This window comes from Mycobacterium sp. NPDC048908, assembly GCF_043197955.1.
Lineage (GTDB): Bacteria > Actinomycetota > Actinomycetes > Mycobacteriales > Mycobacteriaceae > Mycobacterium.
In genome coordinates, this window is sequence record NZ_JBICUE010000004.1 from 506,959 (window position 1) to 561,481 (window position 54,523).

The 54,523-nt window shown below is 65.4% G+C and carries 62 protein-coding genes, 1 tRNA gene, 1 other RNA gene and 2 pseudogenes (2 of these 66 running past the window's edge); 31 read left to right on the forward strand and 35 right to left on the reverse strand.

The features are described 5' to 3' along the window. A protein-coding gene (locus ACGFK1_RS14510) for a YbaB/EbfC family nucleoid-associated protein (protein WP_393429872.1) crosses the window boundary here: on the reverse strand, positions 1 to 56 show its 5' portion. The gene continues 277 nt to the left of window position 1, outside the view; the window shows 56 of its 333 coding nt (coding positions 1-56); its start codon is at positions 54 to 56; its stop codon lies beyond the left edge, outside the window. 146 nt (positions 57 to 202) lie between these two features. Here ACGFK1_RS14510 and ACGFK1_RS14515 point away from each other — a divergent pair, with 146 nt between their 5' ends. Beyond that, complete coding sequence (locus ACGFK1_RS14515; RefSeq protein ID WP_393430130.1) at positions 203 to 928, forward strand: Rv3717 family N-acetylmuramoyl-L-alanine amidase; 726 nt, start codon at positions 203 to 205, stop codon at positions 926 to 928. Positions 929 to 934: 6 nt separating this feature from the next. Here ACGFK1_RS14515 and ACGFK1_RS14520 read toward each other — a convergent pair whose 3' ends face one another. Then, positions 935 to 1,375 (reverse strand): SRPBCC family protein, encoded by a 441-nt coding sequence (locus ACGFK1_RS14520; RefSeq protein WP_393429875.1) that lies wholly within the window; start codon positions 1,373 to 1,375, stop codon positions 935 to 937. A 64-nt stretch (positions 1,376 to 1,439) separates the two neighbouring features. On the opposite strand from ACGFK1_RS14520, the gene ACGFK1_RS14525 reads away from it, so the two are divergent. Next, complete coding sequence (locus ACGFK1_RS14525) at positions 1,440 to 2,828, forward strand: FAD-binding oxidoreductase (RefSeq protein WP_393429878.1); 1,389 nt, start codon at positions 1,440 to 1,442, stop codon at positions 2,826 to 2,828. After that, a complete protein-coding gene (locus tag ACGFK1_RS14530) occupies positions 2,825 to 4,135 on the forward strand; it encodes a class I SAM-dependent methyltransferase (protein ID WP_393429881.1) in 1,311 nt (436 codons plus the stop codon). Before ACGFK1_RS14525 ends, ACGFK1_RS14530 begins: the two co-directional genes overlap by 4 nt. On the opposite strand, the gene ACGFK1_RS14535 is transcribed toward ACGFK1_RS14530, so the two are convergent. From ACGFK1_RS14535 to ffs, 4 genes are all read right to left on the reverse strand, one after another. Next, complete coding sequence (locus ACGFK1_RS14535; RefSeq protein WP_393429884.1) at positions 4,136 to 4,645, reverse strand: hypothetical protein; 510 nt, start codon at positions 4,643 to 4,645, stop codon at positions 4,136 to 4,138. 48 nt (positions 4,646 to 4,693) lie between these two features. Continuing rightward, on the reverse strand, positions 4,694 to 6,553 hold the full coding sequence (locus ACGFK1_RS14540; RefSeq protein WP_393429887.1) for a DNA polymerase III subunits gamma/tau: 1,860 nt from the start codon (positions 6,551 to 6,553) through the stop codon (positions 4,694 to 4,696). A 39-nt stretch (positions 6,554 to 6,592) separates the two neighbouring features. After that, positions 6,593 to 7,867 carry an aminotransferase class I/II-fold pyridoxal phosphate-dependent enzyme gene (locus tag ACGFK1_RS14545; RefSeq protein ID WP_393429890.1) on the reverse strand — a complete coding sequence of 425 codons (1,275 nt, stop codon included), beginning with the start codon at positions 7,865 to 7,867 and terminating at the stop codon, positions 6,593 to 6,595. 28 nt (positions 7,868 to 7,895) lie between these two features. Next, positions 7,896 to 7,990: signal recognition particle sRNA small type (gene ffs / locus ACGFK1_RS14550), an RNA gene on the reverse strand. Positions 7,991 to 8,058: 68 nt separating this feature from the next. Between ffs and ACGFK1_RS14555 the strand changes: the two genes are divergently transcribed. The 5 genes from ACGFK1_RS14555 (at position 8,059) to ACGFK1_RS14575 (ending at position 11,568) form a co-directional block, all read left to right on the forward strand. Next, a tRNA-Ser gene (locus ACGFK1_RS14555) sits at positions 8,059 to 8,144 on the forward strand. Positions 8,145 to 8,218: 74 nt separating this feature from the next. Then, on the forward strand, positions 8,219 to 8,962 hold the full coding sequence (locus tag ACGFK1_RS14560) for a hypothetical protein (RefSeq protein WP_393429893.1): 744 nt from the start codon (positions 8,219 to 8,221) through the stop codon (positions 8,960 to 8,962). A 25-nt stretch (positions 8,963 to 8,987) separates the two neighbouring features. Continuing rightward, entirely contained in the window at positions 8,988 to 9,389 is a 402-nt protein-coding gene (locus ACGFK1_RS14565; RefSeq protein ID WP_393429896.1) for a hypothetical protein, read from the forward strand. 61 nt (positions 9,390 to 9,450) lie between these two features. Beyond that, a complete protein-coding gene (locus tag ACGFK1_RS14570; protein ID WP_393429898.1) occupies positions 9,451 to 10,470 on the forward strand; it encodes a S1C family serine protease in 1,020 nt (339 codons plus the stop codon). Between the two features lie 27 nt (positions 10,471 to 10,497). Further along, positions 10,498 to 11,568 carry a dihydrodipicolinate reductase gene (locus ACGFK1_RS14575; RefSeq protein WP_393429900.1) on the forward strand — a complete coding sequence of 357 codons (1,071 nt, stop codon included), beginning with the start codon at positions 10,498 to 10,500 and terminating at the stop codon, positions 11,566 to 11,568. An 8-nt stretch (positions 11,569 to 11,576) separates the two neighbouring features. Here the strand turns inward: ACGFK1_RS14575 and ACGFK1_RS14580 are convergent, their stop codons facing one another. Both ACGFK1_RS14580 and ACGFK1_RS14585 read right to left on the reverse strand, forming a co-directional pair. After that, the gene (locus tag ACGFK1_RS14580) at positions 11,577 to 12,014 is read right to left on the reverse strand and encodes a hypothetical protein (protein ID WP_393429903.1); all 438 of its coding nucleotides are present in this window, start codon (positions 12,012 to 12,014) and stop codon (positions 11,577 to 11,579) included. Positions 12,015 to 12,053: 39 nt separating this feature from the next. Then, on the reverse strand, positions 12,054 to 12,182 hold the full coding sequence (locus ACGFK1_RS14585; RefSeq protein WP_393429906.1) for a hypothetical protein: 129 nt from the start codon (positions 12,180 to 12,182) through the stop codon (positions 12,054 to 12,056). Positions 12,183 to 12,501: 319 nt separating this feature from the next. Here ACGFK1_RS14585 and ACGFK1_RS14590 point away from each other — a divergent pair, with 319 nt between their 5' ends. Continuing rightward, positions 12,502 to 13,143, forward strand: a complete 642-nt coding sequence (locus ACGFK1_RS14590) for a DUF4352 domain-containing protein (protein ID WP_393429909.1) — start codon at positions 12,502 to 12,504, stop codon at positions 13,141 to 13,143. Here the strand turns inward: ACGFK1_RS14590 and ACGFK1_RS14595 are convergent. From ACGFK1_RS14595 to ACGFK1_RS14605, 3 genes are read right to left on the reverse strand one after another with little or no spacing between them, the layout of a single operon-like run. Continuing rightward, entirely contained in the window at positions 13,121 to 14,191 is a 1,071-nt protein-coding gene (locus ACGFK1_RS14595; protein WP_393429912.1) for a threonine aldolase family protein, read from the reverse strand. The genes ACGFK1_RS14590 and ACGFK1_RS14595 overlap by 23 nt on opposite strands. After that, positions 14,188 to 15,240 carry a non-homologous end-joining DNA ligase gene (gene ligD, locus ACGFK1_RS14600; protein ID WP_393429914.1) on the reverse strand — a complete coding sequence of 351 codons (1,053 nt, stop codon included), beginning with the start codon at positions 15,238 to 15,240 and terminating at the stop codon, positions 14,188 to 14,190. The genes ACGFK1_RS14595 and ligD overlap by 4 nt, the downstream gene beginning before the upstream one ends. 2 nt (positions 15,241 to 15,242) lie before the next feature. Further along, complete coding sequence (locus ACGFK1_RS14605) at positions 15,243 to 16,352, reverse strand: ATP-dependent DNA ligase (RefSeq protein WP_393430133.1); 1,110 nt, start codon at positions 16,350 to 16,352, stop codon at positions 15,243 to 15,245. Positions 16,353 to 16,417: 65 nt separating this feature from the next. Between ACGFK1_RS14605 and ACGFK1_RS14610 the strand changes: the two genes are divergently transcribed. Both ACGFK1_RS14610 and ACGFK1_RS14615 read left to right on the forward strand, forming a co-directional pair. Next, positions 16,418 to 17,482: an ATP-dependent DNA ligase gene (locus ACGFK1_RS14610; protein ID WP_393429917.1), complete on the forward strand. Its 1,065-nt coding sequence runs from the start codon at positions 16,418 to 16,420 to the stop codon at positions 17,480 to 17,482. Positions 17,483 to 17,499: 17 nt separating this feature from the next. Continuing rightward, complete coding sequence (locus ACGFK1_RS14615) at positions 17,500 to 17,967, forward strand: hypothetical protein (protein ID WP_393429919.1); 468 nt, start codon at positions 17,500 to 17,502, stop codon at positions 17,965 to 17,967. Positions 17,968 to 17,996: 29 nt separating this feature from the next. Here the strand turns inward: ACGFK1_RS14615 and ACGFK1_RS14620 are convergent. The 11 genes and pseudogenes from ACGFK1_RS14620 to ACGFK1_RS14670 form a co-directional block, all read right to left on the reverse strand. Further along, positions 17,997 to 18,212 (reverse strand): annotated as a pseudogene (locus ACGFK1_RS14620) (gas vesicle protein K); the annotation flags it as partial. Positions 18,213 to 18,540: 328 nt separating this feature from the next. Continuing rightward, positions 18,541 to 18,831 carry a gas vesicle protein K gene (locus ACGFK1_RS14625; protein ID WP_393429922.1) on the reverse strand — a complete coding sequence of 97 codons (291 nt, stop codon included), beginning with the start codon at positions 18,829 to 18,831 and terminating at the stop codon, positions 18,541 to 18,543. Further along, the gene (locus ACGFK1_RS14630) at positions 18,828 to 19,004 is read right to left on the reverse strand and encodes a gas vesicle protein (RefSeq protein WP_393429925.1); all 177 of its coding nucleotides are present in this window, start codon (positions 19,002 to 19,004) and stop codon (positions 18,828 to 18,830) included. Before ACGFK1_RS14630 ends, ACGFK1_RS14625 begins: the two co-directional genes overlap by 4 nt. Next, positions 19,001 to 19,771, reverse strand: a complete 771-nt coding sequence (locus ACGFK1_RS14635) for a GvpL/GvpF family gas vesicle protein (RefSeq protein ID WP_393429928.1) — start codon at positions 19,769 to 19,771, stop codon at positions 19,001 to 19,003. The genes ACGFK1_RS14630 and ACGFK1_RS14635 overlap by 4 nt, the downstream gene beginning before the upstream one ends. Beyond that, positions 19,764 to 20,144, reverse strand: coding sequence for a gas vesicle protein (locus ACGFK1_RS14640; protein ID WP_393430136.1), 381 nt, complete (start codon positions 20,142 to 20,144; stop codon positions 19,764 to 19,766). The genes ACGFK1_RS14635 and ACGFK1_RS14640 overlap by 8 nt, the downstream gene beginning before the upstream one ends. Before the next feature lie 8 nt (positions 20,145 to 20,152). Continuing rightward, entirely contained in the window at positions 20,153 to 20,512 is a 360-nt protein-coding gene (locus tag ACGFK1_RS14645) for a gas vesicle protein (protein ID WP_393429931.1), read from the reverse strand. Between the two features lie 24 nt (positions 20,513 to 20,536). Then, complete coding sequence (locus ACGFK1_RS14650) at positions 20,537 to 20,767, reverse strand: gas vesicle protein GvpG (RefSeq protein WP_393429934.1); 231 nt, start codon at positions 20,765 to 20,767, stop codon at positions 20,537 to 20,539. A 4-nt stretch (positions 20,768 to 20,771) separates the two neighbouring features. After that, positions 20,772 to 21,503, reverse strand: a complete 732-nt coding sequence (locus ACGFK1_RS14655) for a GvpL/GvpF family gas vesicle protein (protein ID WP_393429937.1) — start codon at positions 21,501 to 21,503, stop codon at positions 20,772 to 20,774. Then, entirely contained in the window at positions 21,500 to 21,952 is a 453-nt protein-coding gene (gene gvpJ, locus ACGFK1_RS14660) for a gas vesicle protein GvpJ (RefSeq protein WP_393429940.1), read from the reverse strand. Before gvpJ ends, ACGFK1_RS14655 begins: the two co-directional genes overlap by 4 nt. After that, positions 21,949 to 23,256, reverse strand: coding sequence for an SRPBCC family protein (locus ACGFK1_RS14665; RefSeq protein ID WP_393429943.1), 1,308 nt, complete (start codon positions 23,254 to 23,256; stop codon positions 21,949 to 21,951). Before ACGFK1_RS14665 ends, gvpJ begins: the two co-directional genes overlap by 4 nt. A gap of 2 nt (positions 23,257 to 23,258) precedes the next feature. Further along, the gene (locus tag ACGFK1_RS14670) at positions 23,259 to 23,936 is read right to left on the reverse strand and encodes a hypothetical protein (protein ID WP_393429946.1); all 678 of its coding nucleotides are present in this window, start codon (positions 23,934 to 23,936) and stop codon (positions 23,259 to 23,261) included. A 1,945-nt stretch (positions 23,937 to 25,881) separates the two neighbouring features. Between ACGFK1_RS14670 and ACGFK1_RS14675 the strand changes: the two genes are divergently transcribed. Then, positions 25,882 to 26,169, forward strand: coding sequence for a hypothetical protein (locus tag ACGFK1_RS14675; protein WP_393429949.1), 288 nt, complete (start codon positions 25,882 to 25,884; stop codon positions 26,167 to 26,169). A gap of 231 nt (positions 26,170 to 26,400) precedes the next feature. Here ACGFK1_RS14675 and ACGFK1_RS14680 read toward each other — a convergent pair whose 3' ends face one another. After that, positions 26,401 to 26,703, reverse strand: coding sequence for a hypothetical protein (locus tag ACGFK1_RS14680; RefSeq protein WP_393429952.1), 303 nt, complete (start codon positions 26,701 to 26,703; stop codon positions 26,401 to 26,403). A 1-nt stretch (position 26,704) separates the two neighbouring features. Beyond that, entirely contained in the window at positions 26,705 to 26,914 is a 210-nt protein-coding gene (locus ACGFK1_RS14685) for a hypothetical protein (RefSeq protein ID WP_393429955.1), read from the reverse strand. Positions 26,915 to 27,376: 462 nt separating this feature from the next. Here ACGFK1_RS14685 and ACGFK1_RS14690 point away from each other — a divergent pair, with 462 nt between their 5' ends. Further along, a complete protein-coding gene (locus ACGFK1_RS14690; RefSeq protein WP_393429958.1) occupies positions 27,377 to 27,742 on the forward strand; it encodes a hypothetical protein in 366 nt (121 codons plus the stop codon). Here the strand turns inward: ACGFK1_RS14690 and ACGFK1_RS14695 are convergent. Genes ACGFK1_RS14695 through ACGFK1_RS14710 form a run of 4 tightly spaced genes read right to left on the reverse strand, consistent with a single transcriptional unit; the run spans position 27,739 to position 33,584 of the window. Further along, positions 27,739 to 29,439 (reverse strand): diol dehydratase reactivase ATPase-like domain-containing protein, encoded by a 1,701-nt coding sequence (locus ACGFK1_RS14695; RefSeq protein WP_393430139.1) that lies wholly within the window; start codon positions 29,437 to 29,439, stop codon positions 27,739 to 27,741. The genes ACGFK1_RS14690 and ACGFK1_RS14695 overlap by 4 nt on opposite strands. Continuing rightward, positions 29,439 to 29,771, reverse strand: a complete 333-nt coding sequence (locus tag ACGFK1_RS14700) for a diol dehydratase small subunit (RefSeq protein ID WP_393429961.1) — start codon at positions 29,769 to 29,771, stop codon at positions 29,439 to 29,441. The genes ACGFK1_RS14695 and ACGFK1_RS14700 overlap by 1 nt, the downstream gene beginning before the upstream one ends. Continuing rightward, positions 29,768 to 31,999: a propanediol/glycerol family dehydratase large subunit gene (locus ACGFK1_RS14705; protein ID WP_393430141.1), complete on the reverse strand. Its 2,232-nt coding sequence runs from the start codon at positions 31,997 to 31,999 to the stop codon at positions 29,768 to 29,770. Before ACGFK1_RS14705 ends, ACGFK1_RS14700 begins: the two co-directional genes overlap by 4 nt. Positions 32,000 to 32,045: 46 nt before the next feature. Then, positions 32,046 to 33,584 carry an APC family permease gene (locus tag ACGFK1_RS14710; RefSeq protein WP_393429965.1) on the reverse strand — a complete coding sequence of 513 codons (1,539 nt, stop codon included), beginning with the start codon at positions 33,582 to 33,584 and terminating at the stop codon, positions 32,046 to 32,048. Between the two features lie 172 nt (positions 33,585 to 33,756). On the opposite strand from ACGFK1_RS14710, the gene ACGFK1_RS14715 reads away from it, so the two are divergent. From ACGFK1_RS14715 to ACGFK1_RS14785, 15 genes are all read left to right on the forward strand, one after another. Next, positions 33,757 to 35,037 carry an aspartate aminotransferase family protein gene (locus tag ACGFK1_RS14715; RefSeq protein WP_393429968.1) on the forward strand — a complete coding sequence of 427 codons (1,281 nt, stop codon included), beginning with the start codon at positions 33,757 to 33,759 and terminating at the stop codon, positions 35,035 to 35,037. After that, on the forward strand, positions 35,034 to 36,587 hold the full coding sequence (locus ACGFK1_RS14720; protein ID WP_393429971.1) for an aldehyde dehydrogenase family protein: 1,554 nt from the start codon (positions 35,034 to 35,036) through the stop codon (positions 36,585 to 36,587). The genes ACGFK1_RS14715 and ACGFK1_RS14720 overlap by 4 nt, the downstream gene beginning before the upstream one ends. 3 nt (positions 36,588 to 36,590) lie before the next feature. Further along, positions 36,591 to 37,196 carry a BMC domain-containing protein gene (locus tag ACGFK1_RS14725; RefSeq protein WP_393429973.1) on the forward strand — a complete coding sequence of 202 codons (606 nt, stop codon included), beginning with the start codon at positions 36,591 to 36,593 and terminating at the stop codon, positions 37,194 to 37,196. Beyond that, the gene (locus ACGFK1_RS14730) at positions 37,193 to 37,648 is read left to right on the forward strand and encodes a hypothetical protein (RefSeq protein ID WP_393429976.1); all 456 of its coding nucleotides are present in this window, start codon (positions 37,193 to 37,195) and stop codon (positions 37,646 to 37,648) included. The genes ACGFK1_RS14725 and ACGFK1_RS14730 overlap by 4 nt, the downstream gene beginning before the upstream one ends. After that, positions 37,645 to 37,905: a EutN/CcmL family microcompartment protein gene (locus ACGFK1_RS14735; protein WP_393429979.1), complete on the forward strand. Its 261-nt coding sequence runs from the start codon at positions 37,645 to 37,647 to the stop codon at positions 37,903 to 37,905. The genes ACGFK1_RS14730 and ACGFK1_RS14735 overlap by 4 nt, the downstream gene beginning before the upstream one ends. 15 nt (positions 37,906 to 37,920) lie before the next feature. Then, positions 37,921 to 38,202 (forward strand): BMC domain-containing protein, encoded by a 282-nt coding sequence (locus tag ACGFK1_RS14740; RefSeq protein ID WP_067796706.1) that lies wholly within the window; start codon positions 37,921 to 37,923, stop codon positions 38,200 to 38,202. A gap of 7 nt (positions 38,203 to 38,209) precedes the next feature. Then, complete coding sequence (locus ACGFK1_RS14745) at positions 38,210 to 38,863, forward strand: microcompartment protein (protein ID WP_393429982.1); 654 nt, start codon at positions 38,210 to 38,212, stop codon at positions 38,861 to 38,863. Then, on the forward strand, positions 38,863 to 39,864 hold the full coding sequence (locus ACGFK1_RS14750; RefSeq protein ID WP_393429985.1) for a phosphotransferase enzyme family protein: 1,002 nt from the start codon (positions 38,863 to 38,865) through the stop codon (positions 39,862 to 39,864). Before ACGFK1_RS14745 ends, ACGFK1_RS14750 begins: the two co-directional genes overlap by 1 nt. Before the next feature lie 13 nt (positions 39,865 to 39,877). Beyond that, complete coding sequence (fabG, locus tag ACGFK1_RS14755; RefSeq protein WP_393429988.1) at positions 39,878 to 40,657, forward strand: 3-oxoacyl-ACP reductase FabG; 780 nt, start codon at positions 39,878 to 39,880, stop codon at positions 40,655 to 40,657. Positions 40,658 to 40,703: 46 nt separating this feature from the next. Then, positions 40,704 to 41,486, forward strand: a complete 783-nt coding sequence (locus tag ACGFK1_RS14760; RefSeq protein ID WP_393429991.1) for a GntR family transcriptional regulator — start codon at positions 40,704 to 40,706, stop codon at positions 41,484 to 41,486. A gap of 4 nt (positions 41,487 to 41,490) precedes the next feature. Beyond that, positions 41,491 to 42,369 carry a tRNA glutamyl-Q(34) synthetase GluQRS gene (gene gluQRS / locus ACGFK1_RS14765; RefSeq protein ID WP_393429993.1) on the forward strand — a complete coding sequence of 293 codons (879 nt, stop codon included), beginning with the start codon at positions 41,491 to 41,493 and terminating at the stop codon, positions 42,367 to 42,369. A gap of 86 nt (positions 42,370 to 42,455) precedes the next feature. Then, positions 42,456 to 42,839: a hypothetical protein gene (locus tag ACGFK1_RS14770; RefSeq protein WP_393429996.1), complete on the forward strand. Its 384-nt coding sequence runs from the start codon at positions 42,456 to 42,458 to the stop codon at positions 42,837 to 42,839. 1 nt (position 42,840) lies between these two features. Further along, positions 42,841 to 43,746, forward strand: coding sequence for a hypothetical protein (locus tag ACGFK1_RS14775; RefSeq protein ID WP_393429999.1), 906 nt, complete (start codon positions 42,841 to 42,843; stop codon positions 43,744 to 43,746). A 68-nt stretch (positions 43,747 to 43,814) separates the two neighbouring features. Continuing rightward, positions 43,815 to 45,266 carry an ABC transporter permease subunit gene (locus tag ACGFK1_RS14780; protein ID WP_393430002.1) on the forward strand — a complete coding sequence of 484 codons (1,452 nt, stop codon included), beginning with the start codon at positions 43,815 to 43,817 and terminating at the stop codon, positions 45,264 to 45,266. After that, positions 45,263 to 46,018 (forward strand): amino acid ABC transporter ATP-binding protein, encoded by a 756-nt coding sequence (locus ACGFK1_RS14785; RefSeq protein ID WP_393430005.1) that lies wholly within the window; start codon positions 45,263 to 45,265, stop codon positions 46,016 to 46,018. The genes ACGFK1_RS14780 and ACGFK1_RS14785 overlap by 4 nt, the downstream gene beginning before the upstream one ends. 81 nt (positions 46,019 to 46,099) lie before the next feature. Here the strand turns inward: ACGFK1_RS14785 and ACGFK1_RS14790 are convergent, their stop codons facing one another. The 4 genes and pseudogenes from ACGFK1_RS14790 to tgt all read right to left on the reverse strand — a co-directional run bounded on the left by ACGFK1_RS14790 (position 46,100) and on the right by tgt (position 50,940). Further along, complete coding sequence (locus ACGFK1_RS14790) at positions 46,100 to 47,305, reverse strand: saccharopine dehydrogenase family protein (protein ID WP_393430008.1); 1,206 nt, start codon at positions 47,303 to 47,305, stop codon at positions 46,100 to 46,102. Between the two features lie 62 nt (positions 47,306 to 47,367). Continuing rightward, a pseudogene (locus tag ACGFK1_RS14795) lies at positions 47,368 to 48,382 on the reverse strand (cytochrome P450). Between the two features lie 97 nt (positions 48,383 to 48,479). Beyond that, positions 48,480 to 49,703, reverse strand: coding sequence for a cytochrome P450 (locus ACGFK1_RS14800; protein ID WP_393430011.1), 1,224 nt, complete (start codon positions 49,701 to 49,703; stop codon positions 48,480 to 48,482). 4 nt (positions 49,704 to 49,707) lie between these two features. Next, on the reverse strand, positions 49,708 to 50,940 hold the full coding sequence (tgt, locus tag ACGFK1_RS14805) for a tRNA guanosine(34) transglycosylase Tgt (protein ID WP_393430014.1): 1,233 nt from the start codon (positions 50,938 to 50,940) through the stop codon (positions 49,708 to 49,710). Positions 50,941 to 50,957: 17 nt separating this feature from the next. Between tgt and ACGFK1_RS14810 the strand changes: the two genes are divergently transcribed. Next, the gene (locus ACGFK1_RS14810) at positions 50,958 to 51,392 is read left to right on the forward strand and encodes a lipoprotein LpqH (RefSeq protein ID WP_393430017.1); all 435 of its coding nucleotides are present in this window, start codon (positions 50,958 to 50,960) and stop codon (positions 51,390 to 51,392) included. On the opposite strand, the gene ACGFK1_RS14815 is transcribed toward ACGFK1_RS14810, so the two are convergent. Then, positions 51,389 to 52,294, reverse strand: a complete 906-nt coding sequence (locus ACGFK1_RS14815; RefSeq protein WP_393430020.1) for a haloalkane dehalogenase — start codon at positions 52,292 to 52,294, stop codon at positions 51,389 to 51,391. The genes ACGFK1_RS14810 and ACGFK1_RS14815 overlap by 4 nt on opposite strands. 183 nt (positions 52,295 to 52,477) lie before the next feature. Between ACGFK1_RS14815 and ACGFK1_RS14820 the strand changes: the two genes are divergently transcribed. Continuing rightward, positions 52,478 to 52,939 carry a lipoprotein LpqH gene (locus ACGFK1_RS14820; protein WP_393430023.1) on the forward strand — a complete coding sequence of 154 codons (462 nt, stop codon included), beginning with the start codon at positions 52,478 to 52,480 and terminating at the stop codon, positions 52,937 to 52,939. A gap of 15 nt (positions 52,940 to 52,954) precedes the next feature. Here ACGFK1_RS14820 and ACGFK1_RS14825 read toward each other — a convergent pair whose 3' ends face one another. Continuing rightward, positions 52,955 to 53,296 (reverse strand): DUF732 domain-containing protein, encoded by a 342-nt coding sequence (locus tag ACGFK1_RS14825; protein WP_393430026.1) that lies wholly within the window; start codon positions 53,294 to 53,296, stop codon positions 52,955 to 52,957. Positions 53,297 to 53,351: 55 nt separating this feature from the next. Between ACGFK1_RS14825 and ACGFK1_RS14830 the strand changes: the two genes are divergently transcribed. Then, a complete protein-coding gene (locus ACGFK1_RS14830; RefSeq protein WP_393430029.1) occupies positions 53,352 to 53,726 on the forward strand; it encodes a hypothetical protein in 375 nt (124 codons plus the stop codon). Between the two features lie 138 nt (positions 53,727 to 53,864). Here the strand turns inward: ACGFK1_RS14830 and ACGFK1_RS14835 are convergent, their stop codons facing one another. Next, on the reverse strand, positions 53,865 to 54,523 hold the 3' portion of the coding sequence (locus tag ACGFK1_RS14835; RefSeq protein WP_393430144.1) for an MFS transporter. It continues 1,021 nt past the right edge of the window; only the last 659 of its 1,680 coding nucleotides appear in the window; the start codon falls outside the window, past its right edge; it ends in the stop codon at positions 53,865 to 53,867.

Genomic DNA, 54,523 nt, shown 5'->3' on the forward strand with positions numbered 1-54,523 from the left:
ACCTGCTGTGCCTGCGCGAGGAGTGCCGACATGTCGGGCGTGCCTCCGGGTTGCATGACGGGTCCCCTTGCGTGTTAGTTGCAGATGCGTCTCGACTTGGTTGCGCTCATCCACAAGCGGCGGTTCGGACTTTCAGCCTAGTCGGCCCTGCCGATACCGTGGCGCCGTGCACGTCCCAGCCTGCCTGCGTGTCGGCGCCGCGATGGCCACCGCTCTGCTTGTCGCCGCCTCGACACTCGCCAGCCCTGTATCCGCTGCCCCCGCCAACATCGCCGGCATGATCGTGTTCCTCGACCCCGGACACAACGGCGCCAACGACGCCTCGATCAGTCGACAGGTGCCGACCGGCCGCGGCGGCACCAAGGATTGCCAGGCCAGCGGCACGTCAACCGACGACGGCTACCCGGAGCACACCTTCACCTGGGACACCGTGCTGCGCATCCGTCAAGAACTCACCGCGCTGGGTGTGCGCACCGCGATGTCCCGCGGCAACGACAACGCGCTCGGCCCGTGCGTCGACGAGCGCGCCGAGATGGCCAACACGCTGCGCCCCAACGCGATCGTGAGCATCCACGCCGACGGCGGCCCGCCGACCGGCCGCGGCTTCCACGTCAACTATTCGTCGCCGCCGCTGAACCAGGCGCAGGCAGGACCGTCTGTGCAGTTCGCCCAGGTCATGCGTGACCAATTGGCCGCCGCGGGGTTTGTGCCTGCCACCTACATCGGCTCGAACGGCCTGTACCCGCGCGCCGACCTGACCGGACTCAACCTCGCCCAGTACCCGTCGATCCTCGTCGAGTGCGGGAACATGAAGAATCCGGTCGACTCGGGCCTGATGAAGACGCCGGAAGGCAGGCAGAAGTACGCCGATGCCGTCGTACGGGGCATCGCGGGCTTCCTTGGCACCCAACCGCCCCGAACGGGGTAGGACCAGTTAGCGGCCCTCCACCTGGCCCTTCAAGTTCTGCAGAACCTCGTCTTGGATCTTGCGCAGACCCAGCGGCGCGAAGGTCTTCTCGAAGAAACCGCCGATGCCGCCCGCGCCCTGCCACGACGTCTTGACCGTCACCGACGACCCCGATCCGGCCGGGGCGACGGTCCAGTTGGTGATCATCGACGAGTTCGCGTCCTTCTCGATGACGGTGTGGCCCGCCACGTCGACGTCGGCCTTGACGTCGCGCACCCGCGACTTGGTCGCGTGCAGCTTCCAGCTGGCGACGGTGCCGGCACCCTGGCCGCCCTCGAGCACCTGGTAATCGCTGTAGTGCGACGACAGGATCTTCGGGCGCACGGTCGCATAATCCGCCACCGCCGCCAACACCACCTCCGGTGTGGCGTCGATCAAGACGGAGCTGGACGCGCTGACCTGACCCATGAGATAGCTCTCCTGTCCTCTCGGTGCGGTCGCATCGGCTGCGACCGCGGACTAGCGTATATCCGTGTCTGTTGAGGGGAGCGACGCACGGGCTGCGCACGCTGCGGGCGTGCACCGGCTGCTTGCCAGCTATCGGGCGATTCCGCCGAGTGCCACCGTGCGGCTAGCCAAATCCACGTCGAATCTCTTCCGTGCGCGGGCCAAATCCACCGCCAAGGGGCTGGATACCTCGGGGCTGACGGGCGTCATCGCGGTCGACCCCGAGGCGCGCACCGCCGACGTCGCGGGGATGTGCACGTATGAAGACCTCGTCGCGGCGACCCTGCCCTACGGCCTGTCGCCGCTGGTGGTGCCGCAGCTGAAGACCATCACTCTGGGCGGCGCGGTCACCGGGCTCGGCATCGAGTCGGCGTCGTTCCGCAACGGCCTGCCGCACGAGTCGGTGCTGGAGATGGACATCCTCACCGGCACGGGCGATGTGATCACCGCGTCACCCGATCAGCACAACGACCTATACCGCGCCTTTCCCAATTCCTATGGCACCCTGGGCTATTCAGTCCGATTGAAGATCGAGCTGGAATCCGCCAGACCGTTCGTCGCGCTGCGGCACCTACGGTTTCATTCGGTGGGTGACCTGGTGGCGGCCATGGACCGCATCATCGAGACCGGCGGCCACGACGGCACCCCCGTCGACTACCTCGACGGCGTGGTGTTCAGCAGCACGGAGGGTTATCTGACGCTGGGCTTCCAGACGGCAACCCCTGGGCCGGTCAGCGATTACACCGGTCAGCAGATCTACTACCGCTCGATCCAGCACGCCGGCACGGATGGAGCCGAGAAGCACGATCGGCTGACCATCCACGACTATCTGTGGCGGTGGGACACCGACTGGTTCTGGTGCTCGCGGGCGTTCGGCGCGCAGAACCCGCGGATCCGCCGGTGGTGGCCGCGGCGCTACCGCCGCAGCAGCTTCTACTGGAAGTTGATCGGCTACGACCAGCGATTCAACATCGCCGACCGCATCGAGAGGCGCAACGGCAGGCCGCCGCTGGAGCGCGTGGTCCAGGACGTCGAGGTACCCATCGAGCGCACCGCGGAGTTCCTCGACTGGTTCCTGGCCAACGTCCCGATCGAACCGGTATGGCTGTGCCCGCTTCGCCTGCGCGACGACGGTGGCTGGCCGCTGTATCCGCTTCGCCCGCACCACACCTACGTCAATATCGGGTTCTGGTCGTCGGTGCCGGTCGGACCGACCGACGGACACACGAACAAGCTGATCGAACGCAAGGTCAGCAGCCTCGAAGGTCACAAATCGCTGTATTCGGACTCTTTTTACTCGCAGGATGAGTTTGACGAACTGTACGGCGGGGAGGCTTACAAGACCGTCAAGAAAACGTACGACCCCGACTCACGGCTGCTAGACCTGTATGCGAAGGCGGTGCAAAGACGATGACGACATTCAAAGAGCAAACCAGCGCGCCGGCAAGGAAGCTGACACTGGCCGAGATACTCGAGATCTTCGCGGCGGGGCAACTGCCGCTGAAGTTCACCGCGTACGACGGCAGCACGGCCGGGCCCGAGGACGCGTCGGTCGGCCTGGACCTGAAGACGCCGCGCGGCACCACCTACCTGGCCACCGCACCGGGTGATCTCGGCCTTGCGCGCGCCTATGTGGCAGGCGACCTCGAACCGATGGGCGTGCACCCAGGCGATCCATATGAACTGTTGAAGGCGCTCGCCGACAAGATGGACTTCAAGCGCCCACCGGCGCGGGTGCTGGCCAACATCATCCGCTCCATCGGTTTCGAGCACCTGATCCCGATCGCGCCGCCGCCCCAGGAAGCGTTGCCTCGCTGGCGACGCATCGCTGAAGGACTGCGGCACAGCCGCATTCGCGACGCCGAAGCCATCCACCACCACTACGACGTTTCGAACACGTTCTACGAGTGGGTACTTGGCCCCTCGATGACGTACACCTGCGCCTGTTACCCCAACCCGGACGCGACGCTGGAGGAGGCGCAAGAAAACAAGTACCGGTTGGTGTTCGACAAGCTGCGGCTGAAGCCGGGCGACCGACTGCTCGACGTCGGCTGCGGCTGGGGCGGCATGGTGCGTTACGCGGCCCGACAGGGTGTGAAGGCCATCGGCGTCACGCTGTCGCAGGAACAGGCCGCGTGGGCGCAGAACGCGATCGCCGAGCAGGGGCTTTCGGACCTTGCCGAGGTGCGGCACGGTGACTACCGCGACGTGCGTGAATCCGGGTTCGACGCGGTGTCGTCGATCGGACTGACGGAACACATCGGGGTGCACAACTATCCGTCGTATTTCCGCTTCCTCAAATCGAAGATGCGCACCGGTGGGCTGCTGCTCAACCACTGCATCACCCGGCCGGAGAACAGGACCGCACCGAGCGCAGGCGGATTCATCGACCGCTACGTCTTCCCCGACGGGGAGCTCACCGGTTCCGGCCGCATCATCAGCGAAGCGCAGGACGTCGGCTTCGAGGTGATCCACGAGGAGAATCTGCGCCACCACTACGCGATGACGCTGCGCGACTGGTGCCGCAATCTCGTCGAGCACTGGGACGAGGCCGTCGAAGAGGTCGGGCTGCCCACCGCCAAGGTGTGGGGCCTGTACATGGCCGGTTCACGCGTCGGCTTCGAGACGAATGTCGTTCAGCTGCACCAGGTTCTGGCGGTCAAACTGGACTCCCACGGCCGCGACGGCGGCCTGCCGCTCCGGCCTTGGTGGACGCCGTAACTACCAGACCTCGCCACGCGTGTAGGACAGCAGGAAGCCGTGCTCGCCGGTCTGGCACCACATCGAACCCTGAAGGCCCTTGGCGCATTTGATGTCCCCGTTCACCAGCATCCGGCCCTCCGGCAGCACATCGACCTCGCGGGTGAACGTGGCAGTGGGTGAAAATCGGTAGCTCGCTGCCTCTTCCGGTGCCGCGACAGTCTGATTGGTGTGCGGAGGCGGATACGTCTTGGGCTGCATCGCTGGGTACTGGTCGGGTTGCGGAACGCGGTCGCAGCCGACGGTGCCGTCAGGCCCCATCCCGCACCCGAAGTAGTCGTGGGTGCCGGGCTTCATGAATTCGTCGATGACGAAGTACACCCAACCTGGATCACCATCGGTGGTGTAGTGGCCGTCGGCCAACGGATAGTCGTGGAAGCCCGGCGGCGGGTCGTCGGCATGTGCGACCGGCGCGGTGATCAGCGCGGCGGCGCACAGAGCGGTCAGCGCGGAACCGCGATACCCAGGCATCTCACGACTACACCACAGCGAAGGCCGCCGAAGTGCGTGATCATGCAATCAACTGCCGTCGATGCGACGCGCGCCGAGCTCGGTCTGCAGCAGCTCCAGAGCGGCTTCCTCCGGGTCGCGGCGGGTGATCTCGGAGGTGTCGCTGCCGGCCTCGGCCAGCATGTCCTCCTCGTCGTCATCGTGCGGCGGCGGCGCGGACGGAGCTGCTTTCTCGGGTGCGGCCGTTGACGGCGCGGCAGCTGCTGCTCCCACCTCGCAGCGGATCTTCCAGTCCACGCCGAGCGCATCCTTGAGCGCGTCCCGGATGACATCGGAATTGCGTTGTTCCACAAGTCGTTTCGCCAACGGCGCGGACTCGTGACTGAGCACCAGCGTGCCGCCTTCAACGGCGCGCACGATGGCACCGGCCAGCATCACGTCGATGGTGCGGCTGCGCTGACGCACTTTCTCGCGCACCGCGGACCACATGCTTCGCACCGAGGCGGCGTTGAGTTCAGCACCGACGGGCGCCGTCGGGGGCGCTTCGACCACGGGGTCTGACGGCGGCCGCACCGGAGGAGGCGACGGCGGAGGCTCGGGCGCGGGTTTGGGTGCTGGCGCGGGTGTGGGTTCTGCCGCCGCAGGCGCCTCGGCTTCGGCCTTGGGTGCCTGCGCCGGGGCCTGGCTCTTGCGTGCGAACTGCTTCTGCGGGGCCGCGGGCTGCGCGGCCGAAGATATCCCAGAAGACATCGACGCTTCCCCGGCAGGTATCGACATGTCCAGGCGCATCTCGATGCGCTCGACCCGCTGCAGCAGCGCCGCCTCGGTGTCACTGGCCGACGGCAGCAGCAGCCGCGCACACACCACCTCGAGCAGCAGCCGTGGCGCGGTGGCGCCGCGCATCTCGCCGAGCCCGGCATGCACCACCTCGGCGTAGCGGGTCAGCGTCGCGGTGCCGATCCTGTCGGCCTGTTCGCGCATCCGCTCGAGCACGTCCTCCGGACCAGCGACGACCCCGCGCGCGACGGCGTCTGGCACCGACTGCAACACGATGAGATCGCGGAACCGCTCGAGCAGGTCGGTGGCGAACCGCCGCGGGTCGTGCCCTGCGTCGATCACCGCCTCGACCGCACCGAACAGCGCCGCGGCGTCGTCTGCTGCCAGCGCGTCGATCGAGGCGTCGATCAGGGCCACATCCGTTGCACCGAGTAGCGACAGTGCGCGTCGATACTCCACCCGGTTTCCGTCGGCGCCTGCGAGCAGCTGGTCCAAGACCGACAGGGTGTCTCGGGGGGAGCCGCCGCCCGCCCTGATCACCAGTGGGTACACCGCGTCGTCGACAGTGACATCCTCTTGCGTGCATATGCGTTCCACCAACGCACGCATGTTCTTGGGCGCAAGCAATCGGAATGGGTAATGATGGGTCCGCGACCGGATAGTGGTGAGGACTTTCTCCGGTTCGGTTGTCGCGAAGATGAAGATGAGGTGTTCTGGTGGCTCTTCGACGATCTTCAGCAGCGCGTTGAACGCTTGCGGCGTCACCATGTGCGCCTCGTCGATGATGAAGATGCGGTATCGCGACTCTGCCGGCGCATAAAACGCCCGGTCGCGAAGCTCACGAGCGTCGTCCACGCCGTTATGACTTGCCGCGTCGAGTTCGGTGACGTCCAGATTGCCCGGTCCGTTGGGCGCCAGCGCCACGCAGGAGGCACATACGCCGCACGGGGTCGGCGTCGGGCCCTGCTCGCAATTCAGCGAGCGGGCCAGGATGCGCGCTGACGATGTCTTCCCGCAGCCCCGCGGCCCTGAGAACAAGTACGCGTGGTTGATCCGACCCGAGTTGAGGGCGTTCGAAAGCGGCTCGGTCACGTGCTCCTGGCCGACGACTTCCGCGAAGGTTGCCGGTCGATACTTCCGGTAGAGCGCCACGCTCAGCAGGCTACCGGCGTGGTGTGACGAATGAACACGTCAGTCCTTCAACAGCGACTCGGTCGCCGACAGCAGCGCGCAGGTGGCAAGGCCGTCGATCGCATCGCGCAGCTCGGACACCCCGGGAAATGACGGCGCGATCCGAATGTTCTTGTCTTCCGGATCTTTTCGATACGGAAAGGCCGAGCCCGCCTCCGTGACCGCGATGCCGGCGTCCTTGGCGAGCGCGACGGTGCGCTTCGCGGTGCCCGGCAGCACGTCGAGGCTGACGAAGTAGCCGCCCTTTGGATCAGTCCACGACGCGACCTTCGACTCACCCAACCGGTCGGCGAGGATCTCCTGCACCAAGGCGAATTTCGGCGCCAGCAGTTGTTGGTGGCGCTGCATCTGCAGGCGCACCCCGTCGGCGTCACCGAAGAATCGCAGGTGCCGCAACTGGTTCACCTTGTCGGGGCCGATCGACTTCTTGCCCGCGTACTGCAGATACCACGCGATGTTGCCCAGCGAGCCCGCGAAGAAGCTGACCCCTGCGCCTGCGAACGTGATCTTCGACGTCGACGAGAACACCAGCGGCCTGTTCGGGTTGCCCGCTGCCTCGGCCAGTCCCAGCACGTCGACCTGCTGCACGAAGTCGTGCGTCAACGTGTGCACCGGATAGGCGTTGTCCCACATCAACCGGAAATCATTTGCCGCCGTTCGCATTTGCACCAGCCTGCGGACGGTCTCCCAGGAATAGGTGACACCGGTCGGGTTCGAGTAGACGGGCACGCACCACATGCCCTTGATGGCCGGGTCGGACGCGACGAGCTCCTCGATCAGGTCCACATCGGGGCCGTCCTCGCGGATCGGCACGGAGATCATCTCGACGCCGAGAGTCTCGGTGATCGCGAAGTGCCTGTCGTAGCCGGGCGACGGGCAGAGGAACTTGACAGTCGGCTCCTTCAGCCACGGCCGGGGCGAATCGACGCCGCCGTGCAGCATCGAATACGTCACCACGTCGTGCATCAGCTCCAGGCTGGCGTTGTTGCCCGCGATCAGATTGGGCACTGGAATGCCGAGCAGCTCGCCGAAGATGGCGCGCAGTTCGGGCAGCCCGTGCAGGCCGCCGTAGTTGCGGGTGTCGGTGCCGTCGGCATCTCTGAAGTCTTCTCCCGGCAGACTCAGCAGCGCGTTGGACAGATCCAGCTGCTCGGGTGACGGCTTGCCGCGGGTGAGGTCCAGCTTCAGCTTCTTGGCCTGCAGGTCGGCGTAGTTGCGGGACTGCAGCTCATGCTGGGCCTGCAGTTCGTCACGGCCAAGGGACAAAAACGACACGGCGCGCCTTTCCAAATAAGCCGTGAATAGAAGGGGACCCCGCGCACCCGCCAGAGCCCATTGACCCTTGCTGCCTTCCGGCCCTGGGGGAGTTCACAGGATAGACGCCGCGCGGGGTCCGTAGCGAGTGTAATACCCGCCCGCCCCGCGACTCGACGGGTGCACGAGCGCCGTCGGCTAACATGGCCCGCGGAGGATTCGCCTAGTGGCCTATGGCGCTCGCCTGGAACGCGGGTTGGGTTAACAGCCCTCGCGGGTTCAAATCCCGCATCCTCCGCACTCGGCTCGGGGTGCGACCGGCTGGCCGAACGGCCCGGTCGCACCCCGGCCAGATAACCAAGTAGGAGGGCTATGAGCCGCACCGTTGCGGTGGTTTGGCACGCGTCGTTCTCTGTCGCCGCCGGTGTCCTCTACTTCCTGTTCGTGTTGCCGCGGTGGTGGGAACTGGCGGGCGACACCTCGCACACGCTGGGCACGGTGTTGCGCATCGTCACCGGCGCGCTGATCGGCCTCACCGCGCTGCCTGTGGTTTTCACGCTGCTGCGAACCCGGCGTCCTGAGTTCGGAACACCGCAGTTGGCGCTGCGACTGCGTACTTCGTCGATCGGGCTGCACGTCTTGGCGGGTGTCCTGATCGTCGGCACTGCGATCAGCGAGATCTGGCTCAGCCTGGACAGCGTCGGCCAGTGGCTGTTCGGGATCTACGGCGCGGCAGCGGCGATCGCGCTGCTCGCCATTTTCGGGTTCTACCTGGCCTTCGTGGCTGAGCTACCGCCACCGCCACCCAAACCGCTCAAGCCGAAGAAGGCCAAGCAGGGACGTCGAGGCCGCAAGGGCACCCAGGATGCCACCGAAGAAGCGGACGCCGAAGCCACCGAAGAAGCCACCGAAGAGGCCACCGAGGCGACCGAGTCCGAGGACAAGCCTGCCGAGGTCACCGCCGAAGCCGGCGAGCCGGAGTCGACGGCCGAAGAGCCGCAGCCAACGGTGCAGGACGACTTTGACGACGCCGAACCCGAACCCGAGTCGACGAACGGTCGACTGCGCAATCGCAGGCGCAGGCGGCTGCGGGGCCGTGTCGCGGTCGAGGACTAGCGTCCTCTTCAGCGCACTGGCCGCGGTGGCATTCACCGGCTGCCATGCCGCCGAGCCTGCCCGCGCCGAGGGCCCAGGGGCCGCGCTGAACCATCCGTTTTCGTTGGGTGGCGGCCAGGAAGCGCTGATTCCCAGCGACAAGTTGCGTCTGACATTCACCGACGTACTGGAAGACTCGCGGTGCCCGACGCAGGTGGAGTGCTTCTGGACCGGCCAGGCCAGGATCGCGGTCTCCGTGCAGCCAGACGGCGCCGGGGCGACCAACGTGGAGTTCAACACCAACCCGGCACCCGGCCAGACGGTCAAGGAGGCGACCGTCGGCAACTACCGCATCGAGTTGCAGGCCCTCGACCCCTATCCGCGGACGCCCGACGACCCGATCGAGTTCGCGGACTACCACGCCACCTTGGTCGTGCGAACCGCCTGACCAAAGGGCGGCCGCGGCGGACCCTGGATTTAGCAGGCCCCGGTTCGGGCAATATAGGTACATGCGCAATCTTCCCTGGCGGCGGCCGGCTCAGGCATTGCTGATCGTGCTGGCCGTCGTCGCGGCCCTTGTCGCTCCACCCACTGCGGCCGCCGTACCCGTGGACATCTCCGCCGCGGCCGCGGCGGTCGAGCCCGCAGTCGTGCAGATCACCACCAAGATCGACTACCAGCAGGCCATCGGCACCGGGACCGGCATGGTGATCGACCCTGGTGGCGTGGTGTTGACCAATTACCACGTGGTCGCCGGTGCCAACTCCATCACCGGAAGCGTCGGCGGTCGGGACTACCCGGTCGATCTGGTCGGCTACGACCGCAAGAACGACATCGCGGTGCTCCAGTTGCGCGGCGCAGGGGGGCTGCCGACGGCACCGATCGGCGATTCCGGCCAGGTCGTCGTCGGCGAGCCGACGGTCGGACTCGGTAACGCCCGCGGGGTGGGCGCACCGCTGACGCACGAGACGGGGCCCGTCACCGCGCTGAATCAGACAGTCAACGCCGAGGACGCACTGACCGGTAGCTCCGAAGAAGTCAACAACCTGATCGAGGTCGCAGCCGACGTGCGGCCCGGCGACTCCGGCGGTCCGCTGGTCAATGGCGCCGGCCAGGTCATCGGGGTGGTCACCGCTGCGTCGGTGAACTTCCAAATGGGGCCTGCCGGAAAGGGTTTCGCGATTCCCATCAACTCGGCGATGGCCATCGCAGGCCAGATCCGGTCCGGCGCGCCTTCGCCGTCCGTGCACATCGGTCAGCCAACGCTTCTCGGCGTCGGCGTCGGTACCCAACCGCGTCGCGATGGCGGGATCATCGTGCGCGACGTGATGGCCGGCGGACCCGCGTCGCAGGCCGGCCTCGCCATCGGCGACGTGCTGACGAGCATCGATGGAACCGCGGTCGACTCGGCCACGACGTTGACCTACGTGCTGGACCGGCACTACCCCGGCGACGTCGTCGATCTGACGTGGATCGACCGCGGCGGGCAGCAGCGCACCGGAAAGGCCACCCTGGTTTCGGGCCCCTAGGCGCCGCCGGAACCCTATGCTGAGCGAGTGCACAACACCGCTTCCTATCGTGTCGTCCAGTGGACGACGGGCAATGTCGGAAAAAGCTCTGTAGAGGCCATCGCGGCGAATCCCACGCTGGAACTCGTCGGCTGCTATGCGTGGTCGAAGGACAAGGTGGGGCGCGACGTCGGCGACCTCGCGGGCATCGCGCCGCTGGGCGTCGAGGCGACCGACGACGTCGAGGCACTGCTCGCGCTGAAGCCCGACGTGGTCGTCTACAACCCGATGTGGGTCGACGTCGACGAACTGGTTCGCATCCTCTCAGCGGGCGTCAATGTGGTGTCCTCGGCGTCCTTCATCACCGGACACAACCTCGGGCCGGGTCGCGATCGCATCGAAGAGGCGTGCAGACAGGGCGGCACAACCATGTTCGGCTCCGGCGTCAGCCCGGGCTTCGCCGAACTGCTGGCCATCGTGGCGGCCAACGGCTGCGCCAGGGTCGACAAGGTCACAGTCGCCGAAGCGTCGGACACCACGTTCTACGATTCGCCGGACACCGAGCGGCCGTGCGGCTTCGGAATGCCGATCGACGACCCCAACCTGCAGCCGATGGCGGCCAAGGGAACGGCGGTCTTCGCCGAAGCGGTGCGGATGGTCGCCGATTCGCTCGGAGTCGAACTCGACGAAATCGTCTGTGAGGCCGAATACGCGCAAACCACCGCGGACGTCGTGATGAACTCGTGGACCATCGAAGCGGGTTGTGTGGCAGGCGTTTTCGCCAGTTGGCAGGGGCGCGTCGGCGGTAGGACCGTCGTCGACCTCAATGTGCGGTGGCGCAAGGGACAGACGCTCGATCCGGATTGGAAGGTCGAAGGGGACCCCTGGAAGATCACGGTCGAGGGACTGCCGACGGTGACGATGCAGGTTGGATTCCTGCCGCCGCAGGACTTCATCGAAAAGGCCACGTCGATCGCGGATTTCATGTCATTGGGCCACATCATCACCGCGATGCCGCCGATTCACGCGATTCCCGCGGTGGTGGCCGCAGCGCCGGGCATCGCCACATACAACGACTTGCAGCTGACCGTTCCGCGAGGAATCGTGCCGAAGGCGTAACGCGACAATCAGCCGATCACCTGCAACACCACCGCCTGCAGCCGTGCCGCGGGTGGCCCCTCGAGAACGACGTCCTTGAAGATCTTGGCCTGGTCGCCCTCGACGGTGAACTCGCCGGGCTGCGGCTGGTTACCGCCATGCACTTCGTACTTGACGGTGAACGGGGTGCTGGGCAATGGATGGAAGCCAATGTATTTCGGCTCGATGGTGTACTTGTAGAAGCAGCCGGGGCCCGGGTCACAGCTCTGCTCCGTTACCGCGACGTTGATCGTGAACTCCCTGACTGTCGGCACGGACGCGGGCAGCGGAGGCGGTGCGGGTGGTGGCGCGGCAGGGGTCCGGGGCTTGGAGTGATCGCCGAAGATCAACGCCGCCGCGATGCTGATGCCCCCGATCAGCATCGCGACGATCGCGAGCGCTGCGAGCAATCTACGGAGGGTCTGCATCGAGCCAGTGTTGCAGACGCCGGTCGGTGCTACCGCCGACTAGTTCGTCGCTTCAGCGCACGATCCGAAGGCGGGGTCGATGACGCAGTGGCCCGATGCGGCCGCGGGCGACATCGTCACATAGACAACGGCAGCGGTGAACGCGGTCACCCCGGCCGCGACGATCATCCGGAACATATCCCTCCCCACTGTCAGCTAACGGCGGGAACCCCTCGAGTTATTGTTGCTACCGTCAGTTTATACATGTTGTTGCAATAGCAACAAAAGAATCGCGAAAGAACGCTGAAAATCGCAAGGTCGAAGGCACACATGGAAATTGGTACAGCTGCGGACCGGTGACGTCGTCTTGCTCACCGACATGAGGCAAATGCATCGACATCCGATGCGAACGCGCACGAAGCACGACATTCGACGAACACGTCAGCTGCAGCAAACTTTGCTTGGGAAGCTGTAGATCGCTATGGTCCCTGTCGGGAGGAATCGTCACGTGGCAGGCACACAACTACGGGGTTGGTATCCGGATCCGTCGGGCGCGCCGCGGCAGCGCTACTGGGACGGCCAACAGTGGACCGGCCACGCGCCGGCACGGCCGACCTTGACCGCGGCGGGACTGTGGCTCGCGCTCGGGGTCATCGCAGTCGTCGCGCTGCTGTTCGCCGGCTGCTCGGCGATGATCGCGGCCGGTTCGAAGCCACACGCCGGTACGGACACCGATCGCTTTCGCGGTCTGACAGGCGTGCCGGGCTCACTGGTTCATGACGGCGATTTCGAGTTCGTCGTCACGGGGACCCCGACCGACTGGCGGGGCGCACCGCGTCCACGAGGCGAGTGGCTGGTCGCGACGACGACGGTGCGCAACATCGACGACGAGAGCCAGGAGTTCGTGATCAACAACCAGAAGTTGATCGACTCCGACGGGCACGCGTATGCAGCCGACGTGGCGGCTGCGGTCGCGATGAACGCGACCTCGATGGTGATCACGGTGGATCCCGGCGCGAACATCACGGTGAGGTTGCCGTTCGACGTGCCCGAGGGCACGCTGCCCGCGGCGGTGGAACTGCACGACTCGGTGTTCTCGGACGGAGTTCAGGTGCGGGTGGCGCAGCCTAGCGCGTCATCTCGTCCTTGAGCGCGGCCAGGAACGCGTCGACGTCGGCTTCGGTGGTGTCGAACGAACACATCCACCGCACATCGCCCGCGCTCTCGTCCCAGAAGTAGAACCTGAACCGCTTCTGCAGGCGCTCGCTGACATCGCGGGGCAGCCGGGCGAACACCGCGTTGGCCTGCACCGGATAGAGCACCCGCACACCGTCGACGCCGCGTGCCCCCTCGGCGAGGCGTTGGGCCATCGCGTTCGCGTGCCCGGCGTTAAGTAGCCAAAGATCTTTGGCGAGAAGGGCTTCCAGCTGAACCGAGACGAATCGCATCTTGGAATGCAGCTGCATGGACAGCTTGCGCAGATGCTTCATGTGGCTGACAGCGTCCTGGTTGAGCACCACCACCGCCTCGCCCAGCAGGGCGCCGTTCTTCGTTCCGCCCAGGGACAGGATGTCGACCCCGACGTCCGACGTGAAGGAACGCATCGACATGCCCAGCGCCGCAGCAGCGTTGGCGATGCGTGAGCCGTCGACGTGCACCCGCATGTTCCGCGCGTGGGCGTGCTCGCAGATCGCGCGGATCTCGTCGGGTGTGTACAGCGTGCCGAGTTCGGTGCTCTGGGTGATCGACACCACCTGCGGCATCGCCCGGTGTTCGTCGGCCCAACCCCACGCCTGCCGATCGATCAAGTCCGGCGTGAGCTTGCCGTCCAGGGTGGGCACGGTCAGCAGCTTGAGGCCGCCCATCCGTTCAGGGGCGCCACCTTCGTCGACGTTGATGTGTGCGGTGTCGGCGCACACGACAGCTCCCCAACGATCGGTGACAGCTTGTAAGGCAAGCACATTCGCGCCCGTACCGTTGAAGACCGGGAAGGCTTCCGCACTCTGGCCGAAGTGCTCGCGGATGATGTACTGCAGATTCTCGGTGTACGCGTCGTCACCGTAGGCGACCTGGTGTCCGCCGTTGGCGAGCGTCAGCGCGGCGAGGATCTCCGGATGAACACCTGCGTAGTTGTCGCTGGCAAAGCTGCGGATGTCGGGGTCGTGCCTGCGCTGGGCATCGGTGTGCGGATTGTTCACCGGTTCACCGGGTTGCCATCGTCATCCCAGTGCGCGGCCACCTTCTTGCTCGGCTGCACGCGCGGCGGCTCGCCCGGCATCTTCGGATAGTTCGGCGGGTATGGCAGATCACCGAGCCCGCGGTCCTCGTCGGCTTTCACCATGTCCATCAATGGTTCTAATGACTGTGCGACCGAATCGATTCCCTGCCACGGATCGTCACGGCCCGCGACGAAGTCGGGCGCCGTCACAATCGTGTAGTCGTCGGGATCGGCGTCGCGCAACTCGTCCCACGTCAACGGCATCGACACCGTGGCTATCGGCGTCTTGCGCGCCGAGTACGCCGACGCGAACGTCCGGTCGCGGGCATTCTGGTTGTAGTCGATGAAGATTCGCTTGCCTCGTTCTTCCTTCCACCACGATGTGGTGACCGCATCGGGCGCCCGCCGTTCTACCTCGCGAGCCAGTGCGATGCCTGCCCTGCGCACCGCGATGAAGTCCCAGTCGGTCTTGATCCGCAGGAACACGTGCACGCCGCGGCCGCCGGAGGTCTTCGGGTAGCCGACCAAGCCGAGTTCGTCGAGCACCGGCTTGAGCACGTCGACCGCGATCGCCCGAGCTTCCTTGAAACCGGTGCCCGGTTGAGGATCGAGATCGATGCGCAGTTCGTCGGGATGCTCGGTGTCGGCGCAGCGCACCTGCCACGGATGCAATGTGATGGTGCCCATCTGCGCCGCCCACACGATCGCCGCAGCATGAGTCACGTTCAGGGCGTCGGCCGTTCGGCCCGACGGGAAAGTCACCACACACGTCTGCAGGTAATCCGGGGCGCGCTTGGGGATCCGCTTCTGATAGATCTCCTCACCCTCGATGCCGTCAGGGAACCGTTGCAGGTGTGTGGGCCGGTCGCGCAGAGCGGTCAACATCGGTCCGCCGGCGACGCAGAGGTAGTATTCGACCAACTTGCGCTTGGTGCCGTTAGAGCCCAGCTTCGGGAAGTACACCTTGTCAGGATTGGTGAACCGGACCTTGATCCCGTCGACATCCAGTTCTTCAGCGGGAGTTGCCATGCTCAGGCTTCTCCTGTCGCTTCGTCCCCCTGCGCTTCGCGCGCGAGGTGCCCCCACGCCCCGGATGACTCCAAGACGTCGTAGAGGTCGTAGTTCAGCGGCCCGTCGAGTTGGTCGAAGGTGCAACTGGCCGGGTCGCGGTCCGGCCGCCACCGTACGAACTTCACCGCATGCCGGAATCTCCTGTCGTGCACGGTGTTTCCCTCCATCTGGTCGTAGGCCACCTCGCACACCTTCTCGGGCCGCACAGGTATCCACCGCTTGTCCGCCGCCGAGTTCCAGCGACTGGGATCGCCTTCGCGCACGTCGCCCTCACGCAACGGCTCCAGGTCGGCGAGCAGCTTGAGTCGGTCCTTGGCGGTGAACGAGGCTGCGCCGCCGACCATCTGGAGTTCACCGTCGTCGCGGTACAGGCCGAGCAGGATCGATCCGATGCCCTCCCCGCTCTTGTGGATGCGGTAACCCATGGCCACGCAGTCGGCGTCGCGGGCGTGCTTGACCTTGACCATCTCCCGCTTGCCCGGCAGATACGGACCGACCAACCGCTTCGCGATGACCCCGTCCAGGCCTGCGCCTTCGAACGTGTCCAGCCACTGCGCGCCCTGATCGGGATCCTCGGTGGCGCGGGTAACGTGGCACCACTTCATCTCGTTCACCGAGTCGGCCAACGCCTGCCGCCGCACCCGGAACGGTTCCTTCATCAGCGACGTGTCGCCGGTGGCCAGCGCGTCGAAACCGATGAAGTGCGCAGGCGTCTGTTCGGCCAGCATCTTGATCCGGCTCGCCGCCGGGTGGATGCGCTGCGACAGCGACTCCCAGTCCAGCCGGATGCGGCCGCCGATCTCGCGCGGCACCACCACCTCGCCGTCAAGCACGCAGCGCGGCGCCAACTCGTCGAGGAGCGCCTGCTCGAGCTCGGGAAAGTAGCGACCCAGCTCCTTGCCGTTGCGCGACTGGATGACGACCTTGGCGCCGTCGCGGAACACCAGCGCGCGAAAACCGTCCCACTTCGGTTCGTAGGACCACACCCCTTCCTCGGGGGGCACCTTGGCCTGGGCCTTGGCGAGCATCGGCTCCAACGGTGGCAACACGGGCAGGTCCACGCAGTCCATACTCACGTAGACCGGCGACACCGGGCAATGTCATCGGCCGTCATCGGCCGCGCAAGAATGGGTCCGTGCACCTGCCCGTGATGCCGCCGGTGTCGCCGATGTTGGCCAAGCCGGTGCGGTCGATCCCTTCGGACGCCTCGTATGAACCCAAATGGGACGGGTTCAGGACGATCTGCTTCCGCGACCGCGACGAGGTGGAGCTTGGCAGCCGCAACGAACGCCCGATGACCCGGTATTTCCCGGAGTTGGTCGACGCCGTCGTCGCCGAACTGCCGCAGCGCTGCGTCATCGACGGCGAGATCGTCATCGCCGGTGAGCGCGGCCTGGACTTCGAGGCCCTGCAGTTGCGGCTGCACCCGGCCGCGTCGCGGGTCCGAATGCTCGCCGAGCAGACGCCTGCGGATTTCATCGCGTTCGACCTGCTCGCCCTCGGCGACGACGACTACACCGGCCTGCCGTTCAGCGAGCGGCGCGCCGCGCTGGTCGACGCGTTGGCCGGTGCCGGACCGTGCATCCATCTGACACCGGCCACCACCGACATGGCGACCGCCGAGCGCTGGTTCACCGAGTTCGAGGGCGCCGGCCTGGACGGGCTGATCGCCAAACCGCTGACGCTGACCTATCAGCCGGACAAGCGGGTGATGTTCAAGATCAAACACGAGCGCACCGCCGACTGCGTGGTGGCCGGCCACCGCGTGCACAAATCGGCCGATGACGCCATCGGCTCGCTGCTGCTCGGGCTGTACAAGGCCGACGGCGCTCTCGCATCGGTCGGGGTCATCGGCGCGTTCCCGATGGCCGAGCGGCGGCGGCTGTTCACCGAGTTGCAGCCGCTGGTCACCACCTTCGACGAGCATCCGTGGAACTGGGCCGCCCACGTGGCGGCCGCAGACACACCCCGCAGATACGAGGGGTCGCGGTGGAACGCGGGCAAGGATCTGTCCTTCGTGCCGTTGCGGCCCGAGCGCGTTGTCGAGGTGCGCTATGACTACATGGAAGGCGAAAGATTCCGCCACACCGCGCAATTCAACCGGTGGCGGCCCGACCGCGACCCGTCCTCGTGCACGTTCGAGCAATTGGAGCGGCCGGTGCGCTTCAATCTCGGCGATATCGTGCCCGGCCTCGGCTGAGCGGGGATACTGCCACGATGGCGTTCACACACGCGATGGCCGCCGCCGTCGCCGTCACCTGCACCGCCGTCGGCCTCGCGAGCCCGGCACGGGCGGACACGCAACTCGATGGCGACTACAACCTTGTCACCGACGGCCCGCCGACCGTCTGGACCATCACCACTCAATGCAACGCACAGCGCACCTGCGGAGGGACGGTGGCGGCGTCTCGGGGGTGGGTAGGGGCGATCAGCAGAGTGGCCGGCGGCCCCTGGACCGCTGAACGGCGTGACGTCTCAACTGGGTGGACGTGCCCGGACGGAAGTACCGGCCCTGCAGACCTGCTGTACTCGTTCGACCCCGCAAGTCTGGCTGGCACCGTCAGCGCCACGTCGAAACCCGGGGTGTGCAACGACCCCAGCCCGTTGCAGGCCCAACAGCCGGTCAGTCTGCAGCCTGCGGTCCCTTCTGCTCCACCACGATTCCTTGACGGCCTAATTCCCTGATATTGATTTAGACCGCTCATTCACGGCGATCACGATGGATCGGTGGGAAGCAGCGGCCCCAACGGCCCCAAGTCGATGTTGAGATCTTCCGGCGTCAGGTCGAAATGGTCGCGAAGCTCGGCCATCTTCTTCTCCAGGAGCATCAGCGTGGTTCCGACGCGTTCGATCGGTTCGTCGGTCAGTGAGCCTTCGTCGACCCGGCGGATCGCCTGCCGTTCCATCAACTGACGCAGCAATTCGACGAGGCACTTCAGTCATTAGGCTACCCCAGCGAACGAGTAGTTCGGCCAGGGGCCTGTCGTCTCGAGTGGCAACCTGCCGGTGGACCGCGTCGGTCGATGAGACATGTACCGTTCTGCACGGTCACCTCGTCCTTGCGCCGTGAGAGTGCGATCGGTGGCGGTCTGGGCACTGCGTTGGCTCGAGCGATGGGGATACCCACCGCCACTGGGCATCGACTGGAACTGTTTGGTGCCGGTAGTGGTGGCGGCGATCGTGGCGGCCATGTTCGGCCTAAGTGATCGGGATCGTGCGGCGTTAGTCGACGCCCCTACGACGCGAGCCAGGCCGTGTTCAGCCGGGCTCGCGCGGCAGCAGTGGACCAAGCGGTCCCAGATCGAGATTGAGATCCTCTGGTCGCAGCCCGAAGTATTCGCGCAGTTCCTCCATCGCTTCCTCCAGGCGCATCAGCCCTACACCCAGCCGTTCGACGGTCTCGTCGGAAAGGTCTCCAACGTCCACCCGCCGCAGCGCTTGGCGCTCCATCAACTGGCGCAGCAATTCGACGATCGTCAGCACTAGTCGGCCGAGATCCCGGCCTACATCTTCCGGATCCATTTCGATTCGGCCTGCGGATCGTGTCATTGCTTCATCAGCTTTTCCACCGAACTGATAAGCGCGCGTAGCGAGATGTGCACAAGGTCGACGTCGGCGAGGCTGATCGTCAAATCTCCGGCGATGACCACGCCGCCGGCCAAGAGGCGGTCGAGCAGGTCCACCAGGGCGATGTCGTCGGCCCTCGACGGTGCCAGGGTCATGACTCCCCCAGGCTGGTGAATGAGTACGGCGCCCACGGACCAGTGAGCTCCAGTCGCAGCTCGTTGTCAGTCGCGGTGTTGACCCGCTGCGCCAGCAGCGCCGCACCGGCCTCGTCCACGAGATACGCCGCGTTCAGAATCATCTCCTCGCGTCGTCCGGTGAGCCGCGGGTCCTGCGCGGGATATACGCGGTTGTCGACGGCAAGCCCCGCAAATTCTTGGTGCAGTTTCTCGGCCGCCTCCATGACGCGCTCCCGTCGATTTGCTGCCCGGTCTCGCTCCGCACGGCGACGCAGCAGGTAAGAGGTGCCAGGCGCGTCCGAGGCTGGGGCCTCCGGCTCCGCACCTGATGCTTCGTTGGCTGGTGCCGCATACCCCTTGACCCCCCACTCCGAACGGCCCCGAACCCGGTCGAGTGTCGTGGCCAGTTCGGCACGGTGATCACGGAGCAGTTGACGAACGCCCGTGTCGTCGAGGTACACAGTCGCCATCCGCACCGGCGCAATCGGGTAAGCCCGTGCTATGCGGTCAACCACCTCGTGGTGCATCCGGGCCAGCTTCTCAAGCCATTCCAAGTCCTCGAGGCGGGCGCGAATGGACTCCTCGCTGAACCGGTCGCGGTCCACGGACGCGACAACCGCCGCAAGTGGGCCCTCGACGACGGTGCGCACCGGGACCGCCTCGACACCGGTGGTCTCCAGCAGGACGTCGGAATCGGCGATCGCCGCATCGCCGATCGCGTAGAGGTAGACGCTGTCGTCACTCATCCCGGGCCGCACCTTCGGGGCGGACGCGACGACGCGACCGCGCCCCGTCAGACGAACCGGCCTGCTCGCCGTTCGCCGCCTCAAGCTCCCCTATGCGTTCCCGAAGTTTGCGGTTCTCGACGGCCAAGTCGCCCCGGCCCGAACTGAGCGACGGGTCGTGCTCCCACCAGTCGATGCCGATCTCTCTGGCCTTGTCGACGGAGGCCACCAAGAGTCGGATCTTGATGGTCAGCAGTTCGATGTCCAGAAGGTTAATCCGGATATCGCCGGCAATGACGATGCCCTTGTCGAGCACGCGCTCCAAGATGTCGGCCAAGTTCGTGCTTTCCTGCCGATGGTCAGGCGGGTTATACGCCCGCCGGGACGGATACATATCACCGGTCACCGCGACCGCCCGATGTTCTGGCCACGGGAATAGCGCTCGGTGCGGCGGTAGGAGACCAGCTCACCGTCGGCGTCTAAGTCCGCCTCATAGATCGCCAGAATGTCCGCCGAGTCTGGAATGCGATGGCTCTCAACAACTTCGACACCGACCCGCCATCCATCGTCGTCGCGTTCTACGGATATCACACCCTCAAGGTCGTGCCCGGTGAGGTCGCCGATCTCTACCATGGCTGCCCGACCGGCATCCGCTGCAGAGAGCCGCCGGGGGCGCTGTCCGTTACCCCTGGGCGCCGATTGGCGTGCCGCATCCGCCGGCGGCGGCCGCCGACGTCGAAGTTTCTCCGTCTCTTCACCCATAGCGCTCCACAGGTCGGCTGCGGTCTACTCCTGCCGGTACATCAGGCGGCCGAGCAATTCGTTCTCCCATTCGACACACTCCTCCTCGGTCAGCTCGCCCGATTGACGTGCCTCCTGCACGCGCTCAAGCTGAGCGCGGATGCGCACCGGGTCGTAGTACTGCTCTTCGGCATGGTCCTGGATCTGTTCCGCCAGCCACACCACGCCGCGAACGGGTGCGAGTGGAAGAGTCAGCAGTCCGGTGAGCAGCCCCATCAATTCAGCCTTCCGGTACAAAGTCGTAGGGTGCCAGCGGGCCGAGTAACCGGAAGCGCACGCGTCCGGCAAGGTCGCGACCGACCTCTTCCACAGCGTCGTCAAACTCCTTGGTGTGATCCCGGGCGACGAGGAACGCGGCGTTCAGCACCTCGTCAGGCTCACCCAGTGGGCGGGTGGAGATGTCGGTGACCATCGGCGCCAGCCGGTCAAGTACCTGCCTGCCGTCGTCGTCACGCCGCTGTTCCATAGCCGTGACGACCAGCTCGCCCAGGCGTATTCGGTCGTAGTACGACGCATCCTCCGGCAGGTCGCGCACCCGCTCGCGCAGTGCCATGATTTCCTCGTTGGTCTCCGCGATCTCGCGGAGCACGGCGTCCTTCTCGTAACGAGCCTTCAGCGTAAACTGAACCAGACCCTCGAGCCGTGCAAGAGCCTCCACGAACCGTTCTTGATGCGGGGCGAGCAGTTCCTGCACCACGCCCGCCTCTTCAACGACAGCGGGAAACCGCATCGGCAGCACGGCCGACCGCTCCGCCACCGTGTCCACCACCGACTCATGGGCCAGCAGATCGTCACGGGTGCCGAGCGGACGGTCTGCGGGGACATCGCTCACGATCGCCGCGATGCGCTCGTACGCGATGGTCGACACCCGACCGGATGGGCCAAGGCCCGATAGGTTCGGCGGCAGTTCGGTGTCGGCGCTCACTAGCCCGTAGACGTACGTCGCAGTCATTCGTCATCCTCGCGGGTCCGCTGGCGCGGGCGTCGGCGTGGCGCAGGCTCCTCCTCGCGTTCCCGGCGCTGCCGGCCCTCCCGGCCCTTGGTGAGCATCTCGTCGACCTTCCCGACGGCGCCCTCGATTACTCCGGACGTCTTGCCCTTGGCACCGCCCTCCATGATCCCTCCGGCCAGCTCGGTAAGGTCCTTGCCGCCCTTGCCCTTGCCGTAGAGGTCCAGCCGGTTGGTCGCTTCGGCGAACCGGAGGAAGGTGTCCACGCTCGCCACGACGATCCGCGCATCAATGGTGAGAATTTCGATGCCCACCAGGGACACCCGAACGAAGACGTCGATCACTAGGCCCTTGTCCAGGATGAGCTCGATGACCTCGGCCAAGCCACTGGACCCGCCGCCGGTATACCGCTCGACGTTGCTGCCACCTTGTCTCTGAGTGGCCACGGTCATGAGTTCGCACCCCTCTGCCCGCGGCCGGCGCCGACCGGTCGCCGCCCGCGCCTACGTGTAGGTGGTTCCTCTTCGTCTTCGTAGCCCTCGTCATCGGGCGCTTGGTCGTAGCCTGCGTCGTCGGCTTCATCCTCGTAGCCTTCGTCTTCGTAGGTGTCGTCCTCGTAGGCGCCCTCTTCGTCGGGCTGAACGTCTTCGTCCTCATCGGGCTCGAGGTCCTCGTCCTCGTCGACGTCGCCGTCGATGTCCTCACCGACGTCGTCCTCTTCATCGAAGTCCTCGTCGAAGTCCTCGTCGCGGTCCTCGTCCTCATCGATGGGTTCGATCTCCCAGCCCTCTTTCTCGAGCGCCTCTGCCTCGGACGCATCGACCTCATCCATGTCGGCGTAGTCCCGCCCATCATCAGGCCCGCCGGAGTCTCCCTGCTCTTCCGCTAGGGCTTCCTCATGCGTCTTGACCACCTCGCTGTCCCGGATCTCGCCGCGCCAGCCTTCAATCTCTTCCGGGTGCAAGAGCGCCTGGGTCATCGCGTGGCGCCGGAAGTGCTTGAACTCCAGTCGCGCACGCCGGCCCTGGGCTCGCCACAGATTGCCGGTCCGTTCGAATAGTCCCTGCGGGAAGTACTCCATGACCAAGACCACCCGCGTGAGGTTCGGCCCTAGCTCGGTGAACGTAACTGCGCCGTCGACGTGCCCCTTGGCTCCCTTGGAGCGCCAGACGATGTGTGAGTCGGCCACCTGCTCCTGGATGGTGGCCTCCCACTCGCGATGGGACCAGAAGACCTGGGCTTTCCACTGGGTCTTTTCGTCTTCGGGTTGCGTAACGCTTTCCACCTTCTTCATGAAGGTGGGGAAGTCGGTGAACCGAGTCCACAGGTCATAGGTGGTACGCAACGGCAGACCAACGTCGAGCGTCTCGACGATGTTGGTGAGCTTGATCTTCTTCTTCCCCCCTTTATCGCCCTTCTTGCCGCCGAAGACACCCTGCGCCTTTTCTTTCAGACCGCCCAGTGCCGAGCCGATCGCCGAGCCGAGCCCGCCACCCTTGCCGCTCTCCTCGCCGTCGTCATCTTCGCCGTCATCTTTGTCGTCTCGACCCGGGCGCTTGATGAGCGTGCGCAGGGCCTCAGGGTTGTCCGCTACGTCCGTCAGCCGATCGGAAACACCGGCGATTCGATCGGTAGCGGCCGACGCAGCGCGCTGGAGAACGGCACCGAGCAGATCCTGGCCGGCGCTGCGCAGGGCGTCGGTTGGCATTCCATTGCCCGCGGCCTTGGTGTTATCCGCCATAGCTTGCCTAGCCATTTCTAACCCTCCCGACGGGTACGTGTCGTGCGTGACGCCTTGCGAGCGGCGGTGGTCTTCTTCGGGGTCCGCGCAGACGGCGTCGGTCCCCGCTTCACCGCTTTGATTGGGGTTTCGCTCTTGCCGCGACCCGTCGAGCTGCGCGCCGCCGCCTTGGGCAGGCCCGGCGACGAGCGTCGGCCGGAGGAGCGGCTGCCGCCCGACGAACGGCTCCCGCTCGAGGAGCGCATCTCATTCGATGAACGCGACGATGCGGTGTCGGAGGCGCGAGCGCGCCTAGTCCGACGCACTGGCTCTTCGTCCTGTTCCTCGTCGTCAAGTTCGTCCTGCTCGTCCAGTTCGTCCTGTTCGTCGAGTCCGTCGTCGTCGGGCTCGCCGTTCCGTGACACGGCGCCCAAGTCGGCGTCGCCGAAGTCACGACCGAGGTCTGCTACCTGGCCGACGCCACCGAGGTCCTCCACCCGGTGACTCATCCGGTCGGTGAGCGCCTCGACTTGGCGAGTGACTACTGCCATGGCGGCGCCTTTACCCGCCTCCAGGAGGCGGCCCCGCACTTGATCAGTCAACTCCGCCACCTGCGGATTCTCTCCGAGCATTTTGCCCGCCTGCCCGATTATCTGTCCCGGACCGCCCAACTCGCGGCCTGCGGCCCAGCCACCCAGCATCAAGGCGAGCTTCATTTTCTTTGTCCTGCCAAGGAAGTACCCTCCGGCTACACCCATGGCGATGCGGGCTCCGCATTTCACGACAATCTCCTAAGTTAAGTTCGGTTTGCGCTCGGAGGCGTCCTGCTCAGCCGCTTCGATACCGGCCACGCATCCGCCCCGCACAAAAGTGCGGATACCCCTGTGGCCGAGATCACTAAACGCGATGCACCGCGATCGCTCAGACAATTTCGATAAGCGGACACTTGGCGATTGCGAAACGCATTGACTTCGTCAAACTCGACCCGTCAGCCCGGACCGTCAGACCACAGTCACAGCGTGCTGAACGAACGGCCAGCGAATACCGACTCGGCGCGAGATGGGACTTCGATCAGGTGAAGATCACCGTCTCAGCTTGTCGCGGCGTAGGCACGGTCAATCGCTCTGCAAAGCACCCGTAGGCGCCGACTCCGCCCCTAAGCCATGGAGCGAGCTAACAATTTGCCAAAATCCGGGCGTCACTTGGCGCATGCTTGGGTGAAATTTTGACGACCACAAATTGCAACGTCAAATCGCGTCGAAAAACGACCTTTCATGATCGGACGCGGACTCAAGCTGGCCCGGTTCGCACCGCTTAAATATTTTTGTTAAGCTTGCTGTGTTTTGTTGAAAGATCGAATTGATTTCCGACTGATATCGAATCACCCCCGTGCGGTTGTCGATGCCCCAGTGCAAGGAGTAATCCCCAAGAATCTGTCGCCTTATTCTTTTGACCGGCGAAACTCAGTTTCGAGTTCGACAACGATGAGGACGTTCTGTTGAACCGGTCGCGATGCGTGCAGCGCCGCAGATCGGGTGCCGGTAACCGTTCAGGCACAGACTAAGTCGGTCTGCGGGCCGCTAAATCTGGGCGGCCGATGTCGGCCAAGAAACTGCGTGCGCGCAACACTAGCTACGCCGCGCGCTACTTCGACCCGAACCGGCGGATCGCGCCGAGTATGGACTCCAGTGTGGTCACGCTGTTGCGAGAGTGCGCATTCCGGATGTTCCACAGCCCCCCAAACTTGGGCTATGACAATGCCGCGGCCGTCGTTTGCCTGTAGAGATCCATACGAGGAAATGACCTCAATGGCCTCCCAGCGGCGCTCTCGTCCGACAGTTCTCAACCTCGGTACATAATTTGCACGGTCGTTAATACACCGCTTACCGTGTCCACGACCGGGAACGTGTTCTAGTCGGCAAACCGTGGTGTGTCGCGGTTTCGCACACGATGCGGGGGCGTGGCATCGTGCAGAACGGCGGTGCCGCAGTCGTTTTCGCTCGAAACTGATGTCAGCCCGGAGTCGGCGGCCGCTCTGTCCGCTGAATCCGCTCCGGTTTCGAGGATTGGACCGCGGGGTATTGGCTGTATATGAGTTCGCGTCAGAGGGCGGGCGACCGGAGCACATTGGTCAAGCCGCGCCGAGGACCCACGGCGGGCAACGGTAAGACCCCTGACGGAGGCTACCCGACGGCAACGGCCGAACCTGTTCCGCGCATTAAGTCAACGCCTCCTTCCAAAGGCGCAGTGGCGAGGCAGACACGCAGGCAACCGACGGCCGCAAAGTCGTATACCGCCGCAGCACGGCGCGGCCAACGGCGGGCGGAACCGATGCCACCACCAAAACGATCCGATGCCACCGGCGTATCAGCCTCGGATGTTTTGCGGCAGCGCCACCCCGATAGCGCCATTCGATCCGAACTGGTGCGGGCGCAGGCTGCCCGCGCGAAGCCCGCGACTCGGAAGCGTTCCCGACAAGAACCGTCCTGCGCGTCCACGCACTCGCGGTCCACCTCGCCGAATCGCACGCGCCGACCGGGCTCATCCAGCAGGACTACCGAAGCCCCTCGCAGCCGGTTGTGGCAGTCGGCCGAGGCCGTCGTCGAGTGGCTACGAGCTCAATTTCACCGGCTTCTGGACGCGGTGCGAGGCCGCGGGGAAATGCTGACGACGAAGGTCGAGAAGTGGATGGACACGCTCGTCGAGGCAGCCGCAAACGGTGGTGCGGGCGTGAAAGCGGCGCTGGAGGGCATTCGGGCGACCTTGACGGGTAAGAATCCTGTGTGGGCAGCGATCAAAGGCCTGGTGTCTGGATTGAGCGGCCAGGCCAAGCTAGCCATCGTTCTCCTCCTGGCCCTCGGGCTCCTGCTCGGACCGGTGCTGCTTGTAGTCCTACTGCTGGCCCTCGTTGTGGTGGCGCTGATCGCGGCGGTGCGAGCCGCCGATTAACCTCACAACCGGCGAGAGCCGGTGAGCGGCACCGGATCAGGTGTAGGTCTGGACACCCGTCGTCTTTGACCGCCTTTGCTTTTCGCCTCAAACTGCTGTCGCATCCGCTCGCACTCACACGCGTTTGATCGCGGCCGCATCGCGTGATCTGCCGCCCGCGGTTCTCCTTGCTACTCAGCCACCAAACAAGTGGCATTTCGTAGCCGTGAACAATCGTCAGCATCCGGTCGATCAGGCAACATGCTTGCGTAGCTTGCGCGCCTTCTTGCCGATGTCGTCGGCGGTGCTCGAGGTGACGGCCTTGGCCACACGGCCCTTCTTCTTCACATTCTTCGCCAATTCATCGACGGGATGCGCCAGCGATCGCGGAAGCATCAGTTGGACTGCCCGCGTCAACAGTCGACGTGTGAACACCAGCAGCGGAATGCCCAAGGGAAGCAAGATAACTGTCACGCACAGCACGAAACCGAGAAGTCCCAGGATCGCCGCGACGATCCAGAGCAGCGCGCCGAGAAGTCCTCGTAAAAACCGCATCTCAGCCTCCGATGTGCATCATGTCGCCGGCCAGGCCGAGAAGCCGCGATCCGAGTTTCATCACCGGAATCCCAAGCGGAATGAGGATGACCGTCACGCACAGTACAGCGCCGACCAACCACACCAACGCAGCAACCACACCCAGCACGACGCCGAGCACCGCTCCGATGATTCCGAGGACCACACCGAGGAGTCGATTGAGAACACCCAAGATGACCCTCCTTCACTACTGAGGATCAAAACCGGCGAAGCGCGACGGGTGCCGTCACCGGCTCCGCTCCTCACACACTTGGACTACCCCCGTTCCGCGAAATTAACCCCGCCGCTTATTTCCGGCCGACTTCTGGTGGGCCGTGTACCGGTCGTAATTTTGTTGACAGAGAACCGCATCCGATCGGACCCGGCGGGCACGCCGGTCGCGCCGTTACTCGCAATCAAGCACACTGATGCCCGATGAGCTTCTCGAACATCATGGACTCGAACGCGTACCGCGGCGGCGAAGACGGCGACCCATTGCTCGCCGCACGAGACCGGGTGCTCGGCCCGGCGAACGGGTTGTACTGAAAATCCGTCCTCCACTGGTGTTTTCCGATAGCGATGTCGAGTGGTTCTGCACCGAATTCGAGGCCGCGCTGGCGGTTTAGTGAACCTGCTCGGTGGGCACGCGTTCGAGATGTCAGTGACAGCATTCAAGGATCTGCCGCTCGCCGATCGGGACCGCGAGTGGGACGGCGACGCGGCCGACAAACGGGTTCGGAAGTGGGCCGGTGCAGAAGAGGGGCCCAACGAGAAGTACCGCGACGCGCACGTCTGGTACGACAACGACAAGAAGCACAACTTCACCGGCTACAAGCTGCTGATCGCCGATGTGATCGGCGGCAAGCTCGAGGTGGTACCGCGCGGCGTGATGGCGGCGGGCGCGATCATGGACGGCGCACGCGGCGGCATCGATCTGCCGAAAGACGACATCGACCGGGTGAAGAGCCACCTGGCCAAGTACTACAAGAAGATGGGCGAGACGGCGCCGTGGGAGCGTTAGCCGGCCGTGGCTTGCGCGTAGAGGTGTACCAGGCCTGAGGCCACCGCGTACCTCGGCCCGTGCCGGCCGTCGATGTTGGCGCGGCCGACCGCAACCGGAATCGCGCGCAGCGATTCGGCCACGGCGCGCAGCAGTTCGTCGTCGAGGGCACCTCCGCCGGCCAACACGAGTGCCGTCGGAGAGTGGTCAAACGCCCGCAGACACCTTGCGATGTTGGCCGCCACCGTTTCTTGTTTGATCGCCAACCGCAGGCTGCGCCACTCTTCGGCCGCAAGCCTGCTGGAAAACGGGACGAGCCCGGCGCTTCCGCGGGTGCACAGCCATCCGATGGCGTCGGCGCTCGCCGGGTGATCGAGGAAGACACGGCGCCCGTCTTCCTCGTGTGCGATGTGCGGGTTCTCCACGCGCAATGCGGGAGTGCGCTTGACGCGCTCGGCGAGCGCCCGCGGAATGCCCAGCACCCGGGATACCGCAACGGTGATGGTCTCGCCCGCACCTGCCGCGACCACGGTGCGGTGCGCATCCACCACATCAATGGTGCCGCCGCCGATGTCACAGACGATCGAGTCGGACGGCAACCCCGGCGTTGTGTGGGCGCCGCACGCCGACGCCTCGGGTTCGCTGGCGATGGTCTGCGCGGGGCGGTCGGTCAGTTCCGCCAGGGTGGCCGCGGCATCCGAAACATGTTCGGCGGCAAGAAGTGCCACGACCGTTCCGCGGGCATCGACGACACCGCGACGCAGCCATGCGCCGTTGTCGATTGACGACAGGTCGGTGAAGAACGCGTCGTCGACCGCCATCCCCTGTTCGGCTGTCGAGATTGCCGCAATGCGCACGGCCACGACATTTCCCGGCGAGCTGAGTCGCAACACGCTGTGCGCCTGGGCCGGTGAGTACCGGGTCACCTCACCGTCGACACGACAGTCGACGTAGTCACCGTCCGGCGCGGGAGCCACTTGCGGGCCCGTTCGCCGTGTCACGGCGATGGCCGGCGAATCCGCCAATTCCCTGGTGAATTCCGCCACCTGATGGATCTCGTCATGCGCCAGCTGCAGCGCAGCCGTCAGTGCGATCGGATCAGCCAACGCCCGGTACGCCCTGCCCTCCTCGACGACCTCCACCGCTACCAGGGCACCCGGCTGCACACCGTCGACATCGACCTCGTCGACCACCGGGACGTCGATCGGAATCCGGTTGCGAATCAGCACGGCGTCGTCCTGAGCGGCGATCACGCCGACGATCTGCCATCCCCGGCCGACACCACTCGCGATCTCTGCCGCCGCGACCTCGAAATCGGTCACCGAGTCGACGGAAACTATCACCGGCCCGTCGATCATCTCGCGCGCGAGTCCAGCGAGCGGAACATGTCGACCGACCGCCGATCCAGTTCCCGCCGGTGTCCGCGCGTCCGGCTTGCGCAGACTGCGCACCGGCGAGCGCGGCGACGAGGCCGGCGGCAGCGGGGCCGTCGACGTGTCCACCGGGCGCAACGTGGCGAGTAGCAGCCGATCGACCGATACCCCGGCGTCGACTTCCAACTTGTGCAGCAGGGCGGCAGCACCTTCCAGCGACTCCCGGGAACCCTTGCGGCCGCGGGTCGGCGCCTGCCCGTGCGCGATCGATTCCAACTCGCCGTCACCGACGCGGGCCAGCACGATCTCCGTGGTGTGGTTGCCGACGTCGATTCCGGCGACGATCAACGCAACAGACCTCGCCGCGCGTACACCGCCGCGGCGTGCCGGACAAGTTCTGCGCACCGCGTTGCGCCGCGTGCCTGAAGCGACGACCGCAACGACTCGAGTTCGTCGGCGGTGGACCGGTGCGGGCGCAACGCCTCGTAGAGGCCCATCACTTCTTCACCGTCGAGAGTGGCCAATTCCGCTGCGCGCAAGAAGTTCTCGGCCAGTTGCGGGTTGCCACCATCGCGGGCCACCGCGGCCTGATGCGCCAGCGTGGCGGGATCCATCCGCAGATCCGACAACTCCAGCTTGCCGTCGAGGGCCGCCTGCACGGTGAACTTGCCGCTCATCTGCGCGTCGCCTTCACCGTGAGCGGCGGCTCCCCGGGTTCGCACAGCTCACGCTCCAACGCGACTAGCGCCACCGTCCTCGCCTGATAACGGGCCGAGATCGATTCATCGGTGCCCCCGCTCAGGATCGGAACGGGCGTCATGCCCTTGGCGTGCCTGCCCGCGTTCTTGCCGAGTTCACGGTACATCTTCGCGGTCAGCAGGGGCGCGACGCTGAACAGCTCGAGATTGGCAAGCGGGGTCAGATCCCGTCGATGGATGAGCGCGGTTCCCTTGCCCTGCAGCCCGATTCCAATCCCCGAGCCCGACAGCCGGGCGGCCGTGAGACCGATCAACCCGACGTCGATCGTCGACCGGACCCGGACCAGCCGAGGCACAGAACCCTCTTCCTCCAGACCCGCCTCGATCTGGCGCAGCACCTCGCCGACCGTCAGCCCGCACAGCGTCAGCCACACGGTGCGGGCGAACGCGGGAGACAGCCCGATACACACCTCGCGTGGATCGCTGCCCTGCTGTGCCGGCTCCACCGCGGTGACGGATAGGTGATCGCGGTGCTCGGCCTGATCGGCGGTCAACTCGGCGACTGTGCGGGCCTGCCGGATGTTGTCGATTTCGGCGCGGCGTTGGTCGGTCGGCGTGTATCCCGTGCCGGGACCGGCATAGTCGTTGGGATCGGTGAGTTTCGAGAGCACTCGGAAGTTCTCGTCGAAAATGGCCGAGGTCTGCAGTTGGTCGCCGCGCAGCCGTTCCCGGGTGAGCCGCATGATCGACTCGGCCTCTTCGTCAAAGCCGGTTCGCTTCAACGACGCGATGATGTCGAAGACGGTCAGTTGCTTGGCCTCGATCGCGGCGGCCGCCTCGGCGACCATCTTGGGATAGCCGGGCGACAGGTCACGGGAGTCGTTGGCGGCCACGACTTCATCGATTCGCGCGTCGTCGTAATCGGCCAGCCCGAGGTCGCGGTAGACCGCTTGGACTGCGGTGGCTGCGCGTCGACGCACCTTCGCGAGATGTTCGGCCGACACGGTGCGCAGCCCCCCGTCGGCTGCCCAATCCCGTTGCAGCACAAGGTAGTCGTCCATGTCGTCGGCGTTGAAGTTGGACAGGGCGAACGCGTTGTCGTAGCGCGGAATCGACCCGAAGCCCGAGAAGATGAAGTCGGCGCCCGCGAGCAGGACGGGCAGCGTGTGCGCGCTACGGCGGATGTCGGATTCGGAGATCAGATTGTCGTTGCCCGCGCAGGATTCCAGATCGCGCAACATCACCATCAGATTCTCGGCAAGAAGTTCCTTCATGCCCTCCGGCACCGAGGACACGACGCCGACACCGTCGATGCCACCGTTTTGCACCCCTTGTGAGCCCAACGCTCGCGCGAGTGAAACACACCGTGACTCCAGGTACAGGATCGAGCACTTCTCCGCCGCACCCATCAGCACCTCGGCGCCGCCACCACTGGTGACGCGCATCTTCAGTCCCCGGGAGGCATAGGCGGAGGTCAGCATCGCCTTCGAGAACGGGGTGTCGTCACCGTCGACGAACACCTGCTCGGTGCCGTAGATCGAGATCGTCTCGGCGTAGCTGGTCAGCCCGCGCAGGCCCAGCCGCAACTCGAGCGCCTCCTCGATCGAACACTGGGCCATCGCACCGGGGATGCCGACCTGGCTGCCGATCAGCAGGGCGACCGCGTTGGACGGTGCGTCACCGAGCACCGGCACCGTCGTTTCGACCTCACGGAAGCCGTACGCGACGGCGCTGGCCGCGTCCGCCGCGATGAGCAGCGGATCGTCGAGTTGGTTGGTGACGTGGGCCTGGTTGCTCGGTGTCCGCCTCGCCCGCATCTTGGCCATCGCCATCTGCATCTCGACTGGCGTGAGCAACGCGACGACGCGCGCCAGTTTCGCGGGCGTGGTCCCACCGATCAGCCGGACCACCTCGGCGCGCGGCACGTTGACGTCCACTGTCATCCGGGCCAGCACCGCGTCCTCGAGCGCCATCGCTTCGCCTGCGGCGTCGAGATCCAGCCCGTAGTGCGCGATGAACTCGTCGATGACGTCGAAGTCCTGCGCAGGCTTGCCGTCGAGTTCCACCACAACTTTTTCGCGGCCCCGCTCCGCTACCACCAGTGACGGCTCGGGGTCGTGCGGGCTGCGCATGGCGACGAGTCCGAGCTCAGGGTTGGTCACAGAGAACCCGTCGAGGTTCACCGGTTTCGCGTCGAGAACCCGCATCCGCCCCAAGTCGAGATCCTTTTCGCGCACTGGCGGGACAGCTCTCCTACTCGCGGACTTCGGTTTCGTCGTAGACGATCCGGCCGATCAACTCGAAGCGACGAGGATCACGGTACTTGAAGTAGAGCGCAAGGCCCCCGCCGAAGACGAACAGCCCGACGACGATCCACGGCGTCAACTTGAACAGAAGCGTTCCTGCCGCCGCGCCCGCCGCCGCCTCTTTGTGCTGCCACAACAGCAGCACGACATACAGCATCCCGATGCCACCGAGCAGGGGCGAGATGAACGTCCGGAACCAGTGCTTGCTGGTCGGGTGGTTCTTGCGGAAGTGGAAGAAACTGATCACCGCGAACGCGCACAGTGACTGCACGATCAGGATCGCCATCGTGCCGAGAATGGCCAACAGCGTGTACATGTGCACGTACGGATCCATGCCTGCGGCCAGGAAGGCCAGGATGATCACCAGCGTCACGCCGGTCTGCACGAACGATGCGATGTGCGGGGATCCGTGCTTGTGATGTGTGGCGCCGATGGTCCGCTGCAGCCGCTTCGAAAGGCCTTCGCGGCCAAGCGCATAGAGGTAGCGAGACGCGCAGTTGTGGAACGCCATGCCGCACGCGAACGAACCGGTGCACAGCAGGATGTTGAACATCGTGATCGCCCACTCACCGTAGTAACCGCGCACCGGGCCGAAGAAGATGTCGCCTGCAGTGGCGGCGTCCTGCGCCAGGTCGATCGCGTGCTGCGGACCGGTTCCCGCCACCGCCATCCATGAGACGAACACGTAGAACAGGCCGATGCCGAGAACGCTCGCGACGGTGGCGATCGGGATGATCTTCTTCGGGTTGCGCGACTCCTCGCCGTACATGGCGGTCGATTCGAATCCCACCCATGACCAGAACGCGAAGAACAGGCCCAGTCCGGCACTCGCACCCGCGATTCCGGCCGCGGGCTGGAACGCCCCGATCGGGTTCAGCGTCTCACCGACTGCGAACCCGTCAGGGCCGCCACCGTGGAACAGCACCGCGAGTGCCCCAAGGGACAGCATGACGATCTCGGTTATCAGGAACACACCGAGCACCTTGGCGGCGATGTTGATGTCGTAAAAGGCGAGCACCGAGTTCAGCACCAACATCAGCAACGCGGGAACGATCCAGTGCACGTGGATGCCGAGTTGCGACTGCATGAGGTTCTGGAAGAAGAACGAGAAGATGCCGATCAGTGAGCCCTCGAAGACGACGTAGGCCATCGTGATGAGTGCACCGCTGGCCATGCCGACGATTCGGCCCAACCCGTGGGCGATGTATCCGTAGAAGGCGCCGGTGGCGGTGAGGTGCTTGGCCATGGTGGCGTAGCCGATGGCGAACAACGACAGCACGATCGTCGCCACCAGGTAGCCCGCGGGCGCGTGCGAACCATTTCCGAAGCCGACCGCGATCGGGACGTTGCCGACCATTGCGGTGATGGGGGCGGCCGTGGCCACCGCCATGAACATCACGCCGACGATCCCGACGGCGTTCGGTTTCAGTCGCTGAACCTGGCCGGTCTTATGGTTTTCGTCGCGGATTTCGACTTGGTCGGTCATATGGGCAGCCTTCCGAGCGGTCGACGGGCAATCCGGTGTGGCGCACACCACAGCACGAACCCTTGGAGTTTGGCACTACCAATTAAGCTTGGCAAGACCCTTCTTCAACCATTGACATAAATGGTCCACCCTTTTTAAGGTAGGGGCTGCCTCAACTCCGCGGAGGACCCGCATGTACGACTACGGCGCATTCTCGTTCGACTCCAAGGCCCAGGTGTTGGACCAGGCCAAGCAGTTCTGGAATCCGGGCAAAACGCAGTTCTGGATCGACGAAGGCGTCGACCTGGTGATCGACCGCCGCGACGGCTATTACCTGTGGGATATGAGCGGTCGCCGGCTGATCGACATGCATCTCAACGGCGGCACATACAACCTCGGCCACCGCAATGCCGAACTGGTACAAGCGATCTCAGAGGCGACCGAGTACTTCGACGTCGGCAACCACCACTTCCCCTCGGTGGCTCGGACGGCGTTGGCGCAGCGACTGGTGGAATCCGCGCCCTCCTCGATCACCAAGGTCGCATTCGGATCCGGGGGCGGAGAGGCCATCGACATCGCGATCAAGAGTGCACGCCACGCCACCAAACGCCGCAAGATCGTCTCGATCGTCAAGGCTTACCACGGCCACACCGGGTTGGCCGTGGCAACCGGGGACGACCGGTTCGCCAAGATCTTCCTTTCCGACCAACCCGACCAGTTCATCCAGGTTCCGTTCGGCGATGCCGACGCGATGGCGCAGGCGCTGTCCGGCAACGACGTCGCCGCGGTCGTCATGGAGACGATCCCCGCCACATACGGATTCCCTTTGCCTCCACCGGGATACCTGGAGGCGGTCAAGGATCTGGCCGACAAACACGGCGCGCTCTACATCGCCGACGAAGTGCAGACCGGCTTGATGCGAACCGGCGAGATGTGGGCCATCACCAAGCACGGCATCGAACCGGACATCATCGTCACCGGCAAGGGACTGTCCGGCGGGATGTATCCGATCACGGCGGCGATGCTCAGCGATCGGGCCGCCCAATGGCTCCACGAGGACGGGTTCGCGCACATCTCGACGTTCGGCGGTGCGGAACTGGGCTGCGTCGCCGGAGTCAAGACGCTCGAGATCACCAGCAGACCCGAGGTCCGGTCGATGGTGCACTACATCGCCGACCTGTTCTCCGCCGGGCTGCGCAGGATCCAGGCGGACAACTCCGACTGGTTCGTCGGGATCCGGCAGAACGGCGTGGTGATCGGCTTGGAGTTCGACCACCCCGAGGGCGCGAAGTTCGTGATGCGGGAACTCTACGAAAACGGGGTCTGGGCGATTTTCTCCACGCTGGATCCCCGTGTGCTGCAGTTCAAACCGGGCATCCTGCTGGGTCGCGACCTGTGCGAGGACGTACTCGATCGCCTCGACGTCGCCGTCCGCTGCGCCCGCAAAGCCGCGACTGAGAGGCGGACATCGTGACCGCGATTGCGCATGCCGGCCATCTGCTCGAACGCGCCCGATGGGCTGCCCGGGCGTACGCCGATTACGACCAGGCCTCGGTCGCCGCGATCGTCAGCGCCGTCGCGGACGCGGGGCACGCCGCGGCCGAACGGTTGGCGGAATCGGCGGTCAGCGAGACCGGGATGGGCGTCGCTGCGCACAAGGTGATCAAGAACCGTGCCTGTTCGCGGGGCATCGTCGAGCACTATCGCGGCGCGGATCTGATCACCCCGCGCATCGACACCACTCGCAAGATCGTCGAGATACCGCGCCCCGCAGGGGTGGTGCTTGCCATCACGCCGACCACCAATCCCGTTGCCACCGTGTACTTCAACATCATCCTCGCGCTGATGACCCGCAACGCCGTCGTGGTGACACCACACCCGAGGGCCAAGCAGTGTTCGGCAGACGCGGCCCGGATACTCGCCCAGGCCGCTGTCAAGGCGGGGGCGCCCGACGGCATCGTGCAAGCGGTGACCGAACCGTCCATCCCGTTGGCCGAGGCGTTGATGGCCGACGAGCGCACCGATGTCATCGTCGCGACGGGCGGCACCGGGGTGGTACGGGCAGCATATTCCTCCGGCAATCCCGCGCTCGGCGTCGGACCGGGTAACGTCCCGGTCTTCGTCGACGCCAGCGCCGACGTCGACGCTGCGGCGCGCAGCATCGTCGAGAGCAAGGCGTTCGACAATTCGGTGTTGTGCACCAACGAATCGGTGCTCATCGCCGAGGAGTCCGTCGCAGACAAGCTACGATCTGCGCTCACCCGCAACGGCGCGCACATTCTGGATCCCGACGACGCGCAGCGACTGCGGGAGTTCATGTTCCCGTTCGGGCACCTCAACACCGATGTGGTCGGCCGGGACGCGGCGTGGATCGCAGGACAGGCCGGCCTCCGGGTGACCCCGAAAACCCGAGTGCTCATCGCCCCGTTCGACCATGTCATCGACGAACAACCGTTCGCCCACGAGAAGCTGTCCCCGGTGCTCGGCATGACGGTCGTCGCGGACACTCGCCGCGGGATTCGGGCGGCTGCAGCCGTGGTGCGGATCGGCGGTGCCGGACACTCGGCGGCCATTCACAGCGAAAATCCGCATACCATAATGGAGTTCGCTACCGAGGTACCGGTATTGCGGGTATCGATCAACGTCGGCAACAGCACCGGCAGCTCCGGGCTGGACACCAACCTGGCCCCATCGATGACACTCGGCACCGGATTCGTCGGCCGCAGCTCACTCGGCGAGAATCTACAGCCGCACAACCTGATGAACTGGACGCGGATCGCGTACGCCAGCGATGCGGCGGTGAAGATGCCCAATTTCGCCGGCATCACGCCGTGGCGCTCCCCCGCTGGCCCCGTGCCCGCCTACCCTCGCGCCTCCAACGAGCGCGATGTCTTCACGCCGCAGCAGCAGGCGCGCAACGGACACCCCGTTGCGACCCGGCCGCCCGACCCCGGCCTTGACGCCCTGCGGACCGAACTCCGCCAACTCGTTGTCGAAGAACTCGCACAACTCATCAAGAGGTGAGCCGTGGCTGAACTACGTTCCTTCATCTTCATCGATCGTCTGCAGCCGCAGACGATGTCATATCTGGGCACCTGGGTCCGCGGCGCCCTGCCGCGAGCCGACGTCGCGGCGCAGATCATCGAGGTGGCCCCGGGGTTGGACATCGAGGGCATCACCGACGTCGCCCTCAAGCATGCCGACGTGAAGGCAGGAGTGCTGGTGGTGGAGCGGCAATTCGGCTATCTGGAATTTCACGGTGAAACCGGCGCCGTGAAGGCTGCGGCCGACGCGGCGCTGCAGGAACTCGGCAATGATGCCGACCGCGCCGTCCGCCCCACGATCTTGGCCGCACGCATCATCTCCAGCGTCGACCAGCAGCACGCTTTCCTGATCAACCGCAACAAGATCGGCTCGATGGTGCTGCCGGGTGAGTCGCTGTTCGTGCTCGAGGTGCAGCCCGCCTCGTATGCGATCCTGGCCACCAATGAGGCCGAGAAGGCCGCCGAGATCAAGGTCGTCGATTACCGAATGATCGGCGCGACGGGCCGGGTCTACCTGTCGGGCACCGAAGCCGACGTTCGGCAGGCCGCGGCCGCCGCCCAAGACGCGTTGGCACGGAGCGCGACGTGACCCTTGAGGGCGCCGACCTGCGCGCGCTGGTCAGGGAGGTGGTCCGCGACGCGGTCGCCGATCTGGTCCCGCAACCAAGCGCCGTCAGCCACAACGGCTTTCAGCCGACCGGCCCGCTCGCCGCCGGCGAGAAGACCCGCACCGACACCGTCCGCATCGCCACCGACACCGACCTCGACGCGTTCGTGCGACATCTTCTGCGGCTGTTCGAGAACCCGAAGACACGCGCCGACGTGCGCAACGGCAGGCTGAGCTTCCGGCTGGCAGGCAACGCGTCAGGTGCGCAGGCATCGGCGCACCGCGTCGACCGTGGCGCCGTGACAGAGCGTCAGATCGTCGACGTCGCCGCGTCCGGTGGCGCGCTGATCCTCGGACCCAGGGCGGTGCTGACCCCGCTGGCCCGTGAGAAGGCGCGTGCGCTTGGCGTCTCGATTCAAAAGGAGCGAAAGTGATTACAGGACGGGTCACCGGTCAGGTGTGGTCCACGCGTCGCATCGACGGACTGCCCGCAGGGGCTTTCCTCGAGGTCGAAACCGACGGATCCGGCTCGCGACTGATCGCGTTCGACGTGCTCGGCAGCGGGGTGGGTGAGCAGGTGCTGGTTGCCCAGGGGTCGGTCGCCTCGAACTGGTTCACCGGTACGCCACCCCCTGTCGACGCGCTCATCATCGGGTCAGTCGATCCACAGATTCGTAAAGTAACCGAGTAAACAAGGAGAAACACCATGCCCAGCAACGCGATTGGAATGATCGAGACCAAGGGATACGTCGCAGCGCTGGCCGCTGCGGATGCGATGGTCAAGGCGGCCAACGTCACCATCACCGACCGGCAGCAGGTGGGCGACGGACTGGTCGCCGTCATTGTCACCGGTGAGGTGGGAGCTGTGAAGGCAGCCACCGAGGCGGGCGCCGAATCCGCCTCACAAGTCGGCGAACTGATCAGTGTGCACGTGATCCCGCGGCCGCACAACGAATTGGGCGCGCACTTCGCCGTCGCCGCACAGTAGTTCGACCATGGCCGCGACCACAACACCGGCGCGCACCGACATCCGCGTCTACCTCCTTGTCGAGGATCTACAGCGGCAGTTCGCCGCCTACCTGGGAACGCCGACCCGCGCCAGAGGGTATCCGCCGTACGAAGGCGAACACGCGCTGATCGTCGAGGTGTCACCCGCCCTGGCGATCGAGCGGGTGATCGACCTCGCGCTGCGGGACGTACCAGGGGTGCAGGTGGGAATCCTCTACGTGGAGCGGCAATTCGGCGTCCTGGAGGTGCACTCCGCAGACCTGGCGGAGGTGCGCCGCGCCGGTGAGGCGATCTTGCAGGGCACCGGCGCGAAGGCTGCCGATCAGCTGCGCCCGCGGGTGCTGTTCCACGACATCATCGAGGACATCACCGATCAGCATGCGGTGATCCTCAACCGCAACCGCCAGGCGTCGATGATCCTGCCGGGGCAGGCGCTGCTGGTGTTCGAGATGACACCGGCCTTGTTCGCCGCGGTCGCGGCCAACGAAGCCGAGCGGGCCGCCCCTGAGCTCACTATCGTCGACGTACAGATGATCGGCGCTGCCGGGCGGCTGTACATCGGCGGCAGCACGAAGGACGTCACCGCGGCGCGGGACCGGATCTCTGCGGTGCTGGCCGGAATCGAGGGACGCGACCACTGATGGTGAACTCCAATGGCGTGATCGTCGACGACCGCGCCGTCGCAGAACGCGCGCTGGCCGATTACGGACTCGCGCAGAATTCCACCTTGCGACTGTTGAACCTGTCGGAGAATGCCACCTACGCGGTCGAAGACACCGCCACCGGGCAGCAGTCGATCCTGCGTGTGCACCGTGAGAATTACCATCTGCCACACCAGATCGAGTCGGAACTGGATTGGCTCGACGCCCTGCGGCGCGACAGCGACATCACCGTGCCGACGGTACTGCCTGCCGCGGATGGCCGACGCTTGGTGACGGTGAACGTCAACGGAACCGACCGGCACGTCGTGCATTTCGCCATGGTCGCCGGCGCGGAACCCGACGAGCAGACCGTCACCGTCGACGACTTCCACACCCTCGGGCAGATCACCGCGGCGTTGCACGAGCATTCGCACGCGTGGGCGCGGCCCGCCACGTTCAGCCGGTTCTCCTGGGACTGGGCGCACAGCCTGGGGACCGAGGCGCGGTGGGGGCGCTGGCAGCAGGCCGACGGCGTCGGCGATGCCGAACACCGCCTCCTGGCCCGCGCTGAGCAACTGCTAGAGGATCGGCTCTCGGCCTACGGCGCGGGCCCCGACCGGTGCGGGCTGATTCACGCCGACCTTCGACTCGCCAACCTGCTCGTCGACGGCTCGACCATCACGGTCATCGACTTCGACGATTGCGGGTTCGGTTGGTTCTTCTACGATTTCGGTACCGCGGTGTCGTTCATCGAGGACGACCCCGCACTGCCCGAATGGCAGGACTCATGGCTTGCGGGCTACCGCACACGCAGCTCGATCACCGCCGAGGACGAAGACATGCTGTCGTCGTTCGTATTGCTGCGCAGGCTGATGCTGCTCGCGTGGATGGGGACGCACAGCCACTCGAAGGAATCCCGCACCAAGGCAATCAGTTACGCGCAGGGCAGTTGCGCACTCGCTGAGCGCTACCTCAGCTCAAACGGCCGCCGCCTGGCCTGACGGAAGGAGACAGATGTTCACCTCACTCGACGGTCGGACGGCCATTGTCACCGGGGCCAGTAAGGGAATCGGCCGCGGCATCGCCGAAACCTTCGCTGCCGCAGGCGTCAACGTGCTGCTGACCGCGCGCAACCAGGGCGACCTGGAGGCCGCGGTGGCGGGCCTGGCCGACCAACCAGGCCGAGTCAGCGCCCTGGCGACCGACGTGACGAATCCGCAAGACTGCCGCCGCGCGGTCGAGACCGCTGTCGAACAGTTCGGCGGCGTGGACATCGTCTGCGCGAACGCGGGTATATTCCCGTCGGGCAGGCTCGAAGACCTGACCGCCGATGACATCGACGAGGTGCTGTCGGTGAATTTCAAGGGCACCGTGTTCATCATTCAGGCCGCGCTGCCTGCGCTGACAGCCAGCGGCCACGGCCGCGTCATCATTACGTCGTCGATCACCGGGCCGATCACCGGCTACCCGGGCTGGTCGCACTACGGAGCGAGCAAGGCCGCCCAACTGGGTTTCCTGCGCACCGCGGCGATGGAACTGGCGCCCAAGCAGATCACGATCAACGCGGTGCTGCCCGGCAACATCATCACCGAAGGGCTGATCGAAATGGGCCAGGAATACATGGACCAAATGGCGGCCTCCATTCCCGCCGCGCGGCTGGGTAGTGTGGCTGACATCGGCAATGCGGCCTTGTTCTTCGCCACCGATGAAGCCGCCTACATCACGGGTCAGACGCTTGTCGTAGACGGCGGTCAGATTCTGCCAGAGTCGAGTCAGGCGCTTGCTGAGGTCTGACCTCCGCTAGAATTGGTTAGACCAAATCAGCGGGGAGGGGCGGCCGGTGCCGACGCCAAGTGAGGACTTGCGGCGGCGCATCGTTGCCGACATCAACGCCGGCGAGCCCGGCGCCAAGCTCGGCAGCGAACGCGACCTCGCCGAGCACTACAAGACCAGCCGCTCGAGTCTGCGCCAGGTGCTGGCGGCGTTGGAGGAAGCCGGCCTAATTCACCGGGCCATCGGCCGGTCCGGCGGCATCTTCATCAGCCACACCCAGGTGCAGCGCAGCCTGTCGGATGTGGTCGGGGTGCCCGCATTCCTCGCCCACCAGGGTTACGTCGCGGGGACGCGGGTCATCTCGACGCGGATCACGTCGCCGGACCGGACCACACAGAAGGCGTTGCGCGTCGGCGCGAACGACTTCGTCATCGAGATCCAGCGGGTACGGCTCGCGGACGGCTCGCCCATCTCACTGGAACTCGCGCAGTTCCCCGCGGACGCCTTTCCCGGCTTGCTCGAACAGCAACTCGGCGGCTCGATATACGAAGTGCTGGAAACCCATTACGGTCTCGTGACGGCGCGTGCCGAGGAGCGCATCGAGGCGGTCAACGCGACGCCGACCGAAGCCTCGCTGCTCGGCATCAAACCCAACTCGGCGCTGTTGCTGATCACCAGGATCACCTACGACCAGGACGAAACACCCTGCGAATTCTCCCGCGACCTGTTCCGCGGAGACCGCACGAGGCTGGCCGTCACCGTGCAGGGCCACGGGGTGGGCATTCAATCCACCGTGGGGGCGGCCTCGGTGGCCCTTCAGAAGCAGGAAGCGCGGACCAAGGCAAGCTGAGGGCATGGCATTGGGAGCAGGCCGCTTCGCGCCAAGCCCGTCGGCCGACCTCCACATCGGCAACCTGCGGACCGCAGTGCTCGCGTGGCTGTTCGCGCGTTCGACCGGACGTCGCTTCCTGATGCGCGTCGAGGACCTCGACGACCGCACCCACACCGACATCGCCAACCGCCAACTCGACGATCTGGCGGCGCTGGGACTGACGTGGGACGAGCCACCCGAGTGGCAGAGCAGGCATCCGCAACGTTATGACGCCGTCGTCGAGGATCTCGCAGGATGCGGCCTGCTCTACGAGTGTTATTGCACCAGAAGGGATATCGCGCAGGCCCCGCGTGCTCCACACGCACCCCAGGGAGCGTACCCGGGCACCTGCCGCGACTTGACCGATGCCGAGCGTGAGGTCCGGCGGCGCGAGACGGGTCGCCCCCCGGCACTGCGATTGCGCACCGAGACGTTCGTGCACACGGTTCACGATCTGCTGCACGGCCAGTACACCGGCATCGTCGACGATTTCGTGGTGCGTCGTGGCGACGGTGTCGCCGCGTACAACCTCGCCGTGGTGGTCGACGACGCCGCACAGGGTGTCGACCAGGTGGTGCGCGGTGACGACTTGCTGTCGTCCTCGCCGCGGCAGGCCTACCTCGCCGAGTTGCTCGGCTACCCGCAGCCGACGTATGCGCACGTGGCTCTGGTGCTCAACGAGGACGGCGCCCGACTGGCCAAGCGCGACGGCGCGGTGACGCTTGCCGAGATCGGGGTGCAGCGGGCGCTCGCGCAGATCGCGGACTCACTGGGCTATACCGCGGACAACCTGGCCGACATGCTCGTCGAATTCCGGCCGGCCGCGCTGCCCCGGGAGCCGTGGATATACCGCCCCGCGTAAGGCTGGGAAATCGAGTAGCCCGTTACGCGGCCAATCGGCCGTGACGCCAAATAGTGTGCAGATCACCGGTTCAGTGGGGGGCGACTATGGGGCACAAGGCACAATCGGCGTTGCCGCGAGGATTGGTGTTGGCATCGACGGCATCGATGGTGAGCGTCGGTTTGGCGGTCGTCACCGCCTGCGGAGCCGGGTCCGAAAGCGGACCGACGTCGGTTGTCACGCACACGGTGACACAGACCGCCGGACCCACGCCGGGCACCCAGACGCACGACACCGGTTCGGTGATGACCGGCGACTACACGCCACCGATCGCGACGGGAACGATCGACCCCGCCACCACGACACCCCCGCTGGTGTCCACAGAAACCACGACGGCGCCACCGCTGATCAGCACGCCGCCTCCGACCACGGACGTCGACGTCCCGTCAGAGTCCGACCCTGACGTGCCGAGTCCGACCCCGGAGCCCTGAGATGTCGGCTCTCGCAAAGCAACAGGCGCCGTCGCGGTCGACTCCGGCGTCGCCGGTGCAGGCGCTGCCACCCGCGCTTGTCGCTGTCGTCACGTCGATCGCCTCGCAGGCCGCCTTGATAACGGCGCTGCTGTTCTTCTACGGACGGGTACGGACCGGAGCGTTCTACGGCTATTTCGGCATCGGCACACATGCGCTGCAGTTCTCCACGAGCGACTACGTCATCGGCAGCCTCAACGCGACCTTGCCGCCGGTAATCGTCTGCGCTCTGGCGATTCTCGCGGTGCTTGCGACTGCCAGACATCTCGGCCGGGCTGTCGATTACATCCAGTCACGACCGCGACTGAGGCGCGCGACGGTGATCGTCGTGGTCGTCGTCATCGTGATCTGCGTCGCGGTTCTGGTCAATGGCATCGTGGCATGGCGCTACACCCAGTATTCGAGGGGTTATCCGATGCCGCTGGCGGTCATCGGCATCGCGGCGGCTGTCGGCCTTGGTCGTCGATTGCTGCTGCCGGGAACTCGATCGCCGGTTTCGTCCGATCGGGTGTGGTCGATGGCCGCGGCTGCGTTCGCCTTGGCGGGGGTGCTGTGGATCGCCAACCTGTACGCGGGAGCCGACGGCGAGCGCGAGGCGCGCGACAGGGCGAACACGTTGCAATCCCGGACAAGCACTGAGTTCGTGCTCTACAGCGCGGAACGTTTGCTTGTCTCGGGTCCAGGGGTGGGAGTGCAGGAGATCTCTACGCCGGGCAGCCGGTATCACTTCCAATACTCCAATTTGCGCCTGCTCATCCGGACACCCAGCGAGTTCATACTTCTCGCCGCCGAATGGCAGAAGGGCCGCGACCCGGTGATCGTTGTCCCCGCCGACGGCTCGATCCGGTTCGATGTCATTCCACGTTGAGCAGAACCCTTGGGTAGCGCCGCCAACCTTGCTAGCGTCCGCCGGTGCCCAATCTACGAAGAGCCCTCGTGGCCGTGGTACTGCTCGCCGCACTTCTGCTCACCGGATGCGGCGGGCAGGCGTCCAACGGCGACAATCCCGTCAAGTCCGCCGGCGTGCTGCGGGTCGGCACCGAAGGCGTGTACTCACCCTTCAGCTACCATGACCCCGCCACCGGTCAATTGGTCGGCTACGACGTGGACGTCGCCCGCGCGGTCGCCGACAAGCTCGGCGTCAGAGCCGAATTCGTCGAGACGCCGTGGGATTCGATCTTCGCCGCGCTGGAGGCCAACCGATTCGACATCGTCGCAAACGAGGTGACCATCAACGACGAGCGCAAGCAGAAATACGACCTCTCCGAGCCCTACTCGGTCGGTGAGGGCGTCATCGTCACCCGCGCCGACGACAACTCGATCAAGTCGCTGGCCGACCTCAAAGGCAAGGTCGCCGCGGAGAACGCGACCAGCAACTGGTCCGACGTGGCCCGTAAGGCCGGCGCACGCGTCGAGGCGGTCGAAGGCTTCACCCAAGCGATCAAACTGCTCAACCAGGGTCGGGTCGACGTCGTCGTCAACGACAGCATCGCTGTGTACGCATACCTGGCCGAGACGGGCGATACGACGGTCAAGATCGCCGGAAACGTCGGCGAGAAAAGCGAACAGGGCTTCGCCGCACGAAAGAACAGCGGGCTGCTGCCGGACCTCAACAAGGCGCTCGATGAATTGCGCGCCGACGGCACTTTGGCCGACATCTCGCAGAAGTACCTGAAGGCCAACGCCTCTGGAGCACCTGAGGCGGCCCAGAACCCGACCGAGCCGAAGTCGACCTGGGACCTGATCCTGGACAGCCTGGGACCACTGGCCAAGGCGGCGATCACCAAGACCGTTCCCTTGACGGTGATCAGCTTCGTGATCGGCCTTGTGCTCGCGCTCGCGGTGGCGCTGGCCCGGTTGTCGTCGAACGTGATCCTGACGAATGTGGCGCGGTTCTACATCTCGGTCATTCGCGGGACCCCGTTGCTGGTACAGCTTTTCATCGTGTTCTACGCGCTACCGGAGCTTGGGGTGAAGATCGATCCGTTCCCGGCCGCCATCATCGCGTTCTCACTGAACGTCGGTGGATACGCGGCCGAGATCATCCGTTCCGCGATCCAGAGCATTCCGAAGGGCCAATGGGAAGCGGCCGAGACGATCGGGTTGAATTATGTTGGCACGCTGCGACGTATCATCCTGCCGCAAGCCACCCGGGTGGCGGTGCCGCCACTGTCGAACACGCTGATCTCACTGGTCAAAGATACGTCCCTCGCCTCGACGATCCTGGTCACGGAGCTGTTGCGGCAAGCCCAGATCATCGCGGCGCCGACGTTTGAGTTCTTCGCGTTGTACGGCACGGCCGCGGTGTATTACTGGGTGATCTGCCTGGTGCTCTCGTTTGGTCAGGCCCGCATTGAACGTCGGCTGGAAAGGTATGTGGCGCGATGACGGAAAACCGCGTGGTGGCCGAGGGTGTGCACAAGGCCTTCGGGGACAACGAAGTGCTCAAAGGTGTCTCGTTCACCGTTCCGCAGGGCTCGGCGACGACGATCATCGGACCGTCGGGCTCAGGTAAGACAACGCTGCTGCGGGCACTCAACGCGTTGGATGTGCCCGATGCCGGGGTGATCCGCGTCGGCGAAGTGGAGCTGGACTTCGCCAAGCCGGTGCCCAAGGATGAACTGCGTCGCTATCGCGCGCAGAGCGGCTTTGTGTTCCAGTCGCACAACCTGTTTCCGCACAAGACGGTGCTGCAGAACATCACCGAGGGACCGATCTTCGTGCAGAAGCGGCCGAAGGAGCAGGCCGAGACCGAAGCGCTGGAGTTGCTCGGCCAGGTCGGCCTCGCCGAGAAGCGTGACCAGTATCCGTATCAACTCTCGGGCGGCCAGCAACAGCGCGTCGGCATCGCACGGGCGCTGGCGATGAAGCCCAAGGTGGTGTTGTTCGACGAGCCGACGTCGGCGTTGGACCCCGAACTGGTCGGCGAGGTGCTCTCGGTCATCAGGGATCTGGCCGTCGAGGGCTGGACGCTGGTGATCGTCACGCACGAAATCCAGTTCGCCAAGCAGGTTTCCGATCAGGTGTTGTTCACCGATCGCGGTGTGATCCTCGAGCAGGGCCCGCCCGCCGAGGTGATCGGCAACCCAAAGGAGGAGCGCACCCGCCAATTCCTCGACCGGATCCTCAACCCGCTGTAGGCCCTACCTCTCTTCTCTCGCGAGCGACCGTGTTTGTACGCCGACACGCCGCGATCGTATGTACAAACGCGGTCGCTCGCGCTATTGATCCCGAAGCCCCCACGGTGAGCCGTACGACGTCAGCAGGTCGAGGAACGGCACCGCGTCGAACGCCTCCGGTCCGAGCACGCCGCTGCCGGTCCATTTGCCGGTGGCCAAAAGTTCAAGCGCCACAACGGGATTGATCGCCGTCTGCCATACCACGCATTGGTGGCCATACTCGGACATCGACCATCGGTTGTCCACGACGTGATAGAGATAGGTGGACCGCGGCTTGCCATCCTTACCGGTGCCCGTCACCCACAGCCCGGCGCACGTCTTCCCGTGCATGTGGGGTCCGAGCGTGGCGGGATTCGGTAGGCAGGCGGCGACGACGTCGCGCGGACTCACCTGTACGCCTCCCACGGTGATCTTCTCGGTGCGGTCCAGACCGAGCTTGTGCAGCGTCTTGAGTACATCGATGAACTCGGCGCCGAGACCATACTTGAAGGTCGCGCGTTTGCAATTCACCCAGCGCGGCATCAGCAGCACTTCTTCGTGCTCGACGTTGACGCACTCGACCGGGCCGATGCCGTCGGGAAAGTCGAAAACCTCTGGTTCGCTGAACGGTTCGGTGGTGAACCAGCCGCGGTCGGCCTCCCAGATCACCGGCGGGTTGAGACATTCCTCGATGGTGGTCCAAATGGAGAACGACGGGGCGAAATCGTAGCCGTCCACAGTCAGGTTGGACCCGTCTCGGGTGCCGAGTTCATCGATGTCGGAAAACAGATGGTCGGCGGCATAGCGGGCGAACACGTCGGAAAGTCCCGGCTCCACGCCGATTCCGACAAGGGCGAGACGGCCCGCATCCTTCCAGGTGGTCTCGGCCGCGAACTGCTCGTCACCGAGTTTCACCCCGGTCAGCTCGTAGGGTCGATCCGGATGCCGCTGCGACAGACTCATCGCCATGTCCAGGTAGTCGGCACCGCCGGCCAGCGCTCCGTTGAAGATGGGCATCACGAATCGAGGGTCCACGGCGTTCATCACATGGGTGATGCCGTGGCGGCGAACGAGTTCGGCGACGTCGTCGGCGGACGTCGCGTCGACGCGGGCCGCCGAGAACCGCTTGTCATTGACCGCCTCGGCGGCTTGCTGGGCACGCGTCTCGTCGTAGTCGCTGACCACGATCTGTTCGAAGAAGTCCCGTCTCGTCGCGATAGCGCAGAACGCCGACCCGACACCGCCGGCGCCCACCAAAAGGATCCGCATGCGCTAGACCGTACAGGCAATGGATTCCGAATCAGGATCGATCTGCTACGACAAAACGGCGATCATTCCCGCGGCGTCCACCTCACGGTGAGACGCGTGATTCCGCGGACGAACGCCGACGGCAGGCTCTCCGGTTCCGCGTCCACTGCGAGGTCGGGAATCTGGCGGTGCAGTTCCTGGAAAGCGACGCCGATCTCGCGCCGGGCGCGATTGGCACCCAAACAGAAATGGGCGCCCCCACCGCCGTAGCCAAAGTGCGGATTCGGATTGCGCCGGATGTCGAACACCCACGGATTCGCGAACTTGGCTTCATCCCGGTTCGCCGAGATGTACCACATCGTCACCTTGTCACCAGCGCGAATGTCGTTCCCATGCAGGTCAATTCGCCGAGTCACTGTGCGGCGCATGTAGCGGATCGATGTCGCCCAGCGCACGATCTCTTCCACCGCGGTGGCCTGCAGCCCATCGAAATCGTCCCACCACTGTTGGCGAGGCGACCTCGGCCGAGGTCAGCCGCTCACCATCTGCCTCAGCCTGCACCAGACTGGTAGTCAAGTCGGCACTGGGATGGCAGCGCCGGCTCTCGGCGAGTTCATGCGCATAGGCGCCCGTATCGGTTATCGCTCTTACGAACTCGCGCAGGCCGATACCCAGATCCGGGTCCCCGAAGCCAAGAATGATGTGGGTCCAGTTGAAGATCTGCTGATGATCCTCTTCGGGAATGCCGATCATGTCGCAGATCACCTGCAGCGGAAGGGGATCGAACCCAGATTCTCCGCGACCTCCGCAGGCGCATCGCCCATCATGATGTTGGGTTCGGAGCTGAAGAGCTCCGGGTGGCGGCTGACGAAGTGGATATCCTCGTGCCGGGTCAACGCCCAATTCCCGGGTCCCTCTACTTCGCCGTCCCGCACCAGCTGCGGGAAGAACGAGATCGGCGCCTCACGACGCAGTGTCGCGAACACGCCGTCGATGACATCATCCCCGCGTCGCCAAAAGGTCCCACGATCCCAGGTCGATGTCAGTTAGCGGCACATCCGGCGGCGCTTCGCCGTTCCTGCGGTCAATGATGTTCACGCGCACGGAGTCCCATCACTTGGTCGTCTCGAGAATGGCCCGCGACCACTCATTGGCGACTAACGGACCGCTTCGCCGTATTCATCCGTTTGTGCGGCTAGATCGCGACCTCCAGCGACGCCATTCCGCGCAACGTCAGGTTCGGCTTGTACTGCGGCTCACCGGCCAGTCGCGCCTGCGGGAAGCGTTCGGCGACCTTCGTCAGTGCGACGGTGGCCTCCAGCCGCGCCAGCGGCGCACCGAGACAGAAGTGCGCCCCCTTGCCGAAGCCGAGATGCCGAATGGTCTCGCGATCCGGATCGAACTCGTTCGGCCGGTCGAACGCCGCGGGATCGCGATGGGCCGCAGCCAGCAGCAGCATCATCACATTCCCTTTGGGCACATCGGCACCGCCAATCGTCATGTCCTCGGCGGCGATTCGGCCCACCAGCTGAACAGGCGGGTCGTAGCGCAGCGTCTCCTCCACCACCGCGGAGATACGCTGAGTAGCGGCGATCAGCGCCGACCACTGCGACGGGTTGCGCAGCAGCGCCAGGATGGCGTTCGTGATCAGGTTCACCGTCGTCTCATGGCCAGCGATCAGCAGGAGATTGCACGTCGCGACGATCTGCTCTTCGGTCAGCTGATCGCCCGACTCCTCGACGGTGATCAAGGCCGACATCAAGTCGCCGCCGGGATCGCGACGCCTGCGTGCGATCAGGTCCCGTAGATACCCACGCAGCCACAGCCCGGCCTGGAACATCTCGTCGACATCCTCGCGGACTTCGCCGGTGAACGAGGTCACCGGATCCAGCGCCGCCGCAAGCAGCGCCGAGGCCTGACTGAACTGCGGCTCGTCTTCGATCGGCACGCCGAGTAGACGGCAGATCACTGCGACCGGCAGCGGATGGGCCAGGTCCTTGACGACCTCGAACCGCCGTGCGGCGGCCACTTCGTCCAGCAGCGAATCGACCAGCGCAGCGATGTCGGGCTCCAGCGCCTTGATGACCTTCGGCGCGAACGCCTTGCTGACCAGCTTGCGCAGACGCGTGTGGTCAGGAGGGTCGAGGAAGAGGAACCCCGGCGGGCCGAACGGCCGGATGTCGGCGCCGGCAGCGATCTGCCGCTGCGCCGCTGTCGATTTGAGCCGATCGTTGGCCGACGACGGATGACGCAGCACGTCGTCACAGTCTCGAAACGACGAGAACACGTTCAGCGTCATCTCCGGCAGCTGCAGTGGACCGCGGTCGCGGATCTGCGCGTACGCCGGGTACGGGTCGGCCCGGTTCGTCGGATCGAGGAGCTGGATCAGCAATGCCTGCGAGTCCGCGGCGGTGGTCATCTATTTATTGTGCGCGCGTCGAGTAGTACCGACCCAGGACGTGCGCGCGCAGTTCGTCGAACTCACCGGTGCGGATCGCCGCGCGGATCTGGTCCACGAGCCGGATGACGAACCGCTCGTTATGGATCGTGCACAGCGTCTTGGCCAGCAGCTCCTTGGCCTTGAACAAGTGGTGCAGGTACGCCCGGGTGTAGTGCGCGCATGTGTAGCAGTCACAGTCGGCGTCTATCGGGCTGAAGTCACGCCGATACCGGGCATTGGTGATGTTGAAGCGTCCGGTGGGACCGTAGACAGCGGCGTTGCGCGCGACGCGGGACGGGGACACGCAGTCGAACGTGTCCGCCCCCGCGGCGACGGCGTCGAACAGGTCGTCGGGCTCGCTGATGCCCAGCAGATGACGGGGTTTGTCCGCGGGCAGTTCGCTGCTGACCCAGCCGACGATGGTGGCCAGGTTCTGTTTCTCCAGCGCCCCGCCGATGCCGTAGCCGTCGAAGCCGCGGCCGTCGTCGTCGACGATCGCGGTCAGCCCGCGCGCGGCCGTTCTGCGCAGATCCTCGTACTGCGCGCCCTGCACCACGCCGAACAACGCCTGCGGCGGCTTCTCGGGATGCAGCGCCGTGAGCCTGCGGTGTTCCGCCAGGCATCGCACCGCCCAGTCGTGCGTGCGCTTGACCGATTCCTCCTGGTAGCCGCGGGTGTTCACGAGGGTGGTCAGCTCGTCGAAGGCGAAGATGATGTCGGCGCCGAGCTTGTGCTGAATGCCGATTGACACCTCGGGTGTGAAGCGGTGTGTCGACCCGTCGAGATGCGAGCGGAAGGTGACGCCGTCGTCGTCGACGTGGGCCAACCGTTCCTTGCCCTCGGCGATGACGTCGTCGGCCTGGACCCGGTCGGTGTCCATCGCCAGCACCTTCTTGAACCCCGCGCCGAGCGACAGCACCTGGAATCCGCCGCTGTCGGTGAATGTCGGCCCGTGCCAGTTCATGAATGCCGCGAGCCCGCCGGCCTCCTCGACGATGTCGGGGCCTGGCTGCAGATACAGGTGATATGCGTTGGCCAGAACAGCCTGGGCACCAAGCTCTTTCATGGTTTCCGGCAGCACCGCCTTTACGGTGGCCTGGGTACCGACGGCGATGAACGCCGGTGTCTCGATGTCGCCGTGCGGGGTGCGGATGACGCCGGCGCGGCCAAACCGTCCCGGCAATTCCGCGGCAACGCTGAAGAAGTCCTCTCGCACGCCGTAGATTCTGCACTGTGAGAATCGCGGGGGTGGCCGCCGCGGCGGCAACACTGGCGGTGGCGGGGTGTTCGTCGGGTCCGCCGGACTACACGCCAGGGCCGGGCATGCTTGTGGCGGGCACCGCGCAGGTGACTGTGAACGGGCAGAACATCGGCACCACCGAGGCCGTGGATTGCACCCCCGCAGGCTCCCTGACCACCATCAGCACGGGAGATCAGACATCGGGTGTCACTGCGCTGATCTCCAGCAAGGATGCGTTGACCGCCGACGCCGTCAGCATCAACAATGTCGGCGGCTTCACCGGCAGCTACAACCGGGGCCTCGGCGGCGACGCGAAAGTCACGATGACCGGCAGGACCTACGACATCACCGGGACCGCAGACGGATTCGACACCGCGCAGCCCAGCTTCCGCACTTCTGGCACGTTCGCCATCAAGGTCGCCTGTTAGCGCGCCAGGAATCGGACGATCGCTTCGGCCAGTTCCTTTCCCGCATCCTCCTGGAGAAAGTGCCCGGCATTGGCGATCACCGGATGCTCGATGCCTTGGGCGCCCCGCATCTGACGCGCGAAGATGGGCGCCATGGCGCCGGTGATCGGGTCGCTGTCACTGAACGCGACCAGCATCGGAGTCGTGCTGTCGCCCAACGCTTTCCACGCCGCACGGTTCGCCGCCGAGGCAGGGTCGTCCGGGGTGGTCGGGATCAGACCGGGCATCGCGCGGGGGCCTGTCTTGTGGGCATCGTCTGGGAAGGGTGCGTCGTAGGCGGCGCGAACCGCATCGGACACCGGCCGACGGCAACCCGCCGCGACGAACCAGCCGACCTGCAGATCCGCCTGTCCTTGGATGGCCTCGCGGAACCGCCACCAGGTTTCGGGCATCGGATGATCGCCGGTGGGCAGGCCGGTGTTGGCGACGACGATGCGCGCGAAGCGATCCGGATTCTCTGCCGCGATGCGTAGTCCGATCAGACCGCCCCAGTCCTGCCCAACCAAGGTCACATCGCGGAGGTCGAGCACGTCGAACGCGACGGCGCGCATCCACTCCACGTGCCTTGCGTAGGTGTGGTCCTCGATCCGGGCCGGTTTGTCGGACCGACCGAATCCGACCAGGTCCGGACAAATCACCCGATGTCCGGCCGCCGCCAGGATCGGCATCATCTTGCGGTACAGAAACGACCAGGACGGCTCCCCGTGCAGCATCAGCACCGGATTGCCTTCGGCTGGACCGGATTCCACCCACGCCACCCGCAGTACCCCGCCCTCACCGTCGTCGACTTCGCAATAGTTTGCGGGATACGGAAATTCGGGCAGATCGGCAAAGCATTTGTCCGGTGTGCGCAACGTCTGCATGACGGCGAACCTACCTGAGCTTCCTGATGGGATCCTTCGGCCGCATCAAGCTCAGATAACGATCGGCCCGTGCGCAAGCAAATTTTCGCCAAATCGCCGTATCCGCTCCGAACAGGCCCACCATACTGTCCGGGATGATCCGTTGATCTTGTCGGATCACGACGAACACAAAGGAGAACACTCGTGAAGCGTGGTTTCGTGGTCGCCGTGGGCGGCGCGGCGATTGTCATCGCCGGTCTGTCCGGCTGTGGTTCGGGCGAGAAGAAGTCCGAGACGAGCGGCGAGACGTCCTCGGCGGCGTCAGCGCAGGGCAAGACCACCGTCACGATCGATGGACAAGATCAGAAAGTCCAGGGCACCGTGGTCTGCAGCACGATGGGCGGTAACACGAACATCGCGATCGGTGACGCCGCGACCGGTATCGCGGCGGTGGTGAGCGAAGACGGTAAGACCGTGCAGTCGGTGGGTCTGGGCAATGTCAACGGTGTGACCCTCGGCTACCAGGCCGGTGCCGGCCAAGGCGACGCGAAGGCCGAGAAGGACGACAAGACCTGGAAGATCTCGGGCACTGCCACCGGTGTCGACATGGCCAACCCCATGCAGCCGGTGAACAAGCCGTTCGAGATCGAGGTCTCCTGCCCCTAGCCGCCGTTGTCGTGGTCAGGCGGGCAACTTGTATCCGGCAGCGGACTGACGCAACTGCCAGATCTGCGCGGGGCACAACTCGTTGACGGCCTGGTTGATCAGGTAGGCGCCCTGGTAGTAATCGGCGGTGTTGAAGTCTGCCTTGACCTGTTCTACCAATTGCGCGTAGCTCATCTTGGCGGCGACGCGGTCGCAGATGCTGTTGCCATAGCCGATAGCGGCGTCGGCGTTGGGAAAGTTGTAGCCGGGCCGCACATGCACGTTGACGAGGTAGGCCACCACATCCGCGTTGGCGGGCGGAGCCGGCGCGAAGCTCGACAACAGGCCCACGAACAGCGCGGCAACGACCGACTTCATGCGTAGTGAGCCTAATGCGCGCCCTGCGCGAGCGCAGCCACCTACGCTATGGCCCATGAAGCTGATGGCTGCAATGGTGCTCGGTTGCGGATTCATCGCGGCACCGATGGTGTCGGCGACGACCGCTTCGGCGGTCCCAGTGTCGTGTGACGGGACGGCGCCCTCGTGCGTCCCTTACATCGAGCGCGGCGCGGTTCTCGGTGACGGCTGCGCCGCGAACACCCGCTACAACTTGGCGCTCGACGCATCGGGCGGCACGTTGGCGTGCAGCGCCAAAGGACAGTGGATCGCCTCTCCGCCGCTGGTCGGCATTCGCACGCTGCGCTCGCAGTGTGGTCAGGACAAGGGTGTCGCGCTGACCATCGACGGCGTGACGATGAGCTGCATCGGCGGTGCCTGGAGCGCCGACTACACGGTCCCGTTCGCCTAGGAGCGGCGGTGGCGGGGTCGCCCTTGAGCACTCGGGCGCGAAGCTCTGATTTCCCTGGCGCGCTGCTGCGCTGCCTCGCGCGGTGTCTCGACCATGTGATGACACCTCCTGGCCGTTCGATCCTCAGCAACGAACCGCTCAGCCGCGCTCGAACCGGTCGCCGTCCGCGCTGCGGCCGGGATTGACCCAGGAGGCGGCCGCGCCGATCGCCATCATCACCGCTGCCGCCGTGAACACCACGACGAGACCGCTGTGGAACGGTCCGGATATCAGATGGGGGAAGAAGTCCTTTCCGGTGAGCGTCGCGGCGTCCACGCCAGGTTGCTGCAGAGCCCCGAACGGTGTCAGTAGCTGTGCGAGCGGGTTGTAGCCAAGGAACGCGGCGAACAGGCTTCCGACTGGTGGCGTGTCGGCGACCTGGTGGGCGACGCCGGCAGCCACGCCTTGTTGTTGAAGGCGTGAAACAAGCGCCGATGGCAATGAATGCGCCAAGCCAGTGATCATCAGGGAGAAAAATGTGCCGATCGACAGCGACATTCCCGCGTTGGTGAAGGTCGCCCGAATGCCTGATGCCGCACCGCGTTCGGCCGCAGGCACGCTGGACATGATCGCTGCGGTGTTGGGTGAGGTGAAGACGCCCCCGCCCAGCCCATTGAGGAAGAGCAGCACGGCGAACAGCCGATAGTCGAAGTTCACCGGAATGAGAAGCAGCGCAATGAAAGTGGCTGCCATCAGTACCAGCCCACCGACAGCGAACGGGCGCGAGCCCATTCGGTCGGACAGCGTTCCCGACAGCG

Coding starts and splice junctions, on each gene's coding strand:
- ACGFK1_RS14680 (WP_393429952.1), bottom strand. CDS start 26,703: ATGCGGTTTTTACGAGGACTTCTCGGCGCGCTGCTCTGGATCGTCGCG.
- ACGFK1_RS14625 (WP_393429922.1), bottom strand. CDS start 18,831: ATGACACGATCCGCAGGCCGAATCGAAATGGATCCGGAAGATGTAGGC.
- ACGFK1_RS14775 (WP_393429999.1), top strand. CDS start 42,841: ATGTCGGCTCTCGCAAAGCAACAGGCGCCGTCGCGGTCGACTCCGGCG.
- ACGFK1_RS14830 (WP_393430029.1), top strand. CDS start 53,352: ATGAAGCTGATGGCTGCAATGGTGCTCGGTTGCGGATTCATCGCGGCA.
- ACGFK1_RS14530 (WP_393429881.1), top strand. CDS start 2,825: ATGACGACATTCAAAGAGCAAACCAGCGCGCCGGCAAGGAAGCTGACA.
- ACGFK1_RS14770 (WP_393429996.1), top strand. CDS start 42,456: ATGGGGCACAAGGCACAATCGGCGTTGCCGCGAGGATTGGTGTTGGCA.
- ACGFK1_RS14535 (WP_393429884.1), bottom strand. CDS start 4,645: ATGCCTGGGTATCGCGGTTCCGCGCTGACCGCTCTGTGCGCCGCCGCG.
- ACGFK1_RS14580 (WP_393429903.1), bottom strand. CDS start 12,014: ATGCAGACCCTCCGTAGATTGCTCGCAGCGCTCGCGATCGTCGCGATG.
- ACGFK1_RS14750 (WP_393429985.1), top strand. CDS start 38,863: ATGGTGAACTCCAATGGCGTGATCGTCGACGACCGCGCCGTCGCAGAA.
- ACGFK1_RS14825 (WP_393430026.1), bottom strand. CDS start 53,296: ATGAAGTCGGTCGTTGCCGCGCTGTTCGTGGGCCTGTTGTCGAGCTTC.
- fabG (WP_393429988.1), top strand. CDS start 39,878: ATGTTCACCTCACTCGACGGTCGGACGGCCATTGTCACCGGGGCCAGT.
- ACGFK1_RS14520 (WP_393429875.1), bottom strand. CDS start 1,375: ATGGGTCAGGTCAGCGCGTCCAGCTCCGTCTTGATCGACGCCACACCG.
- ACGFK1_RS14790 (WP_393430008.1), bottom strand. CDS start 47,305: ATGCGGATCCTTTTGGTGGGCGCCGGCGGTGTCGGGTCGGCGTTCTGC.
- ACGFK1_RS14640 (WP_393430136.1), bottom strand. CDS start 20,144: ATGTATCCGTCCCGGCGGGCGTATAACCCGCCTGACCATCGGCAGGAA.
- ACGFK1_RS14700 (WP_393429961.1), bottom strand. CDS start 29,771: ATGAGCGGCAAGTTCACCGTGCAGGCGGCCCTCGACGGCAAGCTGGAG.
- ligD (WP_393429914.1), bottom strand. CDS start 15,240: ATGGCAACTCCCGCTGAAGAACTGGATGTCGACGGGATCAAGGTCCGG.
- ACGFK1_RS14615 (WP_393429919.1), top strand. CDS start 17,500: ATGGCGTTCACACACGCGATGGCCGCCGCCGTCGCCGTCACCTGCACC.
- ACGFK1_RS14785 (WP_393430005.1), top strand. CDS start 45,263: ATGACGGAAAACCGCGTGGTGGCCGAGGGTGTGCACAAGGCCTTCGGG.
- ACGFK1_RS14635 (WP_393429928.1), bottom strand. CDS start 19,771: ATGAGTGACGACAGCGTCTACCTCTACGCGATCGGCGATGCGGCGATC.
- ACGFK1_RS14740 (WP_067796706.1), top strand. CDS start 37,921: ATGCCCAGCAACGCGATTGGAATGATCGAGACCAAGGGATACGTCGCA.
- ACGFK1_RS14560 (WP_393429893.1), top strand. CDS start 8,219: ATGAGCCGCACCGTTGCGGTGGTTTGGCACGCGTCGTTCTCTGTCGCC.
- ACGFK1_RS14570 (WP_393429898.1), top strand. CDS start 9,451: ATGCGCAATCTTCCCTGGCGGCGGCCGGCTCAGGCATTGCTGATCGTG.
- gluQRS (WP_393429993.1), top strand. CDS start 41,491: ATGGCATTGGGAGCAGGCCGCTTCGCGCCAAGCCCGTCGGCCGACCTC.
- ACGFK1_RS14650 (WP_393429934.1), bottom strand. CDS start 20,767: ATGGGGCTGCTCACCGGACTGCTGACTCTTCCACTCGCACCCGTTCGC.
- ACGFK1_RS14815 (WP_393430020.1), bottom strand. CDS start 52,294: ATGCAGACGTTGCGCACACCGGACAAATGCTTTGCCGATCTGCCCGAA.
- gvpJ (WP_393429940.1), bottom strand. CDS start 21,952: ATGACCGTGGCCACTCAGAGACAAGGTGGCAGCAACGTCGAGCGGTAT.
- ACGFK1_RS14675 (WP_393429949.1), top strand. CDS start 25,882: ATGCTGACGACGAAGGTCGAGAAGTGGATGGACACGCTCGTCGAGGCA.
- ACGFK1_RS14745 (WP_393429982.1), top strand. CDS start 38,210: ATGGCCGCGACCACAACACCGGCGCGCACCGACATCCGCGTCTACCTC.
- ACGFK1_RS14800 (WP_393430011.1), bottom strand. CDS start 49,703: ATGACCACCGCCGCGGACTCGCAGGCATTGCTGATCCAGCTCCTCGAT.
- ACGFK1_RS14710 (WP_393429965.1), bottom strand. CDS start 33,584: ATGACCGACCAAGTCGAAATCCGCGACGAAAACCATAAGACCGGCCAG.
- ACGFK1_RS14630 (WP_393429925.1), bottom strand. CDS start 19,004: ATGACCCTGGCACCGTCGAGGGCCGACGACATCGCCCTGGTGGACCTG.
- ACGFK1_RS14585 (WP_393429906.1), bottom strand. CDS start 12,182: ATGATCGTCGCGGCCGGGGTGACCGCGTTCACCGCTGCCGTTGTCTAT.
- ACGFK1_RS14655 (WP_393429937.1), bottom strand. CDS start 21,503: ATGACTGCGACGTACGTCTACGGGCTAGTGAGCGCCGACACCGAACTG.
- ACGFK1_RS14690 (WP_393429958.1), top strand. CDS start 27,377: ATGTCAGTGACAGCATTCAAGGATCTGCCGCTCGCCGATCGGGACCGC.
- ACGFK1_RS14645 (WP_393429931.1), bottom strand. CDS start 20,512: ATGGGTGAAGAGACGGAGAAACTTCGACGTCGGCGGCCGCCGCCGGCG.
- ACGFK1_RS14665 (WP_393429943.1), bottom strand. CDS start 23,256: ATGGCTAGGCAAGCTATGGCGGATAACACCAAGGCCGCGGGCAATGGA.
- ACGFK1_RS14605 (WP_393430133.1), bottom strand. CDS start 16,352: ATGGACTGCGTGGACCTGCCCGTGTTGCCACCGTTGGAGCCGATGCTC.
- ACGFK1_RS14515 (WP_393430130.1), top strand. CDS start 203: ATGGCCACCGCTCTGCTTGTCGCCGCCTCGACACTCGCCAGCCCTGTA.
- ACGFK1_RS14715 (WP_393429968.1), top strand. CDS start 33,757: ATGTACGACTACGGCGCATTCTCGTTCGACTCCAAGGCCCAGGTGTTG.
- ACGFK1_RS14670 (WP_393429946.1), bottom strand. CDS start 23,936: ATGAAGCTCGCCTTGATGCTGGGTGGCTGGGCCGCAGGCCGCGAGTTG.
- ACGFK1_RS14705 (WP_393430141.1), bottom strand. CDS start 31,999: ATGCGGGTTCTCGACGCGAAACCGGTGAACCTCGACGGGTTCTCTGTG.